This window comes from Mycobacterium sp. NGS45 (genome assembly GCF_059812645.1).
The window spans coordinates 1-57671 of the sequence record NZ_JCALDB010000023.1 but is presented as its reverse complement, the minus strand read 5'-3'; the positions used below and the strand labels follow the sequence as shown (position 1 = coordinate 57671).

51 protein-coding genes and 1 tRNA gene (1 of these 52 running past the window's edge) are annotated in these 57671 nt (G+C 69.1%); 33 read left to right on the top strand and 19 right to left on the bottom strand.

Features of this window, described 5'->3' with window-relative positions; genetic code table 11:
* Window positions 1–1081: the 3' portion of a threonine/serine exporter family protein gene (locus AC5Y3P_RS18915; RefSeq protein WP_500047465.1), read on the top strand. The gene continues 125 nt to the left of window position 1, outside the view; only the last 1081 of its 1206 coding nucleotides appear in the window; its start codon lies beyond the left edge, outside the window; the stop codon is at window positions 1079–1081.
* Between the two features lie 8 nt (window positions 1082–1089).
* On the opposite strand, the gene AC5Y3P_RS18910 is transcribed toward AC5Y3P_RS18915, so the two are convergent.
* Entirely contained in the window at window positions 1090–2235 is a 1146-nt protein-coding gene (locus AC5Y3P_RS18910; protein WP_500047464.1) for a PrsW family intramembrane metalloprotease, read from the bottom strand.
* Window positions 2236–2323: 88 nt separating this feature from the next.
* Between AC5Y3P_RS18910 and AC5Y3P_RS18905 the strand changes: the two genes are divergently transcribed.
* From AC5Y3P_RS18905 to AC5Y3P_RS18890, 4 genes are all read left to right on the top strand, one after another.
* On the top strand, window positions 2324–4672 hold the full coding sequence (locus AC5Y3P_RS18905; protein WP_500047463.1) for an outer membrane protein assembly factor BamB family protein: 2349 nt from the start codon (window positions 2324–2326) through the stop codon (window positions 4670–4672).
* A 127-nt stretch (window positions 4673–4799) separates the two neighbouring features.
* Window positions 4800–6236, top strand: a complete 1437-nt coding sequence (gene rpsA / locus AC5Y3P_RS18900; protein WP_500047462.1) for a 30S ribosomal protein S1 — start codon at window positions 4800–4802, stop codon at window positions 6234–6236.
* 93 nt (window positions 6237–6329) lie between these two features.
* On the top strand, window positions 6330–7559 hold the full coding sequence (gene coaE, locus AC5Y3P_RS18895) for a dephospho-CoA kinase (RefSeq protein WP_500047461.1): 1230 nt from the start codon (window positions 6330–6332) through the stop codon (window positions 7557–7559).
* The gene (locus AC5Y3P_RS18890; RefSeq protein WP_500047460.1) at window positions 7559–8539 is read left to right on the top strand and encodes a calcium/sodium antiporter; all 981 of its coding nucleotides are present in this window, start codon (window positions 7559–7561) and stop codon (window positions 8537–8539) included. The genes coaE and AC5Y3P_RS18890 overlap by 1 nt, the downstream gene beginning before the upstream one ends.
* Before the next feature lies 1 nt (window position 8540).
* On the opposite strand, the gene AC5Y3P_RS18885 is transcribed toward AC5Y3P_RS18890, so the two are convergent.
* Window positions 8541–9203, bottom strand: coding sequence for a hypothetical protein (locus tag AC5Y3P_RS18885; RefSeq protein WP_500047459.1), 663 nt, complete (start codon window positions 9201–9203; stop codon window positions 8541–8543).
* 11 nt (window positions 9204–9214) lie between these two features.
* Window positions 9215–9724 carry a ribonuclease FAU-1 family protein gene (locus tag AC5Y3P_RS18880; protein ID WP_500047489.1) on the bottom strand — a complete coding sequence of 170 codons (510 nt, stop codon included), beginning with the start codon at window positions 9722–9724 and terminating at the stop codon, window positions 9215–9217.
* Between the two features lie 69 nt (window positions 9725–9793).
* Here AC5Y3P_RS18880 and uvrB point away from each other — a divergent pair, with 69 nt between their 5' ends.
* From uvrB to AC5Y3P_RS18865, 3 genes are all read left to right on the top strand, one after another.
* A complete protein-coding gene (gene uvrB / locus AC5Y3P_RS18875; protein WP_500047458.1) occupies window positions 9794–11953 on the top strand; it encodes an excinuclease ABC subunit UvrB in 2160 nt (719 codons plus the stop codon).
* Window positions 11954–11971: 18 nt separating this feature from the next.
* Window positions 11972–13357: an MFS transporter gene (locus AC5Y3P_RS18870; protein ID WP_500047457.1), complete on the top strand. Its 1386-nt coding sequence runs from the start codon at window positions 11972–11974 to the stop codon at window positions 13355–13357.
* Between the two features lie 63 nt (window positions 13358–13420).
* A tRNA-Cys gene (locus tag AC5Y3P_RS18865) sits at window positions 13421–13491 on the top strand.
* Window positions 13492–13520: 29 nt separating this feature from the next.
* Here AC5Y3P_RS18865 and AC5Y3P_RS18860 read toward each other — a convergent pair.
* The 5 genes from AC5Y3P_RS18860 to AC5Y3P_RS18840 form a co-directional block, all read right to left on the bottom strand.
* Window positions 13521–13937, bottom strand: coding sequence for a low affinity iron permease family protein (locus AC5Y3P_RS18860; RefSeq protein ID WP_500047456.1), 417 nt, complete (start codon window positions 13935–13937; stop codon window positions 13521–13523).
* An 85-nt stretch (window positions 13938–14022) separates the two neighbouring features.
* On the bottom strand, window positions 14023–15564 hold the full coding sequence (locus AC5Y3P_RS18855) for a tripartite tricarboxylate transporter permease (protein ID WP_500047455.1): 1542 nt from the start codon (window positions 15562–15564) through the stop codon (window positions 14023–14025).
* A complete protein-coding gene (locus tag AC5Y3P_RS18850) occupies window positions 15564–16088 on the bottom strand; it encodes a tripartite tricarboxylate transporter TctB family protein (protein ID WP_500047454.1) in 525 nt (174 codons plus the stop codon). The genes AC5Y3P_RS18855 and AC5Y3P_RS18850 overlap by 1 nt, the downstream gene beginning before the upstream one ends.
* Window positions 16085–17080: a Bug family tripartite tricarboxylate transporter substrate binding protein gene (locus AC5Y3P_RS18845; protein WP_500047453.1), complete on the bottom strand. Its 996-nt coding sequence runs from the start codon at window positions 17078–17080 to the stop codon at window positions 16085–16087. The genes AC5Y3P_RS18850 and AC5Y3P_RS18845 overlap by 4 nt, the downstream gene beginning before the upstream one ends.
* A gap of 89 nt (window positions 17081–17169) precedes the next feature.
* A complete protein-coding gene (locus tag AC5Y3P_RS18840) occupies window positions 17170–17580 on the bottom strand; it encodes a phage holin family protein (RefSeq protein WP_500047452.1) in 411 nt (136 codons plus the stop codon).
* Window positions 17581–17979: 399 nt separating this feature from the next.
* Here AC5Y3P_RS18840 and AC5Y3P_RS18835 point away from each other — a divergent pair, with 399 nt between their 5' ends.
* The gene (locus AC5Y3P_RS18835) at window positions 17980–18426 is read left to right on the top strand and encodes a universal stress protein (RefSeq protein ID WP_500047451.1); all 447 of its coding nucleotides are present in this window, start codon (window positions 17980–17982) and stop codon (window positions 18424–18426) included.
* A gap of 37 nt (window positions 18427–18463) precedes the next feature.
* Here the strand turns inward: AC5Y3P_RS18835 and AC5Y3P_RS18830 are convergent, their stop codons facing one another.
* Window positions 18464–19141: an MBL fold metallo-hydrolase gene (locus AC5Y3P_RS18830; protein WP_500047450.1), complete on the bottom strand. Its 678-nt coding sequence runs from the start codon at window positions 19139–19141 to the stop codon at window positions 18464–18466.
* 138 nt (window positions 19142–19279) lie between these two features.
* Between AC5Y3P_RS18830 and uvrA the strand changes: the two genes are divergently transcribed.
* A complete protein-coding gene (uvrA, locus tag AC5Y3P_RS18825; protein ID WP_500047449.1) occupies window positions 19280–22198 on the top strand; it encodes an excinuclease ABC subunit UvrA in 2919 nt (972 codons plus the stop codon).
* Window positions 22199–22210: 12 nt separating this feature from the next.
* Here uvrA and AC5Y3P_RS18820 read toward each other — a convergent pair whose 3' ends face one another.
* The 6 genes from AC5Y3P_RS18820 to AC5Y3P_RS18795 form a co-directional block, all read right to left on the bottom strand.
* Window positions 22211–22771 (bottom strand): hypothetical protein, encoded by a 561-nt coding sequence (locus tag AC5Y3P_RS18820; RefSeq protein ID WP_500047448.1) that lies wholly within the window; start codon window positions 22769–22771, stop codon window positions 22211–22213.
* Entirely contained in the window at window positions 22771–23934 is a 1164-nt protein-coding gene (locus AC5Y3P_RS18815) for a winged helix DNA-binding domain-containing protein (RefSeq protein WP_500047447.1), read from the bottom strand. The genes AC5Y3P_RS18820 and AC5Y3P_RS18815 overlap by 1 nt, the downstream gene beginning before the upstream one ends.
* Window positions 23935–24225 (bottom strand): hypothetical protein, encoded by a 291-nt coding sequence (locus tag AC5Y3P_RS18810; RefSeq protein WP_500047446.1) that lies wholly within the window; start codon window positions 24223–24225, stop codon window positions 23935–23937.
* A gap of 3 nt (window positions 24226–24228) precedes the next feature.
* Window positions 24229–25638 carry an alpha/beta hydrolase gene (locus AC5Y3P_RS18805; protein ID WP_500047445.1) on the bottom strand — a complete coding sequence of 470 codons (1410 nt, stop codon included), beginning with the start codon at window positions 25636–25638 and terminating at the stop codon, window positions 24229–24231.
* A gap of 40 nt (window positions 25639–25678) precedes the next feature.
* A complete protein-coding gene (lysX, locus tag AC5Y3P_RS18800; RefSeq protein WP_500047444.1) occupies window positions 25679–29032 on the bottom strand; it encodes a bifunctional lysylphosphatidylglycerol synthetase/lysine--tRNA ligase LysX in 3354 nt (1117 codons plus the stop codon).
* A 69-nt stretch (window positions 29033–29101) separates the two neighbouring features.
* On the bottom strand, window positions 29102–29473 hold the full coding sequence (locus tag AC5Y3P_RS18795) for a DUF1844 domain-containing protein (RefSeq protein WP_500047443.1): 372 nt from the start codon (window positions 29471–29473) through the stop codon (window positions 29102–29104).
* 246 nt (window positions 29474–29719) lie between these two features.
* Between AC5Y3P_RS18795 and infC the strand changes: the two genes are divergently transcribed.
* Genes infC through AC5Y3P_RS18775 form a run of 4 tightly spaced genes read left to right on the top strand, consistent with a single transcriptional unit; the run spans window position 29720 to window position 31773 of the window.
* Complete coding sequence (infC, locus tag AC5Y3P_RS18790) at window positions 29720–30322, top strand: translation initiation factor IF-3 (protein ID WP_500047488.1); 603 nt, start codon at window positions 29720–29722, stop codon at window positions 30320–30322.
* A gap of 12 nt (window positions 30323–30334) precedes the next feature.
* Window positions 30335–30529, top strand: coding sequence for a 50S ribosomal protein L35 (rpmI, locus tag AC5Y3P_RS18785; protein WP_500047442.1), 195 nt, complete (start codon window positions 30335–30337; stop codon window positions 30527–30529).
* A gap of 51 nt (window positions 30530–30580) precedes the next feature.
* On the top strand, window positions 30581–30970 hold the full coding sequence (gene rplT, locus AC5Y3P_RS18780; protein ID WP_500047441.1) for a 50S ribosomal protein L20: 390 nt from the start codon (window positions 30581–30583) through the stop codon (window positions 30968–30970).
* Window positions 30971–31011: 41 nt separating this feature from the next.
* The gene (locus AC5Y3P_RS18775; protein ID WP_500047440.1) at window positions 31012–31773 is read left to right on the top strand and encodes a TrmH family RNA methyltransferase; all 762 of its coding nucleotides are present in this window, start codon (window positions 31012–31014) and stop codon (window positions 31771–31773) included.
* Here the strand turns inward: AC5Y3P_RS18775 and AC5Y3P_RS18770 are convergent.
* From AC5Y3P_RS18770 to AC5Y3P_RS18760, 3 genes are all read right to left on the bottom strand, one after another.
* A complete protein-coding gene (locus tag AC5Y3P_RS18770; protein WP_500047487.1) occupies window positions 31751–32101 on the bottom strand; it encodes a type II toxin-antitoxin system PemK/MazF family toxin in 351 nt (116 codons plus the stop codon). The two genes, AC5Y3P_RS18775 and AC5Y3P_RS18770, sit on opposite strands and share 23 nt — an antisense overlap.
* Window positions 32085–32315, bottom strand: coding sequence for a ribbon-helix-helix domain-containing protein (locus AC5Y3P_RS18765; protein ID WP_500047439.1), 231 nt, complete (start codon window positions 32313–32315; stop codon window positions 32085–32087). Before AC5Y3P_RS18765 ends, AC5Y3P_RS18770 begins: the two co-directional genes overlap by 17 nt.
* Before the next feature lie 62 nt (window positions 32316–32377).
* Entirely contained in the window at window positions 32378–33502 is a 1125-nt protein-coding gene (locus tag AC5Y3P_RS18760) for an oxygenase MpaB family protein (protein WP_500047438.1), read from the bottom strand.
* A 208-nt stretch (window positions 33503–33710) separates the two neighbouring features.
* Between AC5Y3P_RS18760 and AC5Y3P_RS18755 the strand changes: the two genes are divergently transcribed.
* The 13 genes from AC5Y3P_RS18755 (at window position 33711) to AC5Y3P_RS18695 (ending at window position 49234) form a co-directional block, all read left to right on the top strand.
* Window positions 33711–34604 (top strand): adenylate/guanylate cyclase domain-containing protein, encoded by an 894-nt coding sequence (locus tag AC5Y3P_RS18755; protein ID WP_500047437.1) that lies wholly within the window; start codon window positions 33711–33713, stop codon window positions 34602–34604.
* 210 nt (window positions 34605–34814) lie between these two features.
* Window positions 34815–35846 carry a phenylalanine--tRNA ligase subunit alpha gene (gene pheS, locus AC5Y3P_RS18750; RefSeq protein ID WP_500047436.1) on the top strand — a complete coding sequence of 344 codons (1032 nt, stop codon included), beginning with the start codon at window positions 34815–34817 and terminating at the stop codon, window positions 35844–35846.
* Entirely contained in the window at window positions 35846–38353 is a 2508-nt protein-coding gene (gene pheT, locus AC5Y3P_RS18745) for a phenylalanine--tRNA ligase subunit beta (RefSeq protein ID WP_500047435.1), read from the top strand. The genes pheS and pheT overlap by 1 nt, the downstream gene beginning before the upstream one ends.
* A 56-nt stretch (window positions 38354–38409) precedes the next feature.
* Window positions 38410–39456: an N-acetyl-gamma-glutamyl-phosphate reductase gene (gene argC / locus AC5Y3P_RS18740; RefSeq protein WP_500047434.1), complete on the top strand. Its 1047-nt coding sequence runs from the start codon at window positions 38410–38412 to the stop codon at window positions 39454–39456.
* Window positions 39453–40676 carry a bifunctional glutamate N-acetyltransferase/amino-acid acetyltransferase ArgJ gene (argJ, locus tag AC5Y3P_RS18735; RefSeq protein WP_500047433.1) on the top strand — a complete coding sequence of 408 codons (1224 nt, stop codon included), beginning with the start codon at window positions 39453–39455 and terminating at the stop codon, window positions 40674–40676. Before argC ends, argJ begins: the two co-directional genes overlap by 4 nt.
* Window positions 40673–41572 carry an acetylglutamate kinase gene (gene argB / locus AC5Y3P_RS18730; RefSeq protein WP_500047432.1) on the top strand — a complete coding sequence of 300 codons (900 nt, stop codon included), beginning with the start codon at window positions 40673–40675 and terminating at the stop codon, window positions 41570–41572. Before argJ ends, argB begins: the two co-directional genes overlap by 4 nt.
* Complete coding sequence (locus tag AC5Y3P_RS18725; protein WP_500047431.1) at window positions 41569–42762, top strand: acetylornithine transaminase; 1194 nt, start codon at window positions 41569–41571, stop codon at window positions 42760–42762. The genes argB and AC5Y3P_RS18725 overlap by 4 nt, the downstream gene beginning before the upstream one ends.
* 2 nt (window positions 42763–42764) lie before the next feature.
* Window positions 42765–43688, top strand: a complete 924-nt coding sequence (gene argF, locus AC5Y3P_RS18720) for an ornithine carbamoyltransferase (RefSeq protein ID WP_500047486.1) — start codon at window positions 42765–42767, stop codon at window positions 43686–43688.
* Window positions 43685–44188, top strand: coding sequence for an arginine repressor (locus tag AC5Y3P_RS18715; protein WP_500047430.1), 504 nt, complete (start codon window positions 43685–43687; stop codon window positions 44186–44188). The genes argF and AC5Y3P_RS18715 overlap by 4 nt, the downstream gene beginning before the upstream one ends.
* Window positions 44189–44250: 62 nt before the next feature.
* Window positions 44251–45450: an argininosuccinate synthase gene (locus AC5Y3P_RS18710; RefSeq protein WP_500047429.1), complete on the top strand. Its 1200-nt coding sequence runs from the start codon at window positions 44251–44253 to the stop codon at window positions 45448–45450.
* 4 nt (window positions 45451–45454) lie between these two features.
* Window positions 45455–46867: an argininosuccinate lyase gene (argH, locus tag AC5Y3P_RS18705; RefSeq protein ID WP_500047428.1), complete on the top strand. Its 1413-nt coding sequence runs from the start codon at window positions 45455–45457 to the stop codon at window positions 46865–46867.
* Between the two features lie 6 nt (window positions 46868–46873).
* Window positions 46874–48343 carry a tetratricopeptide repeat protein gene (locus AC5Y3P_RS18700; protein WP_500047427.1) on the top strand — a complete coding sequence of 490 codons (1470 nt, stop codon included), beginning with the start codon at window positions 46874–46876 and terminating at the stop codon, window positions 48341–48343.
* 9 nt (window positions 48344–48352) lie between these two features.
* On the top strand, window positions 48353–49234 hold the full coding sequence (locus tag AC5Y3P_RS18695; protein WP_500047426.1) for an alpha/beta hydrolase: 882 nt from the start codon (window positions 48353–48355) through the stop codon (window positions 49232–49234).
* Here the strand turns inward: AC5Y3P_RS18695 and AC5Y3P_RS18690 are convergent, their stop codons facing one another.
* A complete protein-coding gene (locus AC5Y3P_RS18690; RefSeq protein ID WP_500047425.1) occupies window positions 49235–51019 on the bottom strand; it encodes an ABC-F family ATP-binding cassette domain-containing protein in 1785 nt (594 codons plus the stop codon).
* A gap of 135 nt (window positions 51020–51154) precedes the next feature.
* Between AC5Y3P_RS18690 and AC5Y3P_RS18685 the strand changes: the two genes are divergently transcribed.
* From AC5Y3P_RS18685 to tyrS, 6 genes are all read left to right on the top strand, one after another.
* A complete protein-coding gene (locus AC5Y3P_RS18685) occupies window positions 51155–54130 on the top strand; it encodes an acyl-CoA synthetase (RefSeq protein WP_500047424.1) in 2976 nt (991 codons plus the stop codon).
* Window positions 54131–54233: 103 nt separating this feature from the next.
* Window positions 54234–54749, top strand: a complete 516-nt coding sequence (locus AC5Y3P_RS18680; protein WP_500047423.1) for a hypothetical protein — start codon at window positions 54234–54236, stop codon at window positions 54747–54749.
* Between the two features lie 25 nt (window positions 54750–54774).
* Window positions 54775–54984, top strand: coding sequence for a Trm112 family protein (locus tag AC5Y3P_RS18675; RefSeq protein WP_500047422.1), 210 nt, complete (start codon window positions 54775–54777; stop codon window positions 54982–54984).
* Complete coding sequence (locus AC5Y3P_RS18670; protein ID WP_500047421.1) at window positions 54984–55487, top strand: DUF2505 domain-containing protein; 504 nt, start codon at window positions 54984–54986, stop codon at window positions 55485–55487. Before AC5Y3P_RS18675 ends, AC5Y3P_RS18670 begins: the two co-directional genes overlap by 1 nt.
* A 27-nt stretch (window positions 55488–55514) precedes the next feature.
* Window positions 55515–56123, top strand: a complete 609-nt coding sequence (locus tag AC5Y3P_RS18665; protein ID WP_500047485.1) for a DNA-3-methyladenine glycosylase — start codon at window positions 55515–55517, stop codon at window positions 56121–56123.
* 30 nt (window positions 56124–56153) lie between these two features.
* Window positions 56154–57446 carry a tyrosine--tRNA ligase gene (gene tyrS / locus AC5Y3P_RS18660; protein WP_500047420.1) on the top strand — a complete coding sequence of 431 codons (1293 nt, stop codon included), beginning with the start codon at window positions 56154–56156 and terminating at the stop codon, window positions 57444–57446.
* Window positions 57447–57671: the final 225 nt, after the last annotated feature.

Here is a 57671-nt window from a genome sequence, read left to right as displayed (position 1 = left end):
GGTCGTCGCATTGCCCAACCATGTGCAGGTGGTGGGGTCGGCCGGAGCGGCCGGCTCGATCGTCGAGACCGCGCACGTGGAAAGGCCGTTGCGGTTCGACCAGATGTTTCCGCTGGCGCGGTTGGTGTCGGCAGCATTGGCGGCCCGGGTGTCGCCGGCCGACGGGCAGGCCAGCTTGGACCGGATCGTCGGCAGCCCGGCGCCGTACCCGGTCTGGGTCACCGTCCTGGGGTACGGAATCCAAAGCGCCGGTCTGGCTTTGGTGCTCGAACCGACCTGGCTGAACGCGCTGACCGCGTTGGTGCTCGGGCTGCCGGTCGGTATGTTCTGGACGGCCGGTCAACGCGTGGCCGGCCTGGCGCCGCTGGCCCCGGTGGTCAGCGCGTTCGCAGTGACCGCGATCTGCATCCTCGGAGCGCAACGACTGGGCCTGGACCACGTGGGTCTGCGCGCACTGATCCCGCCGTTGGCGATGTTCCTGCCGGGCGCGGCGATCACGTTGTCGGTGATCGAATTGACCTCGCGCGATGTCATCTCCGGGTCGAGTCGGCTGATCGCCGGGTTCATCCAGTTGGTGCAGCTGGCGTTCGGCATCCTGATCGCCGCGCAATTGTTGCGCCTGGACGAACACCAACTCAGCGCGGCCGCCGTGAACCACATCGGCTGGTGGGCACCGTGGCTGGGTGTCGCGGTGTACGCGCTGGGGGTGATGTTGTTCCTGGCGCCACCGCCGTCGTTCCTGCCCTGGTTGCTGATCATCGCCTACGCCGCCTATCTGGGCCAGTTCGCCGGTGATCTGGTGTTGGGCAGCTACGCCAGCGGCTTTTGCGGCGGTTTGGTGCTGACGCTGATGGCGTTGTTGATCTCGCGGCGCGCGAGCGCACCTCCTGCCATCACCCTGATCCTGCCCGGGTTCTGGCTGCTGGTGCCGGGCTCGATGGGCCTGATCGGGATCACCGAACTGTTCGGCGCGGAGGGGGATTCGGCGCTGCCCGCCACCTTGATCTCGATGATCTCGGTGGCGTTCGGGCTGCAGGCCGGTCTGGTGCTGTGGCGGCTGGCCCGCACGCGGCGCCGGTAAGCACCACGCTAGCGCGCGGGGTAGCCCTGCAAGCGCGCCAAGGTTGCGCCGGCCGATTGGCGGACCGCGTACAGCCGGTGGGTTTCCTCGTCGCGCAACGCGATTGCCCAGGGGTCGGCGAACCCGCGATCGAGCCGGTCCTGCGCGAACGCCAACTTGACCACCTGGGTGGCGAAGGCTTTCACGTCGTCATGGGCGCCGGACGGGCCGACGCGGCGAGCCGCGGCGATCGCGAGCTTGCGGGTCCGCATGGAATCCAGCCAGGTGGCCTCGCTGGGGCTGATCAGGCCGGCGGCCAGCATGCCGGGCAGCTTGGCGGCCACGATCTGCTGCTCGCGCCGACGGCCGTAGAGCGCCAACACGATCGCTGCGACGAAGATCGGCACCATCCAGACCACGTACAACCCGAAGTAGACCTGGGGGCCGAACAGCGCCGAACCGTTCCACAGTCCGTGCATCAGCACCGCGGCCAGGTAGCCGACCAGGATGCAGCCGGCCTTGGCCAGCAGGCTGCGACGGTGCAGGGCGAAATACACGCCGATCCCGATGAACGTGGTGAACAGCGGATGTGCGAACGGCGCCATCACCAGCCGCAGCGCCGCGGTGACCAACGAGGTCGCCATGTTCTCCCCGCTGGCGATGTAGAAGATGTCCTCGATCCAGGCGAAGCCCGCCGCGGTCAGGCCGGCGAACACCAGGCAGTCGGTCAGCGAGTTGAGCTCGTGGCGGCGGCGGCCGGTCATCATGATCAGCAGGAATAGGCCCTTGGCGGCTTCCTCGATCAGCGGCGCGCCGACCGCGATGGTCAGCGGACTCGAGCTGGCGTCTGGTCCGGCGCCGGCCCGCAGTGTCGCGTCGAAGACCAACTCCAGCACGATCGAGATCACCACGGCCACCGACGCGCCCCACAGGAACGCCATGATCAGCAGCCGTGGCGGCTCGGGCTCCCAGCGGTCCAGCCAGAGATAGCAGCCGACCACCACGACCATCGCCACGGTGGTCAAGACGAAGCCGAGGATCGCGCCGGCCGGGTTGGATGCCGTGATCACCACCAGCAGCAGCGCGGTCAACGTGCCCAGCGCGATGATGGCGGCGATCGGCGCCCCAACCCGCCGGACCTTGTTCGGTAATGGACCCGCGGCCGGTGACGTCACGTCCGAGAGCGTAGCGGCCACCGCGCGCTGACCGGGACGCTAGTGTGCTGCGAAGTCATCGTCGAGTGAACGTGGGGGACACCCGAATATGAGCTTTCCGCCGGCGTCGTACCCGGGGCCACTGCCGGTCAAGCGCCGGGTCTGGCCGTTCGTGCTGGCCGGTGGTGTGGCGGTGCTGGTGGCCGCTCTGGTGGGCGCGATCGCCGCGATCGTGACGTCCGGTCCGGACGCCGGGGGCCCGGTCGCCGGACAGCTGAAGGGCACCTACCCGACCAAACCGACGGTGACCTGGCAACTCGACGCCGAGGAGGTGTTCGACCGGGCCAACTTCGTGCGCCCGGACAGCACGTCGTTCCAGTACCTGCGGCCCGGTTTCCTCGACCTGGGCGACACCCTGGTGACCACGGCGGTGCTGCCGCAGAGCGACCGCCCGGCCAGCCTGGTGGCTGTGGACGCGGTCACCGGGGAGATCGCATGGACCGCCGAGGCCGGCTTCAAACCGTTGTGCGCCAGCGCAACCATCGACGATCTGCTGCCCTGCGTCGGCCGGGACGCGACCTTCGGTCTGGGCAGCGCCGTGACCTCGGTCCGGTTCATCGCGCTGGCCGACGGCGCGGTGGACCACGCGATCGAGGTGCCCGAGCACACCTACGCGGTGGCCGTGCAGGATTCGGCGGTCTACACCTTCGGCTACGACCCCGAGGAGCGCGCCCGGGTGATCACCAAGGGCAGCGCCACGGACCTGACCGCCGATTGGCGCCAGACCTACCCCGACGCCGGCGCCGACGACCAGTGCCCCGGGTCGGGCGACACCGATCACCGCGGCGTCGACGGCGGCGTCGTCTACAACGGCAGCGACATCGGTGTCACGGTGGCCGCCGCCGAGGACGGCCGGCGGCTGGCCGACGAGGATCTGCAGCACCTCACCGTCTACCCGGGTCAGGGTTTCGCCGGGCGCACCTGCACCGCCGATCACCGGGTCTACACGACGCGGGTTTTCAACGAGCAGGGCCGCCAACTCGATGCCATCGAGGCCGACGCGATGGCCGGCATCGTGGCCGCCGAGCCGTGGCTGGTGGCACCGGACACCGAGCAGCCGTTCATCTTCGGCCGGACCGCCTACGAATTCGGCAGCGGCGCCGAGCTCTGGCAGGCCGACGGGGCCGACGAGATCAACGCGTTGCGCACCGTCATCGGCGACACCGTGCTGGCCGGCGGGCACTGGTCGGAGGGGCTGGCCGATCCGCTGCCGCTGGCTGCCTTCGACCTGGCGACCGGGCAGCACCTGTGGACCCGGGACCTGGCCGGCGAGTTGGAGCTGTCCGACGGCCAACGCGTGCTGATCGGCGCCGAGGAAACCCTGACCGCGGTGCATCTGGGCACCGGGGATATCGAATGGACGTTGAACCTGCCCGGGCGCGGCTATCTGGAGCCGGCCGGCCAGGGTTTCGCCGCAATGGATGCGCAGTCGCTGCGCTACTACGCGCCCACCGGGCCGGCCGCGGTGGCACCCGGACGCGCGTCGATCACCGACACCGACGGCCCGGACCGGGCCGGCCTGATCACCAAGTGCGGCAAAACCCCGGAGCTGACGCCGGTCGAGTACCGCACCGAGGACGGCGCTCTGATCGTCACGATGCAGATCAAGGCCAGCTGCCCGGGCGGCGACATCGTCTCGACCGACGACCTTCGGATCCGGATCAGCGATCCCCGCGGTGAGATCGCCGCGGGGAAGTTCGACTTCTCCGAGCAGCCGCTGCTGCTGCCGGGCGAGGACTACGGCGACGACCGCGCCGTCGAGCAGGACCTGAAGTTCGAGGTGGGCAGTTTCTGGCGGTTGCCCAACTCGCTGGGCGAATCCGGCGGGTCCGGTTCGACCGGCAACGGTCCGGTCGCCGCGGCCGGCGATCAGCTGGTGGACTGCACCGACGAGGGCACCAGCCGCGGGCCTGACCGGGTCGAGGACGCGCTGATCGGGGAGCTCGAGGTCCGCACCGCGTCGGGCACCGGGACCGCACCCGACCGCGACCCCGAGGCGGTCGCGCTGGACGCGCTGCGCGCCCAGGCCGACGCCGACGCCCCGTTCATCAGCTCCGACCTCGCCGAGCGCTGGGTGCCGCAGGTGTCGTCGAAGCAGCCTGGCCTGGTTGCCGTCGACGTCGACGGCACCACGATGGTGACCTGGACTCCGCAGCAGATCCTCGATCAGCATCTGCGGTTGCGGATGCAGTATCCCGAGGTGCGGTTGCTCTGGAGCGACGAGTGGAGCAGCTTCGACATCCGCAGCTGGTGGGTAACGGTGGCCGGGCTGACGTTCGCCGGCCCGGACGAGGCCAACGGCTGGTGCGATTCGCACGCCATCCCGACCAACGAATGCTTTGCCAAGCTGGTCAGCAACAGCCGTGGCCCGGAGGGCACGACCAAGTACCGGTGGTGACCAGTTTGTCCAGCGTGTGCCACGTCGGTTAGGCTCATGGGGTACTCGTGTGCGCACTCTTCGCGCGAGTTCGAAAAGACAAGAATCCTGTCCCTACGATTAGAACCTGTCCGGAGCAACCCACCACATGCCAAGTCCCTCCGTCACCTCGCCGCAAGTAGCCGTCAACGACATCGGCTCGGCTGAGGACTTTCTCGCCGCTATCGACAAGACCATCAAGTACTTCAACGATGGCGACATCGTCGAGGGCACCATCGTCAAGGTTGACCGGGACGAGGTCCTCCTCGACATCGGTTACAAGACCGAAGGTGTCATCCCATCCCGTGAACTCTCCATCAAGCACGACGTCGACCCCAACGAGGTCGTTTCCGTGGGCGATGAGGTCGAAGCCCTGGTCCTCACCAAGGAGGACAAGGAAGGCCGCCTGATCCTGTCCAAGAAGCGCGCGCAGTACGAGCGCGCCTGGGGCACCATCGAGGAGCTCAAGGAAAAGGACGAGGCCGTCAAGGGCACCGTCATCGAGGTCGTCAAGGGCGGCCTGATCCTCGACATCGGCCTGCGCGGCTTCCTGCCGGCATCGTTGGTCGAGATGCGTCGCGTGCGCGATCTGCAGCCGTACATCGGCAAGGAGATCGAGGCCAAGATCATCGAGCTGGACAAGAACCGCAACAACGTGGTGCTGAGCCGCCGCGCCTGGCTGGAGCAGACCCAGTCCGAGGTGCGCAGCGAGTTCCTCAACCAGCTGCAGAAGGGCGCCATCCGCAAGGGTGTGGTCTCCTCGATCGTCAACTTCGGCGCATTCGTCGACCTGGGCGGCGTGGACGGCCTGGTGCACGTCTCCGAGCTGTCCTGGAAGCACATCGATCACCCGTCCGAGGTGGTTGCGGTGGGCGACGAGGTCACCGTCGAGGTGCTCGACGTCGACATGGACCGCGAGCGGGTTTCGTTGTCGCTCAAGGCCACTCAGGAAGATCCGTGGCGCCACTTTGCCCGCACCCACGCGATCGGGCAGATCGTGCCGGGCAAGGTCACCAAGCTGGTGCCGTTCGGTGCATTCGTCCGGGTCGAGGAGGGCATCGAGGGCTTGGTGCACATCTCCGAGCTGGCTGAGCGGCACGTCGAGGTGCCCGACCAGGTGGTCGCCGTCGGCGACGACGCGATGGTCAAGGTCATCGATATCGACCTGGAGCGGCGCCGGATCTCGCTGAGCCTCAAGCAGGCCAACGAGGACTACACCGAAGAGTTCGATCCGTCGAAGTACGGCATGGCCGACAGCTACGACGAGCAGGGCAACTACATCTTCCCCGAGGGCTTCGACGCCGAGAGCAACGAATGGCTCGAAGGCTTCGACACCCAGCGTCTGGAGTGGGAGGCCCGCTACGCCGAGGCCGAGCGCCGGCACAAGATGCACGCCACGCAGATGGAGAAGTTCGCTGCGGCCGAGGCCGAAGAGGCTGCCCGCCCGACGTCGAACGGCTCGCGTTCCGAGGAGTCCGCCGGCGGGTCGCTCGCCAGCGATGCTCAGCTGGCCGCGCTGCGTGAGAAGCTGGCCGGCAACGCCTGATCTCGCGGCCTGTATCGCAATAGCACACCAGAACTCCCCGGCTCACCGCGAGCCGGGGAGTTCTGCGTTGCGGCCTCCTGACAGACTGTGCGAATGCTTCGTATCGGTTTGACCGGCGGGATCGGCGCCGGAAAGTCCACGGTGTCGGGCACATTCGCCGAATGCGGCGCGATCGTGGTGGACGGCGACGTGATCGCGCGCGAGGTCGTCGAACCCGGCACCGAAGGCCTGGCCAAGCTGGTCGACGCGTTCGGGCACGACATCCTGCACGACAGCGGACCTCAGGCCGGCGCGCTGAACCGGCCGGCGCTGGCGGCCATCGCGTTCAGCGATGAAGACCATCGAGCCACCTTGAACAGCATCGTGCATCCACTGGTGGCACACCGGCGCTCGGAGTTGATCGCGGCCGCCGCCGAGGATGCGGTGATCGTCGAGGACATCCCGCTGCTGGTGGAATCGCAGATGGCGCCGATGTTTCCGTTGGTGGTGATCGTGCACGCCGACGAGGACCTGCGGGTGCAGCGGCTGATCGAACACCGCGGCTTCAGCGAAGAAGACGCCCGGGCCCGGATCGCCGCGCAGGCCACCGAGCAGCAGCGCCGCGCGGTCGCCGACGTGTGGCTGGACAACTCGGGCAGCGCCGCCGACCTGAAGGAACGCGCACTGACGCTGTGGCACCAACGCATCCTGCCGTTCGCGCACAACCTGCAGCAGCGGACCCCGGCCCGGGCACTTCCCACCGTGCTGCCGCACGACCCGGACTGGGCCGAACAGGCCCGCCGCATCGTGGCCCGGTTGAACACCGCCTGCGGGCACCGCGCGCAGCGCATCGACCACATCGGGTCCACCGCGGTGCCCGGCCTGGACGCCAAGGACGTGATCGACATCCAGATCACGGTGGACTCGCTGGCCACCGCGGACGAACTCGGCGACGCGTTGTTGACCGCGGGCTACCCCCGAGTGGACTCGATCACCGATGACGTGCCCAAGCCGGACGCCCACAGCACCGTGGCCGAGTTCGACCACGCCGAAGATGCCGGCCTGTGGCACAAGCGTTTTCACGCCTCCGCCGATCCCGGTCGGCCCACAAACGTGCACATCCGGGTGGCCGGTTGGCCCAACCAGCAATTCGCGCTGCTGTTCGTCGACTGGCTGGCGGCCAACCCGGCCGCGCGCGCCGACTATCTGGCCGCCAAGCGGCACGCCGCGCAACATGCGTCGGCCGACACCGGCGCCTACGCCGAGGCCAAGGAACCCTGGTTCCTGGACGCCTACCGACGCGCCTGGAACTGGGCCGACGGCACCGGCTGGCGGCCTCGCTAGTGGTCAGCGACCTGGCCTGGTTCGTCGCGGGCCTGGTGGCGCTGATCGGCGGCGCCGAGCTGCTGGTCCGGGGCGGCGCGCGGCTGGCCGCCCAGCTCGGTATCCCGCCGATCCTGGTCGGGTTGACCGTGGTGTCGATCGGGACCAGCATGCCGGAACTGGCCGTCGGCATCCGGGCGGCCGCCGACGGTAGCGGTTCGCTGGCGGTCGGCAACATCGCCGGCACCAACATCGTCAACCTGCTGCTGATCCTGGGGCTCAGCGCCTGCCTGCGCCCGCTGTCGCTGCAGTTGCGCACGCTGAAACTGGATCTGCCGATGATGACGGCCGCGGCCCTGCTGCTGTGGCTGCTGGCCGCCAACGCGACGCTGTCGATCTTCGAAGGTGCGGTGCTGATCGCGTGCGCGATCGGCTACACCGCGGTGCTGGTCCGCTCGGCCCGACGCGAACCGGTGGAAGTGCAGGTGGAATTCGGCGCGGAGTATCCGGCCGACGGCAACGGCAACGGTGCGCGCCGGGAACGCGCGCTCCGCCACCTGGTCTATCTGGTCGGCGGCATCGTCGTCGTGGTGATCGGTGCCGACTGGCTGGTGAACGGGGCCGTCGGGATCGCCACCGACTTCGGCATCTCGGAGGCCGTGATCGGTCTGACCGTGGTGGCCATCGGCACCTCGGCACCCGAACTGGTCACCACCGTGGTCGCGACCGTCCGCGACGAACGCGACATCGCGATCGGAAACCTGCTGGGCAGCAGTGTGTACAACATCCTGCTGATCCTGGGCGTCACCGCGGTGGCCGCGGGCCAGCCGCTGTACCTGGACTGGCACCTGGTGCACGTGGACATCCCGGTGATGGCCGCGGTGGCGCTGCTGTGCATCCCGATCTTCATCACCGGGCGCCGGGTCAGCCGAACCGAAGGCGCGCTGATGGTCGCCGGCTACCTGGGTTACCTGAGCTACCTGCTGGTGACGCAGACCTGAGCTAAGCGGCCGGGGCGGCCTCGGGCGCCGGATCGGCGGCCGGGACGACCGGGTCGGCGCCCGGACCGGCCGGCGGTACCGCCTCCACCGGGTCGGTGTTCACCACGTTGCCGGTCGGGTTGACCAGCGGGGCGCCGCAGGTCAGCTTGCCGTAGTCGGGTTCGTCGTCGGCCGGGGTGAGCCGAGGCTTGATGAACTCGTCGGCCTGGGCCACGATCGCGTCGTCGACCAGCACCTCACAGTGCAGGTTCGCTGAATACGGCCACTGGATGGACACCTGCATACCGGCCAGGTCGGCGTTGGACAGCACGGTCTGCGCCTCGAACGTGCGGCCCGGCAGCATCGTCGGGTCGACGCTTTGCACCTGCTCGTCGTTGAGCTTGTAGGTGATCAGCGCGCCGCGGGCCACGCCGTCCACCCGGGCGCGGTAGGTGACGTTCCGCAGGTCTTGGCCCGGGGCCGCGGTGGGGCCGGTGACCGGCTCGACCACCGGTTCCACGGCCGGATCGACGGCCGGTTCCACGGCCGGATCGACGGGCGCTGCATCGGCCGGTACCGGTTCCGGTGTGGGTTCCGGGTCGGCCAGGGCGATCGTGGGGGCCAGCTGCGCGCAGGCGGCAACCAGCGCCGTTGCCGCGGCCGCAGCTGTAAAGCTGAACTTCATGGTCTTCGACATTACCGGTCTTGTCGCCAGGACAGCTCGACACCGTTACTTCGAAGCCAGCTGTGCAGGTCGTGGCTGTGTGCGGCCAGGCCCGCGACCGCGGCCACCGCGGTCTGGATCGCCCGCTCGGCGACATCCGCGCTGACCAGCCCGATGTGGTGGGCCTCCAGGAGTTCGTCGACGTCCACCAGTTCGGTGCGCTGCCCGGTGTAGAGCACCAGATCCAGGTAGTGGTCCACGGTCTGCCACACCTGATCGGTGCCGGTGATGGTGCACACGTCGAGGTAGAAGTCCTGGTCGCGGTGGTGTCCCGGATTCCAGTGGAACACCGTGACTCGCAGCCCCAGCTCCGGCAGCAGCCAGGACTCCAGGTAGTGGAACTGGGCCCGGCCCGGGGTGGGCCGCGCCAGGTACAGGCCCCACGGGGTGCGGGTGTAGACATCCACCGCCCGGACGATGCCCTTGGGGTCGGTATTGGTCCGGGCGGACAGGTCGAAGATCTCGTGCTTGGGTGCGTGGATGGGCCTCAGCCTAGGCGCTGGCCCCGACATCGGCCTGTCCTGTCGGTGCTCCGGCCTACGCTGGTGAACATGGCTTTCGCTACCGAACATCCCGTGGTCGCGCATTCGGAGTACCGCGCGGTCGATGAGCTGGTGCGCACCGGCGCCCGCTTCGAAGTGGTCAGCAGTTACGAGCCGGCCGGTGACCAGCCCGCCGCGATCGACGAGCTGGAACGCCGGATCCGGGCCGGGGAGCGTGACGTCGTGCTGCTGGGCGCGACCGGTACCGGTAAATCAGCCACCACGGCCTGGCTGATCGAACGGTTGCAGCGGCCCACCCTGGTGATGGCGCCGAACAAGACGCTGGCCGCGCAGTTGGCCAACGAGCTGCGGGAGATGTTGCCGCACAACGCGGTCGAGTACTTCGTCTCCTATTACGACTACTACCAGCCGGAGGCCTACATCGCGCAGAGCGACACCTACATCGAGAAGGACAGCTCGATCAACGACGATGTCGAGCGGCTGCGGCACTCGGCCACCTCGAGTCTGCTGTCGCGGCGCGACGTCGTGGTGGTGGCGTCGGTGTCCTGCATCTACGGTCTGGGCACGCCGCAGTCCTACCTGGACCGGTCGGTCGAGCTCTCGGTTGGCGACGAGGTGCCCCGCGACGGTCTGCTGCGGTTGCTGGTCGACGTGCAGTACAACCGCAACGACGTGGCCTTCACCCGCGGCACCTTCCGGGTGCGCGGCGACACCGTCGAGATCATCCCGTCCTACGAGGAACTGGCGGTCCGGATCGAGTACTTCGGCGACGAGATCGAGGCGCTGTACTACCTGCATCCGCTGACCGGGGACGTGGTCCGCAAGGTCGACTCGCTGCGCATCTTCCCGGCGACGCACTACGTGGCCGGACCGGAGCGGATGGCGATGGCGATCTCGACCATCGAGGCAGAACTCGAAGAGCGGCTGTCCGAGCTGGAAGGCCAGGGCAAGCTGCTGGAAGCCCAGCGGCTGCGGATGCGCACCAACTACGACATCGAGATGATGCGCCAGGTCGGGTTCTGCTCGGGCATCGAGAACTATTCGCGGCACATCGACGGCCGGCCGGCCGGTTCGGCACCGGCCACGCTGCTGGACTACTTCCCGGAGGACTTCCTGCTGGTCATCGACGAGTCGCACGTCACCGTCCCGCAGATCGGTGGGATGTACGAGGGCGACATGTCGCGCAAGCGCAACCTGGTCGACTACGGCTTCCGGCTGCCCTCGGCGGTCGACAACCGTCCGCTGACCTGGGAGGAGTTCGCCAGCCGGATCGGGCAGACGGTGTATCTGTCGGCCACCCCGGGCAACTACGAGATGGCGGCGGCCGGCGGCGAGTTCGTCGAGCAGGTGATCCGGCCCACCGGCCTGGTCGATCCGAAGGTTCTGGTCAAACCCACCAAGGGCCAGATCGACGACCTGATCGCCGAGATCCGGCTGCGGGCCGAGCGGGATGAACGCGTGCTGGTCACCACCTTGACCAAGAAGATGGCCGAGGACCTGACCGACTACCTGCTGGAGATGGGCATTCGGGTGCGTTACCTGCACTCCGAGGTGGACACGTTGCGCCGGGTCGAGTTGCTGCGCCAGCTGCGGCTCGGTGATTACGACGTGCTGGTCGGTATCAACCTGCTGCGCGAGGGTCTGGACCTGCCCGAGGTGTCGCTGGTGGCGATCCTGGACGCCGACAAGGAGGGATTCCTGCGTTCGCCGCGCAGCCTGATCCAGACCATCGGCCGCGCGGCCCGCAACGTGTCCGGTGAGGTGCACATGTACGCCGACACCATCACCGACTCGATGAAGGAAGCCATCGACGAAACCGAACGTAGGCGGGCCAAGCAGATCGCCTACAACGAAGAGCGGGGCATCGACCCGCAGCCGCTGCGCAAGAAGATCGCCGACATCCTGGATCAGGTGTACCGGGAAGCCGAAGATTCCGAAGGCGTCGAGATCGGCGGCTCGGGGCGTAACGCGTCGCGGGGTCGTCGGGCGCAGGGCGAACCTGGACGCGCGGTCAGTGCGGGCATCATCGAGGGTCGCGACACCAGCTCGATGCCGCGCGCCGAACTGGCCGACCTGATCAAGGACCTGACCGAGCAGATGATGAGCGCGGCGCGGGATCTGCAGTTCGAGCTGGCGGCCCGGATCCGCGACGAGATCGCCGATTTGAAGAAGGAATTGCGCGGGATGGACGCGGCCGGACTCAAGTGAGCGCTCTACGGTGTATCGGTGAGTGACGCGCCGGCGCCGACCGGATCCTGGCGAGAACTGCTCGGCCCGCGCAATCTGGGTGCGTCGACGGTGCTCGCCGGCGGTGTGGCGCTGTATGCCACCAACGAGTTCATCACGATCAGCTTGCTACCCAGCGTGGTCGACGACATCGGCGGGCATCGGCTCTACGCCTGGGTGATGACGGTGTACCTGGTGTCCTCGGTGGCCGCCGCTACCACTGTCAGCGGGGTGCTGGCCCGGCTCGGTCCGCGCCGGGCCTACCTGGTGGGGCTGACGTTCTTCGCGTTGGGCACCGTGGCCTGCGCACTGGCCCCCAGCATGCCGCTGCTGTTGGCCGGCCGGGTGCTGCAGGGCGCGGCGGGCGGATTCGTTGCCGGGTTGGGCTACGCGGTGATCAACACCGCGCTGCCGCCGGCGCTGTGGACCCGGGCCTCGGCTCTGGTGTCGGCGATGTGGGGTGTGGGCACCGTGCTCGGTCCGGCCGCCGGCGGATTGTTCGCGCAGTTCGGGGTGTGGCGCTGGGCATTCGGATCACTGGCCATCGTGACCGCGGCCATGCTGGTCCTGGTACCGATCTCGCTGCCCGCGCGGGACGCCGGGCCGCAACGGCAGGACTGGCGCATCCCGACCGCCTCGCTGCTGCTACTGGGCACCGGTGCGCTGCTGGTGAGTGCGGCCGGCAGTGTGTCCCAACTCGGCCTGACTGTCGCGCTGCTGATCGGCGGAGCGCTGACGGTCGCGGTGTTCCTGGTCGTCGACCGTCGGATGGCGGCATCGGTGTTGCCCGGCACGGCATTTCGGCCCGGTCCACTGAAGTGGATGTACGTGACGCTGGGTGTGTTGATGGCCTCGACCATGGTCGACGTCTACGTACCGCTGTTCGGTCAGCGGCTGGCCGGGCTGACGCCGGTGGCCGCGGGATTCCTGGCGGTCGCGCTGTCGGCCGGTTGGACGTTGTCCGAAATCGGCAGTGCATCGGTGGATGGCCGACGTGCCACCGCCCGCATCGTCAGGGTCGCACCGCTGGTGATGGCGTCCGGTCTGGCGGTGGCCGCGCTGACCCAGCGCGCCGAGGCCGGACCGGGTCTGGTCGCGGTGTGGGCCGTGGCACTGTTCGTGGCCGGTGCCGGCGTCGGGATGGCCTGGCCGCATCTGTCGGCGTGGGCGATGGGCAGCGTTGACGACCCGGCCGAAGGTCCGGTTGCCGCCGCGGCGATCAACACCGTGCAGCTGATGTGCGCGGCGTTCGGCGCCGGATTGGCCGGGGTGCTGGTGAACGTGACCCGACACGGTGAGGTGGCGGCCGCGCGGTGGACCTATGCAACCTTCGCGGTGATCGTCGCGCTGGGGTGGTTGGCAGCGTCGCGGGCCGTGCGGCGCTGAAACGATCAGCTTGAGTGCAACCCTGGGCGGCGCCGCGTCCCGCGGGCACTCTGGTGGTACTCCGCGGGTGTGGCTGAGTGGTGAGGCAGCGGCCTGCAAAGCCGTCCACACGGGTTCGAATCCCGTCACTCGCTCGATACGTATGCTGACGGATCCGCTCGGCTCAGTCCGAGCTTTCCCGGTCTTCCAGGCCGACCGCGGCGATCAACGCCTGGCGTTGCTGCTCGAGCTCGATGTCCTGACCGGCCCCGGCCGCCAACAAATCGGCCAGCGCATCGGCGATCGCGTTGAGCTTCTGCTGCAGCGCGTCATCGGCCCGGGTCTGGGTGTTCTGCAACAGCGCCACCAACAGGAACGTGATGATGGTGGTCAAGGTGTTGATGATCAGCTGCCAAGTATCCAGGTCGAGCACCATGAACGTAGGTGACCAGATCACCACGATGGCCACGCACAGCACGAAGAACCAGGCCTTGGACACTCGCTTGGCGACCGCGGTGGCAAACCGGTCGAAGAGCGGGACCTGGTCGCTCACCTGAGAGGGCATTTCCGCGTCGTTGCACGGTGATTCGCCATTCGGCATGGGCCTCTCCTCCCAGACGCCCCCGGAATGGATCGAGGGTTCCCGTTTTCGGCCGCGGCAAACGCTGCCGGTGGTGTCGCCCTTGCTATTTCGCCGGCGTTGCGGTCCCGGCGCCGGGTTCTGCGGTCTCGGCTTCGCGGCGCATCCGCACCTTGCTGTACAGGCTGATCGCGATCACCAGCGCCAACAGGCTGTACAGCGTGATCGTGATCGGCGTGCTGATCAGCGTGAGCGGGTTGTTCTGCGAGTTGTTCATGGCCTCGCGCAGTGAGGATTCGGCGAGCGGGCCCAGGATCACCGCAATCAGCACGGGCGCCAACGGCACCCCGTACCGCCGCATCGCGAACCCGAGCAGGCCGAGCAGGATCATGAACACCACATCGACCATCGCCGCACTGGCCGCGTAGACACCGAAGCAGGCGAACATCGAGATGCCGGCGTAGAGGTACTCCCGCGGGATCTCCAGCAGCCGTGCCCACAGCGGCGCGAACGGCATGTTCAGGATCAGCAACACCACCATGCCGATGATCAAGCTGGCCAGCAGCGCCCACACCAGGTCGGCGTTGCGGGTGAACAGCAGCGGTCCGGGTTGCATGCCGTACTGCTGGAATGCCGCCAGTAGCATGGCCGCGGTCGCCGAGGTGGGCAGCCCCAGCGCCAGCAGCGCGCCCATCGCGGTGCCGGCCGTCGCGTTGCCGGCCGCCTCCGGGGCGGCCACCCCGCGGATCGCGCCCCGGCCGAACTGCGGCGTCTTGCGTCGGGCGTCGAGCCGCTTTTCCACGCCATAGGCCAGGAACGTCGGGACCTCGGCGCCACCGGCCGGGATCACCCCGAACGGCACGCCGAACGCGGTACCGCGCAACCACGCCGGCAACGCGTCGCGGTACTCCTGGCGGGACAGGAACGGGCGGCCGGTGGACGGGCTGAAGGTGCGGTCGTCGGGTCGCCCGACCCGCGAGGCCACGTACATCACCTCGCCGACCGCCAGCATCGCCACCGTGATCACCACGATGCTGACGCCGTCGAACAGGGCCACGTTGCCGAAGGTGAACCGCTGTGAGCCGCTGACCTGATCGGTGCCGATCATGGCCAGCGCCAACCCGATCAGCAGTGCGGCCAGACCCTTGAGCACCGAGTCGGAGACCACCGCGGAGGTCGCGATGAACGCGAACAGGGCCAGCGCGAAGTACTCGCCGGGGCCGAACTTGGTGGCCATGTCGGCCAGCGCGGGCGCGAAGAACACCACCAGGATGGTCGCGATCATGCCGCCGATGAACGCGCCCAGCGCCGAGGTGGCCAACGCCTGGGCGCCGCGGCCGCGGCGGGCCATCAGATGGCCTTCCAGCGATCCGGCGATGGCGGTGGAGTTGCCCGGCGTGTTCATCAGGATGCCGGCGATCGAGTCGCCGAACAGTCCACCGAAGTAGATCCCGGCGAACATCACCAGCGCGGCCAGCGGATCGATGGTGAAAGTGATCGGCAGCAGCAGCGCGACGGCCATCGCCGAGCCCAGTCCGGGCAGCACCCCGACGGCGGTTCCGATCAGTGCGCCGATCAGGACGTACAGCAGGTTGACCGGAGTGAGGACGGCGGCGAACCCATCCATCAGGTTGACCAGCGAATCCATCAGAACATCCCCATCACGCCGGGCGGCAGGTTCAGCCCCAGCAGGCCGGAGAACACCAGTTGCATCACCGAGGAGGCGGCCAGACCGATCAGCAGGTTGGCGACGTAGCGGGTGCTGCCCAATCCCACGGTGACACCCCAGAACACCACCGCTCCGGCGATGATCCAGCCGGCCGGCACCAGCAGTACCGCGAACGCGACGAACGACCCGACGGTGATGCCGGTGGCCCGCCAGTTGCTGGCCAGAAAGCTGACCGGGCGGCCGTCGTCGTCCAAGACAGGTGCGGACACTTCGGGATTGCGGAAGATGGTCAGCGTCAACAGTGCTGCCACCAGGAAGCAGAACCCGGCGGTGATCCACGGGAAAGCCTTGGGTCCGAACAGTTCTGCATCGTCGGCCACCTCCATGTCGAAGATGCCGTAGATCAGGAACAACCCGAGTGCCACCAGCAGCGCGGGCATGACCAGTGCGGTCTTGCCGGCCCAGAACCGCCGCGTCGGGGCGGGAGCGGCAGGCGTGCTCATGCCAACCCCAGGTCGTCGAGGATCGCGTCGATGCGCTGTTGCTCCGCGGTCAGGAAGTGGCCGAATTCTGCACCGGTGAGCAAGGATTCATTCCATCGGTTGCGCTCCACGACGGTTTTCCAATGTTCGGTCTCGGTCATCTCGGTGACGATGTCGATCAGCTCGCTCTGCTGTTCGGCGGTCAGGCCGGCCGGTGCGACCAGACCGCGCCAGTTCACCAGGTCCACGGCGTCGAAGCCGGCTTCGGCCGCGGTGGGTGCATCCAACCCGTCCAACCGCTGCGGTGCGATGACCAGCAGTGCCCGCAGCCGGCCTTCGTCGAGCATGTCCCGAAAGTCGTTGTAGCCACTGATTCCCACGCCCGGGGTGCCCGGCGCGGTGGACAGCAGGTTGATGGTGAGCTCACCGCCGCCGGCATAGGCGGCGTACCGGATGCGGTCGGGGTCTATGCCGCCCTCGCGCGCCAACTGCGCGGCGATCATGTGGTCGACGCCGCCGGCGGAGCCGCCGCCGATCGGTAAGGCCGGGGGATCGGCGCGCCAGGCCGCCAACAGGTCGGCGTAGCTTCGAAACGGTGAGTCCGCGGGCACCACGACGACGTCGAAGTCCTCGGCCAGCCGGGCGATCGGCGTCAGTTCCGACAGCGCAATGTCCGACTCGTTGCGGGTGATACCGCCGAGCATCACGGTGCCGGTCACCATCATGGTGGACGGGTCACCGCGCAGCCGGGACAGTTGGCTCAGCCCGATGGTGCCGGCCGCGCCCGGGATGTTGACCACCTGCACGTTGTTGACGATCTTGTCGGTGCGCAACGCCTGCTGGGCTTCCCGCGCGACCAGATCCCAGCCGCCGCCGGCGGCGGCCGGTGCGATCAGGGTGAGCTTGGCGCGCGCGTCGGCGCCGGAACCGGACTTACCGGCGTCGATCCCAGCGGCGATCACCAGGGCGGCCACGCACAGCACGCCGAGGATCCATCGAGCCGCTGCCGACACCCGCACGGGATTCCTCTCGCCGAGATTGCGCTGGGCACTCATCGTGCAGCACAAGCCTGCTGTGCGTGCGGTTTTCGGCTGAGTCGAGCTCAGGACGTCGCGCGGCCGACCGGGGTGTCACGGATCACGAGTGACAGCCCCCAACTGACCACCGAGAGCACGATCGCACCCCAGATCGCGGTCCACCAGAACTCGGTGACATCCAGTCCCCAGTGCGTGGTGTTGCGGGTGATCCACGACGTGATCCACAGCATCAGCGCATTGATCACGATGTGGATCAGACCGAGGGTCAGGATGTAGAGCGGGATCGCCAGAATCTGCACGACCGGTTTGAGGACGGCATTGACCAGGCCGAAGATCACCGCGACCAACAACACGGTCAGCACCTTGATCAGCGGACTGGCGCCGGGGCTCCAGACGAAGTAGATGCCCGGCACGATCAAGGTGACGAGCCACAGCGCGAAGCCGGTGACACCGGTGCGCACCAGAAACGGTCCCATACCGCTGATCCTGCCACGGGTCGGCCCCTTGATGCGCTGATCGGCAGGGTCGGCGACGGATCGTTACCTGCTGTCTCGCAACGGGTTCCGGTGTTGCGCTGCGACGAGTCGGCGGCGCGGCCGCGAATTCGACGAGTCTCGTTGTCAGCCACCGGTTTCCGGGCGCCGAATGTGACCGAGCCGACATCGGGGCCCATCGAGCGTCTCAGCACCGGCGCGTCGGGCCGTGTAGTAATCCTCACGGTGGTGCCGAATTCGCCCTGAATGCGCTGGTGGGAGGCGAAGATAGCAGATGGACACGGCAATTGTGTCGCGAATTGCACCCATCGTCCGGGAACGACGGGCTAATGTCTGCAGTTGGCGTTTCATGTACGGAACGGAAACCTTGGGAGGGTTTGGATGAGCGGCTACAACACCGTCTTGGTCGGCACCGACGGCTCGGATTCGTCGTTGCGGGCAGTCGACCGGGCGGGTGCGCTCGCATCGGGACCGGACGCGAGGGTCATCCTGGCGACCGCGTACTTCCCTGCCAGTGACGACGCGCGCGCGGCCGACGTCCTCAAGGACGAGGGCTACAAGATGGCCGGCAACGCCCCGATCTATGCGATCTTGCGGGAGGCGCGGGACCGCGCCAAGGCCGCCGGTGCCTCCAACATCGAGGAACGCGCCATCGTCGGCGCCCCGGTGGACGCGCTGGTCGAGCTGTCCGAAGAAGTCGGTGCGGATCTGCTGGTGGTCGGCAACGTCGGTCTGAGCACCATCGCCGGCCGGCTGCTCGGTTCGGTGCCGGCCAACGTGGCACGTCGGTCGAAGATCGACGTGCTGATCGTGCACACCACGGGCTAGTCACGACGACGGGCTGGTCAGCCCGTGGCGCCGGCGGCTACCAGCCGCGTTCCCTCCACTCGGCGAGGTGCGGCCGCTCGGCGCCCAGCGTGGTGTCATCACCGTGGCCGGGATAGATCACGGTCGAGTCCGGGTAGACGTCGAACACCTTGCTGGTGACGTCACCGAGCAGGGTTTCGAAGTCGCCGGGCTGCCAGGTCTTGCCGACCCCACCCGGAAACAGGCAATCGCCGGTGAACAGATGGGTCACCCCGCCGGTTGCGGTGCCGGTCAACGCCAGCGCCACCGAGCCCGGAGTGTGCCCGCGCAGATGGATGACGTCGAAGTTCAGTTCGCCGATCTGCACGGTGTCACCGTCGGCGAGGATCCGGTCCGGGGTCACCGGCAGTGCCTCGGCGTCGAGTCGATGCGCTGCGGTCGGTGCGCCGGTGGCAGCTGCGACCGCCTCCAGAGCCTGCACGTGGTCGAAGTGCTGATGGCTGGTGACGATCAACTCCACGTTCGGGGCGTACTCGCGGATCACCTCGAGCAGGGTGTCGGCGTCGTTGGCGGCGTCGATCAGCAGCGACTTTCCGGTCGCCGTGCAGGTGATCAGGTAGGCGTTGTTGTCCATCGGCCCGACCGAGACCTTGACGACGGTCGCGCCCGGTAGCTCGCGGCGGGCCCCGCTACCTGCGTCGACGTGGCCGGAATAGGAATCTGCGATGACCGTCATGTGATCCAGGTTACTGGCCGGGCCGGGCTTGGCCGGTAGCGGACCGTAGCTTGTCGGTGGCGGCACATAGCATGGACGACGACGTCCGCGGACTCCCGCGGCGTGTCCGCAGAACCAGTTAGGAATGAGGGGCAGCGGGTGGCCGATCGCCTCATCGTCAAGGGTGCGCGCGAGCACAATCTGCGCGGCATCGACCTCGAGTTGCCGCGTGACGCCCTGATCGTGTTCACCGGTCTGTCCGGGTCAGGGAAGTCGTCGCTGGCGTTCGACACCATCTTCGCCGAGGGTCAGCGCCGCTACGTCGAATCGCTGTCGGCCTACGCCCGGCAGTTCCTCGGCCAGATGGACAAACCCGACGTCGACTTCATCGAGGGCCTGTCCCCGGCGGTGTCCATCGACCAGAAGTCGACCAACCGCAACCCCCGCTCCACCGTCGGCACCATCACCGAGGTGTATGACTACCTGCGTCTGCTGTACGCGCGGGCGGGCACTCCGCACTGCCCGGTGTGCGGCGAGCGGATCGCCCGCCAAACCCCGCAGCAGATCGTCGATCAGGTGCTGGCGATGGACGAGGGCCTGCGCTTCCAGGTGCTGGCCCCGGTGGTGCGCACCCGCAAAGGCGAGTTCGTCGACCTGTTCGACAAGCTCAACACGCAGGGCTACAGCCGGGTCCGGGTGGACGGCGTGGTGCATTCGCTGACCGACCCGCCCAAGCTGAAGAAGCAGGAAAAGCACGACATCGAGGTGGTGGTCGACCGGCTGACGGTCAAGGCCAGCGCCAAGCAGCGGCTCACCGACTCGGTGGAAACCGCACTGAACCTCGCCGACGGCATCGTGGTGCTGGAGTTCGTCGACCGGGAGGACGACCACCCGCACCGCGAACAGCGCTTCTCCGAGAAGTTGGCCTGCCCCAACGGGCACCCGCTGGCCGTCGACGACCTGGAACCGCGGTCGTTCTCGTTCAACTCGCCCTACGGCGCCTGCCCGGAATGCGTGGGTCTTGGCATCCGCAAGGAGGTCGACGTCGACCTGGTGGTGCCCGACCCGGAGCTGACGCTGGCCGAAGGCGCGATAGCGCCGTGGTCCATCGGGCAGAGCGCGGAGTACTTCACCCGGATGATGTCCGGGTTGGGTGACGCGCTCGGCTTCGACGTGGACACGCCGTGGCGCAAGCTGCCGGCCAAGGCCCGCAAGGCGCTGCTGGAGGGCTCCGATCAGCAGGTGCACGTGCGGTACAAGAACCGCTACGGCCGGACCCGGTCCTACTACGCGGACTTCGAAGGCGTGCTGGCCTATCTGCAGCGGCGGATGGAGCAGACCGACTCCGAGTCGATGAAGGAACGCCTGGAAGGGTTCATGCGTGACGTGCCGTGCCCGGAATGTCAGGGCACCCGGCTCAAGCCGGAGATCCTGGCGGTCACGCTGGCCGCCGGCGACCGCGGCGCGAAGTCCATCGCGCAGGTGTGTGCGCTGTCGATCGCGGAGTGCTCGGACTTCCTCAACGCGTTGACCCTGGGTCCGCGGGAGCAGGCCATCGCCGGGCAGGTGCTCAAGGAGGTGCAGTCCCGGCTGGGCTTCCTGCTCGACGTGGGTTTGGAGTACCTGTCGCTGGAACGCGCCGCCGGCACGCTGTCCGGCGGCGAGGCGCAGCGCATCCGGCTGGCCACCCAGATCGGGTCGGGTCTGGTGGGCGTGCTCTACGTGCTCGACGAGCCGTCGATCGGCCTGCACCAGCGGGACAACCGTCGGCTGATCGAAACCCTCACCCGGCTAAGGGATTTGGGCAACACCCTGATCGTGGTCGAACACGACGAGGACACCATCGCGCATGCGGACTGGATCGTCGACATCGGCCCGGCTGCGGGTGAACACGGCGGCACCGTGGTGCACAGCGGCACCTACCAGGAGTTGTTGAAGAACCCGAATTCGATCACCGGTGCCTACCTGGCCGGCCGGGAGTCGATCGAGGTGCCGGCGATCCGGCGGCCGACCGACAAGAACCGCAAGCTGACCGTGGTCGGGGCGCGTGAGCACAACCTCAAGGAGATCGACGTCAGCTTCCCGCTCGGGGTGCTCACCTCGGTGACCGGGGTGTCCGGATCGGGTAAGTCCACTCTGGTCAACGACATCCTGGCGGCCGTGTTGGCCAACAAGCTCAACGGTGCGCGGATCGTGCCGGGCCGGCACACCCGGATCACCGGACTGGATCAGGTGGACAAGTTGGTCCGGGTCGACCAGTCCCCGATCGGGCGCACCCCGCGGTCCAACCCGGCCACCTACACCGGCGTGTTCGACAAGATCCGCACGCTGTTCGCGGCCACCACCGAGGCCAAGGTGCGCGGCTATCAGCCGGGCCGGTTCTCGTTCAACGTCAAGGGCGGCCGCTGCGAGGCCTGCTCGGGTGACGGCACCATCAAGATCGAGATGAACTTCCTGCCCGACGTATACGTACCCTGCGAGGTCTGTCACGGCGCCCGGTACAACCGGGAGACGCTCGAGGTGCACTACAAGGGCAAGACCATCTCCGAGGTCCTCGACATGTCGATCGAGGAGGCCACCGAGTTCTTCGAGCCGATCACCGGCATCCACCGCTACCTCAAGACCCTGGTCGACGTCGGCCTGGGTTACGTGCGGCTGGGCCAACCGGCGCCCACCCTCTCCGGTGGTGAGGCCCAGCGCGTGAAGCTGGCGGCCGAGTTGCAGAAGCGCTCCACCGGGCGCACCGTGTACATCCTCGACGAGCCCACCACGGGTCTGCACTTCGAGGACATCCGCAAACTGCTCAAGGTGATCAACGGCCTGGTGGACAAGGGCAATTCGGTGATCGTCATCGAGCACAACCTGGACGTCATCAAGACCTCGGACTGGATCGTCGACATGGGTCCCGAGGGTGGGGCCGGCGGCGGCACCGTGGTGGCCCAGGGCACCCCGGAGGATGTGGCCGGCGTGCCGGAGAGTTACACCGGCAAGTTCTTGACCGAGGTGCTGTCCAGTCAACCGGCCCCGACGCCGGCCGCGCGCAAGCGGGCACCGCGCAAACGCAAGGTCAGTGCCTGAACGACCGCCGGATCAGTTCAGCGTGCGGTGGCTGGTGAACGAAAACCAGTGCGGCCCAAGCTGTTGCACCGAGTCGATGACGTAGTCGCTGACCGTGCGGTGTTCGGTGCGCGGCGGGCTGCCGTCAGCGCTGTAGGCGATTCCGTCGGACCCGTTGAAGTCGTTGCGGCGGGCGAACTCGATGAAGTTGTCGGTGCGACGCGTGATCCGCTGGACCGGGATGTCGGCGATCCGGCCCGGGTGCCGATCGACACCGCCGCCGTGCTCGAACTGCTGCAAGGCCCGCTCGAAGGCGGGCTGCACCAGCCACCAATGCACTTGCGCCGGAACGCCGGTGCCGACCGCGAGTGCACCCGCGGCCACCAACGCCGGGCAGACCAGCAGTACCGCGCGCCCGGCCGAGCCCCGCAACGTCAGGACCGTCGCACACCAGATCACGCCCAGCGCCACCAGCGCCAGCAGTGCGCCGAGGAAGATCCAGCCATCGGTCCCGGCGGGAACGCTCGAGCCGTACAGCAACGCCAGTACCGCGATGCCGGTCGCCGCCGGCAGCAGCCAGGTCGTGGCGCGCACTAGCGCAGCCTCGACAGCGGCGACGGGAACCGAGGTTTGGTACGCACCCCGGCCAGCCACTCGGTGAGCTCCTCGGCGTGCCGTCGCAAGGTTCGGATGCCGTCGCGGCCGACGTCGTCGAGCAGATGCAACTCGATGCCGCCGTCGCCGTCCTGGCCCCAGCCGCCGACGATCCGCCCGTCCAACCACGCGGTGGGTCCGGCATTGCCGTTGCGGTCGAACACCTGGCTGCGGTGCGTCCCCAGGTACCAGTCCCGGTCGAACCAGCCCATCGTGGTGACGTCCAGGCTCGGCAGCAGCGCGCCCCACGGTTCGGGATCCGGCTCGATGTCCAGATCGTCGGGCAACAGGTAACCCGGCGTGCCGTGCAGATCGACCTCGACGGCGTCGACGGCGGCCAGGGCCTGCCGGGCCCAGGTCAAGGTGTTGCCGAACCACCACTTGACGTCGGTGAGGGTGGCGGGGCCGAAGGTGTGCAAGAAGTTGCGCACCAGTTCGTCGCGGGCAGCTTCGGGTTGCGCTGCGGTCACCGGTGCGCCGAGCCAGTCCGCGGCGGCGGTCCAGCGCGGTCGCGAGGTGGTCCAGCCGCCGTCGTTGGGCCCGCGAACGATCTGTCCGCGGGCCCCGAGAACCGTCAGAACCCTTGGTGCCAGGGGTGTTTCACCGCCCCAACGTTTCCCGGGCGCCGGATCGTAGCTGCCGGCGAGCTCGGGCAGCTCCGCGCGCAACCGGGCCGCGGGGGTGGGTCCGTGCCGCTGTAGATGTTCGAGTACGGCGCGGCCCGCGGTCTCCACCCAGACCCGGCCGTCCTCGGCGACACCGGCGGTCTGCGCGTCGGCGGCCAGTTTGCGCGCCTCGTTGTCGGCGACTCGGTCACTGGCCCCGGACTGCACCAGCGGCAGGTCCGCGGTGCGCACGATCCACAACGTGCGGCGCATCGCCAGGTGTTTGAGCAGCGTGCGCCGGCCGTAGAGTTCGGTGTCCAGATCCGCGACGGCGAAGCCGGGCAGGCGCGCCCGCAGCGACAGATACGGCGTCGACGGGTCGGTGGCGTGCAGGCCGATGAACGCGGCGGTCGTTTCGGTGACCGAATAAGCCGAATGGGACAGGAAGTGCCGACGGGCCAGCCGGGCGCGGCGCTCCGCGACGGTGACGGAGCGCACCTAAGAGTCGTCCGCTGACTTCATCGACTTGCGGATCTGCTCCAGGCGTTCGGCGGCCGCCTTTTGCCGGGCCTCGTACTGCTCCTCGACCTGGCGGCCCTCGGGCGTCTCGGACGCCAGCTCGGAAGCACCGATGGCGGTGCCGAACCGGGTCTCGATCTTCTCGCGAACCGAATCGAACGTGGGGACACCCGAGCTGGTGTAGCCCGAATCGGTCGGGGGAGGGTCGAAGCGGGCCGGCGCATCGGAGGGGGCCGAGTCGTCGGCGGTGTCGTCGGGATCCTCGGGCATGGTTCAACCGTACTCGCGGGTGCCCGGGTGCACCTGCACTCCAGGTGTGCCGAGCACGCCGGCCAGCCAGGGTAGGGCGGTGCTGAACATGTGGGCGGCGAACGGCCAGTCGTGCTTGCCGGGTTCGGTACGCACCGCGCAGGCGATGCCGCGGGTGCGGCCCAGCGTGCACAGTGCGTCCGCGGCCACAGCTTGGTCGTTGCGCTGGACTGAATCCGCGGCCGCGCGCACCGTGCCGGGCGCATCCGGTACGCCGGGCCCGCCGGGTTCGCCGTTGACCAGGAATAGTCCGGAAACATCTTGGTAGTCACCGTGTTTGGTGATGACGCTGGTGGGGTCGAAGGATGCCCACGCCGCCAGGTCCCCGCCGTAGAGGCGTTCGATGGTTTGCGCCTTGTTTCCCGAGTTGGGGCCCAGGTCGCCGGCGATGTCCACGAAGGATCGGAACAGCTCGGGATGCATCACGGTCAGATCCACCGCACAGGTACCGCCCATCGAGAATCCGACGATGCCCCAGTGGGCTGGGTCGGTGCTGACCCCGAAGTGCTGCTGCAGATAAGGCACCACATCCTTGGTCAGATGGTCGGCCGAGCGCCCGCGCGGACCGTTGACACACTCGGTGTCGTTGTCGAATCTGCCGCCGGGGTCGACGAAGACGAACACCGGGGCGTTGCCGCGGTGCGCGGCCGCGAACTTGTCCAGGCTGTCGATCGCACCGCCGGAACGCAGCCAGTCGGCCGGGGTGTTGAACTCGCCTCCGATCATCAGCACCGCCGGCAACTGCGGGGGCGGTGAGCCGGCGAACCACGCCGGCGGCAGGTAGACGAGTTCCTCGCGGTGCCGAAAACCCGAACCGGTGGCCGGAATGTTCACCGCCACCACCCGACCGGTGGCCGGCAGCACGTGGTGGATCCGGCTCCGGGCGGCCAACGCGGGCAACGCCTCGGCGTCGGTCTGATCCGGCAGTGGGCCGGCGCTCAGCTGCTGCCAGACGCTGCTCGCGGTGGGGTAGTAGCCGACCCAGAGATTGAGCGCCAACGCTGCGCAGAGCAGGCTCATCGGTATCGACGCCAGCGCCGCCGTGCGCCGCCACCAGCGCGCCGAACGCCAGCCCGCCAGCGCCACCACGACGGCCGCGCCGGCCCCGGCCAGCCACCACCACAGGCCCGCCGGTGCCGGGTCGCCGACATTGCCCTCCGCGGCGAGTCGCAGATATCCGCAGGCGGCGGCAATGACGCCGAAACCAGCCGCGATCGGCAATACCCGCCGGTGCCAACGGCGGGTGCGTCGGCCGATCGCCAGCACCAACAGGGCCGCCGCCACAACTTGTGCCAGCACCGGCAGCCACCCGTGCACCAGCGAGGTCCGCTGCAGCACGGAGTCGAGGTCGGTGGCGGTCACACTCAGCGTCACGATGTCATCGTGGCGGCCGATGCTGCGGATTGGCTGTGGGTCAGCGCGGCTTTGCCAACGGAAACGGCAGGGTGTCCCGGATGCTACGGCCGGTGATCAGCATGACCACCCGGTCCACGCCCATGCCCAGCCCACCGGTCGGCGGCATGGCGTACTCCATGGCCTGCAGGAAGTCCTCGTCGAGTTCCATCGCCTCGGGGTCACCGTCGGCGGCCAACAATGATTGGGCCTGCAGCCGGCGGCGCTGCTCGACCGGATCGGTGAGTTCGCTGTAGGCCGTGCCCAATTCGACGCCCCAGGCCACCAGGTCCCAGCGTTCGGCCACGCCGGGTGCGCTGCGGTGCGGCCGGGTCAGCGGCGACACCGAAGTGGGGAAGTCGGTGTAGAACGTCGGCGCCTCGGTGCGCGCCTCGACCAGGTGCTCATACAGCTCGAGCACCACCGCACCGGCGTCCCACTGGGTTTGGTACGGGACGCCGGCGGCGTCGCAGTGCCGGCGCAGCGTGGCCAGTTCGGTGCCGGCGTCCACCGGTTCGCCCAGGGCCTCCGAGACCGCCTGGTGCACGGACTTGACCGCCCAGGCTCCGGAAATGTCGATCGGTTCCAGGGTGCTGTCGGCGCGGGGCCGCAGCACCACCTGTTCGCCGTTGGCGGCCTGGGCGGCGTGCTGGATCAACTCCCGGGCACCGTCGATCCAGACCCGGTAGTCGGCGTGCGCCTGATACGCCTCCAGCAGCGTGAATTCCGGGTTGTGCGAGAAGTCCACCCCTTCATTGCGAAACGCCCGACCCAACTCGAAGACCCGCTCCACACCGCCGACGCACAGCCGCTTGAGGTAGAGCTCGGGTGCGATGCGCAGGTACAGGTCGAGGTCGTAGGCATTGATGTGGGTGACGAACGGGCGGGCATTGGCCCCGCCGTGGATGCGCTGCAGAATCGGTGTCTCGACTTCGAGAAAGCCCTTGGCGAACAAGGTCTCCCGGATCGACTGCAGCACCTGGCTGCGCGCTGTGATCAGGGTACGGGCTTCCGGGTTGACGGCGAGGTCGACATACCGGGTCCGGACCCGGGCTTCGGAGTCGGTCAGCCCCCGCCACTTGTCCGGCAGCGGCCGCAGACACTTGCCGATCAACCGCCAACTGGTCACCAGCACCGAGCGGGTACCCGAGCGACTGGCGCCCACGGTGCCGGTGGCTTCGATCAAGTCGCCGAGGTCCAACGCGCCGGTGAACGCCGCGGTGTCCGATCCCGGGTCCACCGCCGAGTTGTCCAGCAGCAGCTGCACTTCGCCGGACCAGTCCCGCAGCTGGGCGAACAGCACGTTGCCGTAGTCGCGGATGCGCAGGATCCGGCCGGCGACGCTGACCTGCGTGCCGTCCGTCTCGGCCAGTGCCGCCGCGGCGGTGTGGCTGGGCGGCTGCCCCACCGGGTAGGCGTCGATCCCGTTGTCCTGCAAGGCTTTCAACTTGGCCATCCGGACCCGGACCTGCTCCGGTAGCCGGGGTGACGTCCGCTCGACGGCCTCGGCGCCGTCCGACGCGGTCACGGCGAGGTCCGGGGCGCTGCCGTCGGAGTGCAAGCCGGCGCTCTGCGCGACGGCGGCCGGCACCGCGGAATGTTGACCGGTGTGCTGCTCGGCGCGGCGACTGAACGGCAGCACCAGGAACCCCTCGGCGATCACCGACGCCACCCCGACCCGCGGGATCAGCCGGGCGTCCTCGTAGCAGGCGTAGCGCGGCACCCATTCCGGTTGGTACTTCATGTTGCTGCGGTACAGCGTCTCCAGCTGCCACCAGCGGGAGAAGAACACCAGCACTGCGCGCCACAACCGAGCCACCGGCCCGGCGCCCAACGCGGCACCTTCCTCGAAGGCCGAACGGAACATCGCGAAGTTCAGTGAGATCCGGCTGATGCCGAGTCCTTCGGCTTGCAGACACAGTTCACTGACCATCAATTCGATGGTGCCGTTGGGAGACCCGGGGGAGCGGCGCATCAGATCCAGGGACACCCCGTTGTTGCCCCACGGCACCAGCGACAGCATCGCCACCACCTGACCGGCGCCGTCGTCGTCGCTGCGGATCGCCTCGAGCAACAGACAGTCGGCGTCGGCCGGGTCACCGAGGCGTCCCAGAGCCATCGAGAAGCCGCGCTCGGTGTCGGTGTCGCGCCAGGCGTCGGCGCGCTCGATCACCGCCGCCATCTCCTGCTGACTCAGTTCGCGGTGCCGGCGGATCCGCACCGACAACCCGGCGCGCCGGGCCCGGGTCACGGCCTGGCGCACCGGTTTCATCTCCGGTCCGGACAACGTGTACCCGTCCGGATGCAGGATCGCCTCGTCGCCGAGCTCCAATGCGTTCAGTCCGGCATCGCGGAAGGCCTGTGCGGCAGCAGAACTCGCGCCCATCACACCGGGTGCCCAGCCGTAGCCGGCGCACAGTCGAAGCCAGGCCGCGATGGCCTGCGGCCAGGCCCGTGGATCCCCGACCGGGTCCCCGGAGGCCAGACAAACGCCCACCTCGACCCGGTAGGCGATCGCGGCGCGGCCGTTGGGCGCGAACACCACCGACTTGTCCCGGCGGGTGGCGAAGTAGCCCAGCGAATCGTTCTTGCCGTAGGTCGCCAGCAGCCCCCGGATGGCCGATTCGTCCTCGCCGGTCAGTGCGTTGTCGGCGCGTTGGGACAAGAACAGCACGATCGCGGCGGCCATCAGGGCCAGCGCCCCGAACAGGCCCAGTGCGGCATTGACGAAGCCGTGCGGATGGTGGCCGTTGAACAGATCCGGGTCGGCGCCCGCGAACGCCAACACCCGGTTGGTCGCGTAGCCCAACCGCTCATCGGGTTGCAGCGTGCCCGGGAACAGTTCCAGCAAGCTCCAACCCAATCCGATGCCGATCGCCATCCCGACCGCCAGCACGGCAGCCGCCCGCAGCAGCGCGGCCCGGCGCACCTTGGCCCAGAACTCGTGCACCGACGCCAGCAGCAACCCGATCGCGGCCAGGTGCACCACGATGCCGATCACTTCGCCGATCTGTGCCGATACCGATTCGGCACCGGTGAGCAGGTCGACCAGGTTCCACCCGGCGGCGCCGATGAAGTAGAGCAGCAGGACCCACCACGCGATGCGTTTGCGCGCCGCCGATGCTGCGGCCAGCAGCGCCAGCACGAACGCCCAGGCGAAGCTGGTGTCCGGGAAGTTGAACAGATGGTCGTTGACGAATTCCCGTGGAACCCGGATCAGTTCCCGGATCGTCGGGGACACGCTGCCGATCAACGACAGCGTGGCGATGACCCCGATGGTCCAGCCGATCGCGGTGGGAACCCAGTGCAGTCGGGTGACGGGGCGTGCAAGTGGCCGCGCGACCGCCTTCACCGTTGCACGCGCAGTGCGGGTCATAGGGCGCGAGGATATTCGCCGCAGCCCGGATATGTGCGCTTAAGCGTGCGGGTCCGAGCAGCCGGTCGGCTACCAGACCGGGCCGGTGTACTTCTCGCCCGGCCCGTGGCCGGGCTCCTCGGGGGCCGCGCTGGCCTCCCGGAAAGCCAATTGCAGACTCTTCAGGCCGTCGCGCACCGGTCCGGCGTGCGGACCCAGGTACTCCACCGACGCCGTCACCAGGCCGGCCAGCGCGGTGATCAACCGGCGTGCCTCGTCCAGATCGCGATGCGCGCTGTCGTCGGGTACGTCTTCGCCCAGACCGAGCTTTTCGGCCGCGGCGCTCATCAGCATCACCGCGGCGCGGGTGATCACCTCGACCGCGGGGATCTCGGCCAGGTCGCGGACCTGGGAGTCGGCGGCTGCACCGGCCTCGTCGGCGATTCTCGGATCATCGGTCATGCCTGCTAGACTTGCACGCGCGACCGCCTCGGCGAACAGCCGGGGCACGAACAAGTGGAGTCCCACTCCCACCGCTGGCCCCACGGTACAGCGGTCCGGTCACCGGTATCAGACGATCCGGTTTCGCACCCGAATGCTCGGGGGCGAGCGGCGAACACCGCGACTGGTCGGCAATGGGCCCTGCTGTGAGCAGGGCATTTTTGTTGATGGAGTGGCCTCCGACCCGATACGACAATGGGAGGGCCCATCAGCACTGAGACCCGCGTCAACGAGCGCATACGTGTACCTGAAGTCCGTTTGATCGGTCCCAATGGGGAACAGGTAGGCATCGTGCGCATCGAAGATGCACTCCGTGTCGCCGCGGATGCCGATCTCGATCTCGTCGAAGTAGCCCCGAACGCCAGGCCGCCGGTCTGCAAGATCATGGACTACGGCAAGTTCAAATACGAGACGGCACAGAAGGCGCGCGAGTCTCGCAAGAACCAGCAGCAGACCGTCGTCAAGGAACAGAAGCTGCGTCCCAAGATCGACGACCACGACTACGAGACCAAGAAGGGTCACGTGGTGCGCTTCCTGGAAGCCGGGTCCAAGGTCAAGGTGACCATCATGTTCCGCGGCCGCGAGCAGTCCCGCCCCGAACTGGGCTACCGACTGTTGCAGCGGCTCGGCGCCGATGTGGCCGAGTACGGCTTCGTCGAGACGGCCGCCAAGCAGGACGGCCGCAACATGACGATGGTGCTGGCACCGCACCGCGGCGCGAAGACTCGCGCCAAGGCGGCACACGATGCCGATGCGCCGGCCCAGCGGCCCGCACCGGCGTCCGAAGACAAACCTGAAACCACCCAGTAGAACTGAGGACTCATGCCCAAGGCCAAGACCCACAGCGGCGCTTCGAAGCGCTTCCGCCGCACCGGAACCGGCAAGATCGTCCGGCAGAAGGCCAACCGTCGCCACCTGCTCGAGCACAAGCCGAGCAAGCGCACCCGTCGGCTGGACGGCCGCACCGAGGTGGCTGCCAATGACGTCGCGCGCGTCAACCGGATGCTGAACGGTTAATCCGACCGCATCTTCGAGAACTCTTTCGACCAAACACGATAGGAACACTTCATGGCACGCGTGAAGCGGGCAGTCAATGCCCAGAAGAAGCGGCGTAGCGTCCTCAAGGCGTCCAAGGGCTACCGCGGCCAGCGTTCGCGGCTCTACCGCAAGGCCAAGGAACAGCAGCTGCATTCGCTGACCTACGCCTACCGGGACCGTCGGGCCCGTAAGGGCGAGTTCCGCAAGCTGTGGATCTCCCGGATCAACGCCGCGGCCCGCGCCAACGACATCACCTACAACCGGCTGATCCAGGGTCTCAAGGCCGCCGGCGTCGAGGTGGACCGCAAGAACCTGGCCGAGATCGCGGTCAGCGACCCGGCCGCCTTCAACGCCCTGGTCGACGTGGCCCGCGCCGCGTTGCCCGAGGACGTCAACGCTCCGTCCGGAGAGGCTGCCTGAGCCTGTCCGCGGATGCGGTACTGACCGAACGTTCGGCCCGTGTGGTCGCGGCAGTCAAACTGCTGCGGCACACGGGCCGAATGCGTGCCGGCCGGTTTCTGGCCGAGGGGCCCAACCTGGTGCAGGCCGCAGCGCAGCGGGCTCTGGTGCTGGAGGTCTTCGCCACCGAGACCGCGGCCGCCAGGTTCGCCGACTTGATCGCCGGGTTGCCGGTGCGGCTGGTCACCGAAAAGGCCGCGAAGTCGTTGTCGGACACCGTGACCCCGACCGGATTGGTGGCGGTGTGCACGCTGCCCGAAGCCCGGCTGACCGAGGTGTTGGCGGGCGCGCCCAAGCTGGTCGCGGTGGCAGTCGGCATCTCCGAACCGGGGAACGCCGGCACCTTGATCCGGATCGCCGACGCCATGGGTGCCGACGCGGTGGTGCTGGCCGGGCACGCCGTGGATCCCTACAACGGCAAGTGCCTGCGCGCCTCGACCGGCAGCATCTTCACGATTCCGGTCATCGTGGAACCCGACACCGGGGCGGTGCTTCAGGCCCTGCGCGGCGCCGGGCTGCGGGTGCTGGCCACGGCGCTGGACGGCGCCACCGATCTCGGTGAGCTGGACTTGAGCGTGCCGACGGCCTGGCTGTTCGGCCCCGAAGCCCACGGCCTGCCCGACGACGTGGTCGCCGCGGCCGACGTCCGGGTGCGCATCGAAATGCCGGGCAGTGCCGAGAGTCTCAACGTCGCGGCGGCTGCGGCGATCTGTCTGTATCAGAGTTCACGCGCGCACGCGGTCACAAAGCCAGATGGAGTTTGAGCGCTTCATCGATAGCGGACAGTTCAGCGGTGGATGCCCTGCCCAATCGGTGCAGTAGGCGTTGCGTCGCAACAGATCTCACTTGTTCAGTCTGGGCCTTCGAATCGACGGCCAGGCCCGTGCTTGCCGCCGACAGCAGCACCTGGAACGGATAGATCTTGTCGGTGTTGCTGGTTACCGGGACAACTGTGATCACACCGCGCCCGAGCCGGGTCGCGCTGGCGTTGGCTCTGTCGTTGCTGACGATGACAGCAAGTCGGCGCTTGTTCGCCTCGCCGCCACGTGCCGGGTCCAGGTCGACCTGCCAGATCTCACCGCGCAGCATCAGTCACGCCGTCCCCGACGGTGCTCTCCCAAGCCGCAGAGTCATCGTCCTCGGACCACTCTGCCCACGCTTCGGCATAGTCGTTCTCGAGGTCGGGATGGCGCAACATCTGGACCGCGCGCTGCAAACCTGCCGATCGCGATGGCAAACCCGCTGTCTTGACGTACGCGTCCAATGTTGCGACGTCCTCGTCGGACAAGCTCACGCTTAGCTTCATACCGCGATGCTACCGGGGTAGCATTTCAGTAGCAATCGCGGGCTGCGCCGGCGCTGGTCGGCTCAGGCAGCGCGGCGTCGGTTCCGTGCCGGCCGCCGGCCGGCCAGCGAGAACGTGTTGTGCACCAGCGAGCCGGCAGCTTCGACCAGCACCTTGGGGTGCGGCGGCAGCGGAACCGGGGGTTTGGGCAGCGGCGAGCGGCGGCGCGGCATGTAGTGCACCGGCAGGTCACGCCGATCGCGCGGCGGGTCCATGAAGAACGGCGACTCGACCAGCGGCGCGTCCGCACGCTCCTTCCCGGTGGCACGCCGGTAACCCTGCAGGGCGCGCGGATGCAGCCGGATCTCGTCGGGCACCACCCAGAACGCGATCTCGACGGCCTTGCCGAACAGTCGCAGCACCACCTCGTCGCCGGGGGTCCAGCGCAGCCCGGCGCGCTCCCGTACCACCGGGTCGAACAGGCCCGCGGCCACCCAGCGCTGGGCACCGAGCAGCGGCGCGAACATCTGATCCCAGACCTGCGTGGGCACTGGCACGAATTTCGGTTTGGGGATCCGCATTTCGAGGATGTCCAACGCGGCCCGGTTGATCTCGAGCTCGTCGCGGCAGGTGCGTTCCCAGTACTCGCAGAAGTCTTCCCAGGTCTCGGGCACCGGCCGCATGCTCATGCCGTACATCCGGTACCACTGCACGTGCTCGTCGAACAGTTGGCGCTTCTCGGCCTCGGTCAGCCCGCCGCAGAAGTACTCGGCGACCTTGAGGATCAGCATGAAGAAGGTGGCGTGCGCCCAGTAGAAGGTGTCCGGGTCCAACGCGTGATAGCGCCGGCCCTGCGCGTCGACACCCTTGATGGTGTCGTGAAAGCCGCGCACCTGGGCGCCGGTCTGCGCGGCGCGGTCGCCGTCGTAGACCACGCCGAGGATCGGGTACATCGAGCGGGCCACCCGCTGCAGCGGCTCCCGCATGATCGTGGAATGGTCCTCGACCCCGGCGCCGAGTTGCGGGTACATGTTCTGCAGGGCGCCGATCCAGGTGCCCATGATGCCGGTGCGCAGGTCACCGAAATACTTCCAGGTCAGGGAGTCCGGTCCGAGTGGATCGGGTTGCTCGGCGTCACCCGGCGGGGCAGCGACCCGGCGCGGTGCAGATCGGGGCGGCTTCGGCGCGGTCGTCGTTGATGCGCTCATCGCTGCGTTCCTCCCTGTGCGGGGTGTTGTACCTCCGAAGATAGTTCTGACAACTGGCGTTGTCCACCATTGCCGGTGACGCGTGTCACGTCGTTACGCAGTGGCGACCGGTCCGCCGCGAGGCCGTGACCAGCGCGGCAGCGCCGGGCGCGGCGCATGCCGACCGGCAACATTGCCGCGGTCGTCGTGCAGCACCTACGCTGGCGCCGTGGTGCCCGAGCCTGCCGACTGCACCGAGCCGGACTCGGATGGCCCCGACGCGGCGCCCGCGGTGCAGGAACCCTTCGGCGTCCGGTCGGTACTGACCTGGCTGGACGTCACCAATCACCGGCCCGAGGTAGTTGCCTTCTTGCGCAAGGCCCGTCGCGCGCTGCCCGGCGATCCCGAGTTCGGCGATCCGCTGTCGCTGTCCGGTGAGGGCGGGCCCCGCGCAGCCGCGCGCGCCGCCGACCGGCTGATCGGCGACCGGGACGCGGTGTCCCGCGAGTTCAGCCTGGCCGGGCTGCAGGTCTGGCAGGCCATCACCGAACGGGTCTCTCGCAAACCCGCCAACGATGAGGCCACCATCGTCTTCACCGACCTGGTCGGCTTTTCCGAGTGGTCGCTGCGGGCCGGCGACGACGCCACCCTGACGTTGCTGCGGCATGTCGCGGCGGCGGTCGAGCCGCCGCTGCTGCGCGACGGCGGACACATCGTCAAGCGGATGGGCGACGGCATCATGGCGGTGTTCCGCCGGCCGGTTCCGGCGTTGCGGGCCGCCCTGGCCGCCCAGGAGGCGATCAGCGAGGTCGAGGTCGACGGGTACACGCCGCGGATGCGGATCGGTATTCACACCGGCCGGCCGCAGCGGATCGGCGCGGACTGGCTCGGGGTGGACGTCAACATCGCGGCCCGGGTGATGGAACGCGCCACCCGAGGCGGCATCGTGGTCTCCGGGCCCACCCTGGAACGCGTCGGCGACGAGGAACTCGATGCGCTCGGAGCGACCGTGAAACGGGCCCGTCGCCAGATGTTCGCGGCCAAACCCAGCGGGGTACCGGCCGACCTGACCATGTACTGGCTGCGGGGGCGGCCCGGCGCCGACGTCGTCGACGACGAGTGAGTGGGCGGGGATCGTCCGTCATCGAGTTGGACATCAGGTAGCCGTCCTGCGAGTAGCGGCCTACCAGAGTTCTGAATCAACGCGGGCGGGCTCTGGCACTGGGCAAACGTGCGCGAGGTCACGGTCGGCCATCACCTATGATCGGCACTTGCGTTACACCGGTGACGCAGTCGTCGAGGAGGCAACCGCCGCGTGGCGCAGGATCAGCAAATGGCCCAACTTTCCGAGCAGGCGCTGACCGACACGGTCGGTGCTGCGCTGCGCGCATTCGACGCTGCGGCCACCCTGGAAGACCTGGCGCGGGCCAAGACCGAGCACCTGGGTGACCGGGCGCCGTTGGCGCTGGCCCGGCAAGCCCTGGCCACGCTGCCCAAGACCGACCGCGCCGATGCCGGCAAGCGGGTCAATCAGGCCCGCGGCCAGGCCCAGCGTGGCTATGACGAGCGGCTGGCGGTGCTGCGCGCCGAACGCGACGCCGCGGTGCTGGTCGCCGAGCGCATCGACGTCACGCTGCCGTCGACCCGCCGCCCGATCGGCGCCCGGCACCCGATCACGATCCTCGGGGATCACATCGCCGACACCTTCGTCGCGATGGGCTGGGAGTTGGCCGACGGTCCCGAGGTGGAGACCGAGCAGTTCAACTTCGATGCGCTGAACTTCCCGCCGGACCACCCGGCCCGCAGCGAGTCAGACACCTTCCATGTCGCCCCGGAAGGCTCGCGGCAACTGCTGCGCACCCACACCTCGCCGGTGCAGGTGCGCACTCTGCTGAACCGTGAACTGCCGGTCTACATCATCTCGATCGGCCGCACCTTCCGCACCGACGAACTCGACGCCACCCACACGCCGGTGTTCCACCAGGTGGAGGGGCTGGCGGTGGACCGCGGGCTGACCATGGCGCACCTCAAGGGCACCCTGGATGCGTTCGCGCGGGCGCTGTTCGGCCCGGAGGGCCGCACCCGCGTGCGGCCGCACTTCTTCCCGTTCACCGAGCCCTCGGCCGAGGTCGACGTGTGGTTCGCCGACAAGAAGGGTGGCGCCGGCTGGGTGGAGTGGGGCGGTTGCGGCATGGTGGACCCGAATGTGTTGCGGGCGGCCGGAATCGACGCGGAGGAGTACTCCGGGTTCGCGTTCGGTATGGGCCTGGAACGCACCCTGCAATTCCGCAACGGCATCCCGGACATGCGCGACATGGTCGAAGGTGACGTGCGGTTCTCGCTGCCGTTCGGAGTGGGTATCTGATGCGACTTCCCTACAGCTGGCTGCGCGAAGTGGTGCAGGCCGCCAATCCGGGCTGGGACGTCTCGCCCGAAGAACTCGAAGCCGCGCTGATCCGGGTCGGCCACGAGGTCGAGGACGTCATCGCGGTGGGCCCGGTGACCGGGCCGCTGACCATGGCCCGGGTGCTCGAGATCGAGGAGCTCACCGAGTTCAAGAAGCCGATCCGGGCCTGCAAGGTGGACGTGGGGGAGCCCGAACCTCGCGACATCATCTGCGGTGCAACCAATTTCGCTGTCGGGGACCTGGTGGTGGCGGCACTGCCGGGCACCATCCTGCCGGGCGACTTCAAGATCGCCGCGCGTAAGACCTACGGCCGGACCTCGGACGGCATGATCTGCTCGGCCGCCGAACTCGGGTTGGGCACAGACCATTCCGGCATCCTGGTGTTCCCCGCCGGCACCGCCGAGCCCGGCGACTCCGGTATCGAGGTGCTCGGCCTCGACGACGTGGTCTTCGACCTGGCGATCACCCCGGACCGGGGCTACGGCCTCTCGGTGCGCGGCGTCGCGCGCGAGATCGCCTGCGCCTTCGACCTGGAGTACGCCGACCCGGCCGACGTGCCGCCGCTGCCGGCGACCGGCGAGGCCTGGCCGTTGACCGTGCAACCGGGCACCGGGGTGCAGCGCTTCGCGTTGCGCGCGGTGACCGGCATCGACCAGCACGCCAGCTCACCGTGGTGGCTGCGGCGGCGGTTGCTGCTGTGCGGCATCCGGCCGATCTCCCCGGCCGTCGACGCCACCAACTACGTGATGCTCGAACTCGGCCACCCGATGCACGCCCACGACCGGGCCCGCATCCAGGGCGGCTTCGCGGTGCGGTTCGCCAACCCCGGGGAAACCGTGGTCACGCTCGACGACGTCGAACGCAGCCTGGATCCCGGTGACGTGCTGATCGTCGATGACGCCGGGACCGCCGCGATCGCCGGCGTGATGGGCGCGGGCAACACCGAGATCAACGACGATTCCACCGATGTGCTGCTCGAGGCGGCGGTGTGGGATCCGGCCACGGTGTCGCGCACCCAGCGTCGGCTGCACCTGGTCAGCGAGGCCAGTCGGCGCTACGAGCGGGCCGTGGACCCCGCCGTCTCGGTGGCCGCGGTGGATCGCTGCGCGCGGCTGCTGGCCGAGATCGCCGGCGGCGAGGTGCAGCCCACGCTGACCGACTGGCGCGGGGATCCGCCGGCGGCCGGCTGGAACCCGCCGGCGGTGCGGATGCCCGTCGACCTGCCCGACCGGATCGCCGGAGTGCGCTACCCCGACGGGGCCGCGGTGCGCCGGCTGACCCAGATCGGCGCCGAGGTGCACACCGATCCGGACGACCCGAACGTCCTGGTGGTCACGCCGCCGAGCTGGCGTCCCGATCTGGTGCGCGCAGCCGACCTGGTGGAGGAGGTGCTGCGGCTGGAGGGCCTGGACGCGGTGCCCTCGGTGCTGCCCGCCGCGCCGGCCGGCCGCGGCCTGAGCCCGACCCAGCAGCGTCGCCGCGCGGTCGGCAAGGCGTTGGCGCTGACCGGTTTCGTCGAGGTGCTGCCCACCCCGTTCCTGCCGGCCGGTGTGTTCGACGTCTGGGGTCTGCCCGCCGACGATCCGCGGCGAGCCACCACGACCGTGCTCAACCCGCTCGAATCCGACCGTCCGCACCTGGCCACCACCCTGCTGCCGGGACTGCTGGAAGCGTTGAGCCGCAACGTGTCCCGCGGCACCGTCGATGTCGCGCTGTTCGGCATCGCGCAGGTGGTACTGCCCACCGAGCAGACCCGCGCGGTCGAGTTGATCCCGACCGACCGCAGGCCCACCGAGGCGGAGATGGCACTGCTGGACGAGTCGCTGCCGGTGCAACCGCAGCACGTGGCTGCGGTGCTGGCCGGTCTGCGCGAACCACGCGGTCCGTGGGGGCCGGGCCGCCCGGCCGAGGCCGCCGACGCGTTCGAGGCCGTGCGCACCATCGCGCGCGCCACCAGGGTGGACGTCGAGCTGCGCGCGGCCGCGCAACTGCCCTGGCATCCGGGCCGCTGCGCCGAGGTGTTCGTCACCGGACCCGACGGTGCGCGCTCGGTCGGCTTTGCCGGGCAACTGCACCCGGCCGTGCTGGAGCGCGCCGGGCTGCCCAAGGGCACCTGCGCGGTGGAGCTGAACCTGGACGCCATCCCGATCGTCGAGCGGCTGCCGGCGCCCCGGGTGGCGCCGTTCCCGGCGGTGTTCCAGGACGTCAGCCTGGTGGTCGACGCTGACGTGCCCGCCCAGGATGTGATCGACGCCGTCGTCGCGGGCGCCGGTGAGCTGCTCGAAGACGTCGCATTGTTCGACGTCTACACCGGCCCGCAGGTCGGCGAGGGCCACAAATCGCTGACCCTGGCGCTGCGGTTCCGGGCCGCTGACCGGACCCTGACCGAGGACGACGCCAGCGTCGCGCGGGAGGCCGCGGTGGCGGCCGCGGGCGAGCGGGTCGGCGCCGTGCTGCGGCACTGACCCACATTGGACTAATGGGTTTGCGTGCCCATGCATAAAAATGCAAGGATCGAGGCATGGCAACTGCGGTGACGAAAGTGGCGCTGGCCGGCGCGAGCGGCTACGCCGGCGGTGAGATCCTGCGGCTACTGCTCGGACATCCGGGCTACGCCGACGGCCGATTGAGCATCGGCGCACTGACCGCGGCCAGCAGTGCGGGTACCGCGCTGGGCGAGCACCACCCGCACCTGCTGCCGCTGGCCCAGCGGGTCCTGGAACCCACCAGCATCGACACGCTGCGCGGCCACGACGTGGTGTTCCTGGCGCTGCCGCACGGACACTCGGCCGAGATCGCCGAGCAGCTCGGCCCCGATGTGCTGGTGATCGACTGTGGCGCAGATTTCCGGCTCTCCGATCCGCAGGCCTGGCAGCGGTTCTACGGCTCGCCGCACGCCGGCACCTGGCCCTACGGCCTGCCCGAACTGCCAGGCGGGCGGGACGCGCTGCGCGGCAGCAAGCGGGTCGCGGTGCCGGGTTGCTACCCGACCGCGGCGGTGCTGGCGCTGTTCCCGGCGCTGGCCGCCGACCTGATCGAGCCGGCCGTCACGGTGGTCGCGGTCAGCGGCACCTCCGGTGCCGGCCGGGCCGCCAAGGTCGACCTGCTGGGCTCGGAGGTGATCGGCTCGGCGCGCGCCTACAACATCGGCGGCGCGCACCGGCACACCCCGGAAATCGTGCAGGGGCTGCGCGCCGTGACCAACAGCGAGGTGACGGTGTCGTTCACGCCGGTGTTGATCCCGACCGCACGCGGCATCCTGGCCACCTGCACCGCGCACACCGACGCCTCCGTCGACGAGATCCGCGCCGCCTATGAAAAGGCTTACGACGCTGAACCGTTCGTGTACCTGCTGCCCGACGGGCAGCTGCCCCGCACCGGTTCGGTGATCGGCAGCAACGCCGCCCAGCTGGCGGTCGCGGTGGACACCGATGCGCGCACCCTGGTCGCGGTCTGCGCGATCGACAACCTGGCCAAGGGCACCGGCGGAGCCGCCGTGCAGTCGATGAACCTGGCGCTGGGCTGGCCGGAGACCGAGGGACTTTCGATCGTGGGAGTGGCACCGTGACGACCACACCGAACACCAAACTGATTCGCACCCAAGGCGTTACCGCGGCCGCCGGGTTCCGGGCGGCCGGGATCGCGGCCGGGATCAAGGCCTCCGGGGCGCCGGATCTGGCGCTGGTGTTCAACGAGGGCCCGGACTACGCCGCGGCAGGGGTGTTCACCCGCAACCAGATCAAGGCCGCGCCGGTGCTGTGGAGTCAGCAGGTGCTGTCCAATGGCCGGTTGCGCGCGGTGATCCTGAACTCCGGCGGCGCCAACGCGTGCACCGGGCCGCTGGGCTTCCAGGACACCCACGCCACCGCCGAGGCGCTGGCCGCCGCGCTCAGCGACTGGGGCACCGAGACCGGCCCGATCGAGGTCGCGGTGTGCTCCACCGGACTGATCGGGGACCGGCTGCCGATGGACAAGGTGACGGCCGGCGTGGTCGAGATCGTGCACGAGATGGCCGGCGGGCTGTCCGGCGGCGAGGAAGCCGCCCGGGCCATCATGACCACCGACACCGTGCCGAAACAGGTTGCGCTGCACCATGAGATCGGCGCCGGCGAGAACTGGGTGCTGGGCGGGATGGCCAAGGGCGCCGGGATGCTGGCGCCGTCGCTGGCCACCATGCTGGTGGTGCTCACCACCGACGCCGTCGCCGACGCGGCCGCGCTGGACACCGCGCTGCGCCGCGCCACCGCGCTGACCTTCGACCGGCTCGACATCGACGGCAGTTGCTCGACCAACGACACCGTGCTGCTGCTGGCCTCCGGTGCCAGCGAGATCAAGCCCAGCCAGGCCGATCTGGACGCTGCGGTGCTGCGGGTCTGCGATGACCTGTGCGCGCAACTGCAGGCCGACGCCGAGGGCGTCAGCAAACGGATCACGATCACCGTGGTCGGCGCGGTCAGCGAGGACGAGGCCCTGGTTGCGGCCCGTGCCGTGGCCCGCGACAGCCTGGTCAAGACCGCGCTGTTCGGTTCCGACCCGAACTGGGGCCGGGTGCTGGCCGCGGTCGGCATCGCCCCGGTGACGTTGGATCCGCAGCGGATCAGTGTGTCGTTCAACGGATCACCGGTCTGCATCGACGGCGCCGGCGCGCCCGGGGCGCGCGAAGTCGACCTGTCCGGAGCCGACATCGACGTCGTCATCGACCTGGCGTCCGGAACCGGGCAAGCCAGCGTGCGGACCACCGACCTGTCGCACGCCTACGTCGAAGAGAACTCGGCCTACAGCTCATGAGCACACTCACACCCACCACCACGAAGGCCGCGATCCTGGCCGAGGCGTTGCCCTGGCTCAAACAACTGCACGGCCAGATCGTCGTGGTCAAGTACGGCGGCAACGCCATGACCGACGACACCCTCAAGGCCGCGTTCGCCGACGACATGGTGTTCCTGCGCAACTGCGGCATCAAGCCGGTGGTGGTGCACGGCGGCGGACCGCAGATCAGCTCGATGCTGAACCGACTCGGCATCGAAGGTGACTTCAAGGGCGGATTCCGGGTCACCACACCGGAAGTGCTCGACGTGGTCCGGATGGTGCTGTTCGGTCAGGTGGGCCGGGAACTGGTCAACCTGATCAACGCGCACGGCCCGTACGCGGTCGGCATCACCGGCGAGGACGCGCACCTGTTCACCGCGGTGCGGCGCAGCGTCACCGTCGAGGGCGTGCCCACCGACATCGGTCTGGTCGGCGACGTGGAGAAGGTGAACACCGCCGCGGTGCGGGATCTGATCGCCGCCGGGCGCATCCCGGTGGTGTCCACCATCGCGCCGGACGCCGACGGTGTGGTGCACAACATCAACGCCGACACCGCCGCGGCTGCGCTGGCCGAAGCGCTCGGCGCCGAGAAGCTGCTGATGCTCACCGACGTCGAGGGCCTCTACACCGACTGGCCCAACCGGGAATCGCTGGTCACCGAAATTGACACTGCCGCACTGACACAGCTGCTGCCGACCCTGGAGTCCGGCATGGTGCCCAAGATCGAGGCCTGCCTGCGCGCGGTGGCCGGCGGAGTGGGCAGCGCACACGTCATCGACGGCCGCGTCGAACACTGCGTGCTGGTCGAGTTGTTCAGTGACGAAGGGACCGGGACCAAAGTGGTCAACCAGGTACAGCCCGAGGAGCAGTCATGACGGCCACCGAGGCACTGCAGCAGCGCTGGTCGGCGGTGATGATGGACAACTACGGCACCCCGCCGGTGGCCCTGGTCAGCGGCGACGGTGCGGTGGTCACCGACGCCGACGGCAAGTCCTACCTGGACCTGCTCGGCGGCATCGCGGTGAACCTGCTCGGACACCGGCACCCGGCCGTCATCGAAGCCGTCACCACCCAGCTCAACACCCTCGGCCACGTGTCGAACCTGTACGCCACCGAGCCCGGCATCGCGCTGGCCGAGGCGCTGGTAGCGCAACTGGGCGCCGAAGCCGGTGCCCGGGTGTTCTTCTGCAACTCCGGCACCGAGGCCAACGAGGTGGCGTTCAAGATCACCCGGCTCACCGGCCGCACCAAACTGGTTGCCGCCCAAGGCGCCTTCCACGGCCGCACGATGGGCTCGCTGGCGCTGACCGGCCAGCCCAGCAAGCAGGCGCCGTTCGCGCCGCTGCCCGGCGACGTCACGCACGTGCCCTACGGCGATGTCGACGCGCTGGCCGCCGCGGTGGACGACCAGACCGCGGCGGTGTTCCTGGAACCGATCATGGGGGAGGGCGGCGTCGTGGTGCCGCCGGCCGGCTACCTGGCCGCCGCCCGCGAGATCACCGCCGGACACGGCACGCTGCTGGTGCTCGACGAGGTGCAGACCGGCGTGGGCCGCACCGGCACCTTCTATGCGCATCAGCACGACGGCATCACCCCCGACGTGGTGACCCTGGCCAAGGGGCTGGGCGGCGGGCTGCCGATCGGAGCCTGCATCGGGGTCGGCAAGGCAGCCGACCTGATGACCCCGGGCCTGCACGGCAGCACCTTCGGCGGCAACCCGGTGTGCACCGCGGCCGCCCTGGCGGTGCTGCGCACGCTGGCCGACGAAGACCTGGTGGCCCGCACCGCGGCGCTGGGCAAGACGCTGAGCCACGGCATCGAGCAACTCGGCCACCCGCTGGTCGATCGGGTCCGCGGCCGCGGGCTGCTGCAGGGTGTGGTGCTCACCGAGGAGAAGGCCAAGGCCGTCGAAACCGCGGCGCGCAGCGCCGGTTTCCTGGTCAACGCCGCGGCCGCCGACGTGGTGCGGTTGGCCCCGCCACTGATCATCACCGAGGCGCAGGTCGAGGAGTTCCTCACCGCCCTGCCCGGTGTGCTCGACACCGCCAAGGAGGCCACCGCGTGACCATCCGCCATTTCCTGCGCGACGACGACCTCAGCCCGGCCGAGCAGGCCGAGGTGCTGGCGCTGGCCGCCGAACTCAAGGCCGCGCCGTTCAGCCGGCGTCCGCTCGACGGCCCGCGCGGCGTCGCGGTGATCTTCGACAAGAACTCGACCCGCACCCGGTTCTCGTTCGAGATGGGCGTCGCCCAACTCGGTGGGCACGCCGTCGTGGTGGACGGCCGCAGCACCCAGCTGGGCCGCGACGAAACCCTGGAGGACACCGGAAAGGTGTTGTCCCGCTACGTCGACGCCATCGTGTGGCGCACCTTCGGCCAGGACCGGCTGACCGCGATGGCGGCCGGGGCCACGGTGCCGATCGTCAACGCGCTCTCCGACGAGTTCCACCCCTGTCAGGTGCTCGCCGACCTGCAGACGCTGGCCGAGCGCAAACCCAAACTCGCCGGGCTGAAACTGACCTACTTCGGTGACGGCGCCAACAACATGGCGCTCTCGCTGATGCTGGGCGGGGTGACCGCCGGGATCGACGTCACGATCGCCGCCCCGGAAGGGTTCACCCCCGACCCGGACGTGGTCGCGGCGGCGCAGCGCCGCGGCGCCGAAACCGGTGCGGTGGTGCGCCTGACCACCGACCCCGCCGACGGGGCCGACGGCGCCGACGTCGTCGTCACCGACACCTGGACCTCGATGGGGCAGGAGGACGACGGACTGGACCGGGTGGGCCCGTTCCGGCCGTTCCAGGTCAACGCCGACCTGCTGAGTCGCGCGGCCGCCGACGCCGTCGTGCTGCACTGCCTGCCCGCGCACCGCGGCGACGAGATCACCGACGAGGTGATCGATGGCCCGCACAGCGCGGTGTTCGACGAAGCTGAGAATCGTCTGCATGCCCAAAAGGCCCTGCTGGTTTGGCTTTTGGAGCAACGACGGTGAGCCGCGCGGCCAAAGCCGCCCCCGAGGTGGCAGCGACCAGAGCCGGCCGGCAGGCCCGGATCGTGGCGCTGCTGTCCGCGCAGTCGGTGCACAGCCAGGCCGAGTTGGCCGTCTTGCTGGCCGCCGAAGGCATCGAGGTCACCCAGGCCACGCTGTCGCGTGACCTCGAGGAGCTGGGCGCGGTCAAACTGCGCGGTGCCGACGGCGGCGGCGGCGCCTATGTGGTGCCCGAGGACGGCAGCCCGGTGCGTGGCGTGACCGGCGGCACCGAGCGGCTGACCCGGCTGCTGGGCGATCTGCTGGTGTCCACCGACGCCAGTGCCAACCTCGCGGTGCTGCGCACCCCGCCCGGTGCGGCACACTATCTGGCCAGTGCCATCGACCGGGCCGCGTTGCCGTACGTGGTGGGGACGGTGGCCGGCGACGACACCATCATGGTGGTGGCGCGCGAACCCATGACCGGGGCTGAACTGGCCAAGACGTTCGAAGAACTGCAGTAGCCCCGCGAGAACTCGACAGAACAACTAGCTTTCAGCACGACCAAGTAGAAGGAGATCGGTTCATGTCCGAACGCGTCATCCTGGCGTATTCCGGTGGCCTGGACACCTCAGTGGCGATCAGTTGGATCGGCAAGGAAACCGGGCGCGAGGTGGTGGCCGTCGCCATCGACCTGGGCCAGGGTGGCGAGGACATGGGGGCGGTCCGGCAGCGCGCGCTGGACTGCGGCGCCGTGGAAGCCGTGGTGGTCGACGCCCGCGACGAGTTCGCCGAGGAATACTGCCTGCCCACCATCCAGTCCAATGCGCTCTACATGGACCGCTACCCGCTGGTGTCGGCGATCAGCCGGCCGCTGATCGTCAAGCATCTGGTGGCCGCGGCCCGTGAGCACGGCGGCGGGATCGTCGCACACGGCTGCACCGGCAAGGGCAACGATCAGGTGCGCTTCGAGGTGGGCTTCGGCTCGCTGGCGCCCGACCTCGAGGTGATCGCCCCGGTCCGCGACTACGCCTGGACCCGGGAAAAGGCGATCGCATTCGCCGAGGAGAACGCGATCCCGATCAACGTCACCAAGCGCTCACCGTTCTCGATCGACCAGAACGTGTGGGGCCGCGCCGTGGAGACCGGGTTCCTCGAGCATCTGTGGAATGCGCCCACCAAGGACGTCTACGACTACACCCAGGACCCGACGATCAACTGGAACACCCCCGACGAGGTGATCATCGGCTTCGAGAAGGGTGTGCCGGTGTCCATCGACGGCCGCCCTGTCACGGTGCTGGAGGCCATCGTCGAACTCAACCGGCGCGCCGGTGAGCAGGGCGTGGGTCGGCTCGACGTGGTCGAGGACCGGTTGGTCGGGATCAAGAGCCGGGAGATCTACGAGGCCCCGGGCGCGATGGTGCTGATCACCGCGCATACCGAACTCGAGCACGTCACGCTGGAACGCGAGTTGGGCCGGTTCAAGCGGCACACCGACCAGAAGTGGGGCGAACTGGTCTACGACGGGCTGTGGTTCTCGCCGCTGAAGTCCGCACTGGAAGCATTCGTCGGGCACACCCAGGAGCACGTGTCCGGTGAGGTCCGGTTGGTGCTGCACGGCGGGCACATCGCCGTCAACGGTCGGCGCAGCAGCGAGTCGCTCTACGACTTCAACCTGGCCACCTACGACGAAGGTGACACCTTCGACCAGTCCTACGCCAAGGGCTTCGTCAACATCCACGGCTTGAGCTCCAAGATCGCCGCCAAGCGGGATCTGGGCCGGTAGCGCAGTGAGCACCAACGAGGGTTCGCTGTGGGGCGGCCGGTTCGCCGACGGACCCTCGGCGGCGCTGGCCGCGCTGAGCAAGTCCACCCACTTCGACTGGGTGCTGGCGCCGTACGACATCACCGCGTCCAAGGCGCATGCCAAGGTGCTGCACCAGGCCGGTCTGCTCACCGATGAGCAGCGCGACGGCCTGTTGGCCGGCCTGGACAGCCTGGGCGCCGACGTCGCCGACGGCAGCTTCGGGCCGCTGGTCACCGACGAGGACGTGCACGGCGCGCTGGAACGCGGCCTGATCGAGCGGGTCGGTCCGGAACTCGGCGGCCGGCTGCGCGCCGGCCGGTCGCGCAACGACCAGGTGGCCACCCTGTTCCGGATGTGGCTGCGCGACGCGGTGCGCCGGGTCGCCGACGGGGTGCTGGAGGTGGTCGCGGCGCTGACCGTGCAGGCCGCCGCGCACCCGACCGCGGTCATGCCGGGCAAGACCCACCTGCAGGCCGCCCAGCCGATCCTGCTGGCGCACCACCTGCTGGCGCACGCGCACCCGCTGCTGCGCGACGTCGACCGGCTGGCCGACTTCGACGACCGCACCGCAGTCTCGCCGTACGGCTCCGGGGCGCTGGCCGGCTCGTCACTGGGCCTGGACCCAGACGCCATCGCCGCGGACCTGGGTTTCGCTTCGGCAGCCGACAATTCGGTGGACGCCACCGCCGCACGCGATTTCGCGGCCGAAGCCGCCTTCGTGTTCGCCCAGATCGGGGTCGATCTGTCCCGGCTGTCCGAGGACATCATCTTGTGGAGCAGCACCGAGTTCGGTTATGTGACGCTGCACGACGCGTGGTCGACCGGAAGTTCGATCATGCCGCAGAAGAAGAACCCGGACATCGCCGAGCTGGCGCGCGGCAAGTCCGGCCGGTTGATCGGCAACCTGACCGGCCTGCTGGCCACGCTCAAAGCGCAGCCGCTGGCCTACAACCGGGACCTGCAGGAGGACAAGGAGCCGGTATTCGATTCGGTGGCCCAACTCGAGCTGCTGCTGCCGGCGATGGCCGGGCTGGTCGGCACCTTGAGCTTCGACACCGAACGGATGGCCGCGCTGGCCCCGGCCGGTTACACACTGGCCACCGACATCGCCGAATGGATGGTGCGCCAAGGCATTCCGTTCCGAATCGCGCACGAAGCCGCCGGCGAAGCGGTCCGGGTGGCCGAAGGCCGCGGGGTCGGGCTCGATGAACTCACCGACGACGAACTGGCCACGATCAACCCCGCGCTGACCCCCGAGGTGCGCGCGGTGCTGACCGTGCAGGGCTCGGTGGACGCCCGCAACGCGCGCGGCGGCACCGCGCCGGTGCAGGTCGCGGCCCAACTCGGGGTGGTGCACGACGCCATCGAGCGGCTGCGGGCACGGCTGCAGCGCTGATCTGAGGTGGATGCCGAGGAGATCGAGCAGCGCGCCGAGCTGCTGATCGGGCTGGGCCGCTACGCCCAGGCCGCCGAACTGCTCGACCGCGGGCTGAGCACCGAACCGGAGCATTTCGACCTGCTGAGCCTGCGGGCCTGGGTCGCGCTGCAACTAGACGACTTCGCCGCCGCGCAACAGGCCGCGTCGTCGGCCGTCGCGGTGCAGCCGGGGGTGGGCGGAAACGCCTACACCGTGCTGGCCGCCGTGCACCTGGTGCACGGGCGCACCGAGGAGGCGTTGGCGGTGGCGCGCACCGGCGCCGAACTCGACCCGGATGCGGCCACCGCGCACATGCTGTTGGCGATCTGCCTGTCCCGGAACACCTCTCGGCGCGGTGTCACGCAGCAGGCGTTCGCCGCGGTGGACCGGGCGCTGGCCCTGGCCCCGCATGACGCCGACATGCACCACCAGGCCGCCCAGGTGGCCCAAGACCTCGGTGATCAGACCGCCGCCCGCAAGTTCGTCGACGCCGGTCTGGCCATCGACCCCGGTCATGTCGAGCTGCAGACCATGAAGGCGCTCGAGGCGACCTACACCGGTGACCGGGCTGCCGCGTTGACCCGCATCCTGGCCGCCAACCCGACCCGCGGCACCGCCCGGCACGCCCTGGCCGAGGTGGTGTTCGGCACCATCGCGCGTTTGGCCAGCGGGGTCTGGATCTTTGCGCTGGCCGTGATCCTGGCCTCGGCGTGGATCTCGCCGGGTGTGCTGCGGTATCTGGCGCCGCTGCTGATGGTGCCGCTGATCGTGCACTGGATGCAGCTGTTCGGCCGGCTGCGCAAACGGCTGCCGTCCAACTATCTGTCGAAACGGTTGTGGCGCAACCCTGCTGCTGCATCCGGGGTGCTGCTGGCCGGGGCGGCTGCCGTGCTGGCCAACTTCGCGCCGGTGTGGTTCGTGATCGGGTTCAACCCGCAGACCGTGCGGCTGGGCTATCAGACGCTGATCTTCGCGTGCCTGCTGGCCGGGCTGGCGCATCTGCTGGTGACGCTGGGCCGGGTGCGTCGCGGCGGCGACGTGGACGCGGTGACCCACCTGGAGGACCGGACCGGCAACTTCCTGCTGTGGATGGTCGGGCTGGGTGTGCCGATCGGGTTGGGTTGGGCGCTGGTGAGCTTCGCGCGCCAACCCGGCGCCCTGTGGTTCGCGCTGATGCTGGTGCCGATCGTGGCGGCCGTGCTGTCCGCGGAGGTCACGCTGATCGCGATCCTGCGGCTGCGGGTGTCGTGGTGGTACCGGCTGGTGCGGGTGGTGTTCGCGACGGTGTTCATCGCCGGCTGCGGGTGGCTGCTGATCTGGTGCGGTCAGCACAGCCTGGCCGCCGAGTTCAAGTACCGGGAGGGTCCGCTGTCACCGGGCCGGATCGAGATCCCGACCGTCACGCCGCTGCCACCATTCGAGCTGCCCGAGTTGCCGTCGGTGCCGCCGCGCTAGCGTGGGGGGATGGCCGAACGCATCGAGTTCAGCTCCGGCGGCGTGGCCGGTGTGGGCCAGCTGTACCGCGCGGCCGGTGATACCGCTCGGCCCGCAGTACTGCTGTGCCACGGATTCGGTGGCACCCAGGACACCCCGGCGATGCGGGCCACCGCCGAGGACTTCGCCGCGGCCGGTTTGCACGCGATCACCTTCGACTACCGCAGCTTCGGTGAAAGCGGCGGTGAGCCAAGGCAAGTGGTCGCCATCGAAGGGCAACTCGACGACATCGCCGCGGCGCTGGCCCGGGTCCGCCGAATCGACGGAGTGCTCGGCCACCGGGTGGCGCTGTGGGGCACGTCGCTGGGCGGTGGGCACGTGGTCAGCGCGGGGGCCCGCGATTCGCGGGTGGCCGCGGTGGTGGCGCAGGTGCCGTTCAACGGCTTCCCGCGCAAGGTCGAGGGCCGCTCAACGGCGACCACGCTGCGGTTGCTGGCGATCATGGTGCAGGACTGGCTGCGCGGCAAGGCCGGCCGCGCCCCGCGCTATCTGCCGGCCGTCGGTGCCACCGGCGAGCTGGCGGTGATGACCGGACCGCAGGCCGAGCAGGCGATCGCCGGGATGGCCAGCGCCACCTGGCGCAACCAGGTGGCCCCGCGCGGGCTGCTGGAGATGATGCGTTACCGGCCAGGTAAATTCGCGCCGAAGCTGCGCTGCCCGCTGCTGGTCTGCGTGGCCGACCACGACGCCGAAACCCCACCCGAGCTGGCCGTCGGGCTGGCCGAGGGGGCACCGCAGGCCACCGTGCTGCGCTACCCGGTCGCGCACTTCGACTTCTACCGCGAGGACGTGCGCCGCCGGGTTTGCGCGGACCAGATCACCTTCCTGCAGCGGGTGCTGACCGGCGGCTGATCACTCCAGCTTCTCGGACAGCTCCAGCCAGCGTGCCTCCCGCTCGGCCACCTCGTCTTCGAGCGCCCGCAACTCGGCGGTCAAGGTCGCCAGACCGACGTGATCGGACTGATCGTGGGCGGCCATCTCGTCGTGTTTGGCCGAGATCCGGGCCGCCAGCTTGGCCAACGCCCGGTCAATCGAGGTGATCTCCTTCTCGACGGCCCGCTGCTCGGCCCCGGTCAAGCCGGACCCGGCCTGGGGCGCGGCGGCCTGGCTGGACGCCGCCCGGTTCGGCGGGGGACGTCGGGCGGACAGCTTCAGGTACTCGTCGATGCCGCCGGGCAGGTGGCGCAGCCGTCCGTCCAGGATGGCGTACTGCTGGTCGGTGACCCGTTCCAGCAGGTAGCGGTCGTGCGAGACCACGATCAAGGTGCCCGGCCAGGAGTCCAGCAGGTCCTCGGTCGCGGTCAGCATGTCGGTGTCGACGTCGTTGGTCGGTTCGTCGAGCACCAGCACGTTGGGTTCTTCGAGCAGCGTCAGCATCAACTGCAACCGCCGGCGCTGACCACCGGACAAATCGGACACCCGCGATGAAAGATGTTGGCGGCCAAAGCCCAACCGCTCCAGCAGCTGGGTCGGCGTCTGCTCCCGGCCGTCCACCCGGTAGTCGGTGCGCAGCCTGCCCAGCACCTCGCGGACCAGATCGTCCTCGACGCCGGCCAGGATGCCGGCCTGCTGGTCGAGCATGGCGAGCCGCACCGTCTTGCCGCGTTTGACCCGGCCGGAGTCCGGGGTCACGGTGCCGGCGATCAAACCCAGCAGCGTGGACTTGCCGGCGCCGTTGGCGCCGACGATGCCGGTGCGCTCACCCGGCGCGATCCGCCACTCGACGTCGCGCAGCACCTGGCGTCCGTCGTAGCCGACCGACACGTCCAGCAGGTCGATCACGTCCTTGCCGAGCCGCGCAGTGGCCAGCCTGGCCAATTCGACCTGATTGCGCAGCGGCGGCACATCGGCGATCAGCGCGGTAGCCGCGTCGATGCGGAACTTGGGTTTGGAGGTGCGCGCCGGCGGGCCGCGCCGCAGCCAGGCCAGTTCCTTGCGCATCAGGTTCTGCCGTTTGGCTTCGGCGACCGCCGCGACCCGGTCGCGTTCCACCCGCTGCAACACGTAGGCGGCGTAACCACCCTCGAACGGTTCGACGATGCCGTCGTGCACCTCCCAGGTGGTGGTCGCCACCTCGTCGAGGAACCAGCGGTCGTGGGTGACCACCAACAGTCCGCCGCCGCCGCGCGACCACCGACTCTTCAGATGCTCGGCCAGCCAGGTGATGCCTTCGATGTCGAGGTGGTTGGTGGGTTCATCGAGCGTGATGACGTCCCAATCCTCGATCAGCAGCGCGGCTAACTGCACCCGGCGGCGTTGCCCGCCGGACAGGGTGCAGATCACGGTGTCGAAGCCGATGTCGGCGACCAGGCCGGCGACCACGTCGCGCACCCGCGGGTTGCCGGCCCAGACGTGTTCGGCGACGTCACCGACCAGGGCCTGCCCGACGGTGGCGTCGTCGTCGAGCACATCGGCCTGCTCGAGGGCACCCACCCGCAGGCCGCTGCGCCGGGTGACCCGACCGGAAACCGGGGTCAGCGAACCGGTGAGCATGCGCAGCAGGCTGGACTTGCCGTCGCCGTTGCGGCCCACGACCCCGATCCGGTCGCCCTCGTCGATGCCCAGCGACACCGATTCGAACACGGTCTGCGTGGGGTACTGCAGGTGCAGTTCTTCAGCGCCGAGTAGGTGTGCCATAGCGGTGCCCAACCCTAGTCGTAGGGTGCGCGCCGTTCGCGACACGCCGGGAATGGGACACGGCAGGGTGTGTCAGAATGGGCAAACCGTCGGGGCGGTAGACGCACAGGTCAATCCTTTAGGGGGAACGCGCGCGTGGAGTTCAACTTGTCGGCCATCACGTCGCCGGTGGAACGTTTGCTGGCGACGGCGCAGAACGGCCTGGAGGTGTTGCGGCTGGGCGGTCTGGAGACCGACAGCGTGCCCTCGCCGTACCAGATCGTCGACTCGGTGCCGATGTACAAGTTGCGCCGCTACTTCCCGCCGGACAGCCGCCCGGGCAAGGCACAGGTCGGACCGCCAGTGCTGATGGTGCACCCGATGATGATGTCGGCCAACATGTGGGACGTCAGCCGGGAAGCCGGCGCCGTCGGCTTCCTGCACGAGGCCGGGATCGACCCCTGGGTGATCGACTTCGGCGAACCGGACAAGGTCGAGGGCGGCATGCAGCGCACGCTGGCCGATCACGTGGTGGCGCTGAGCGCGGCGATCGACACCGTCAAGCAGGTCACCGGTGAAGACGTGCACCTGGCCGGCTATTCGCAGGGCGGCATGTGGTGCTACCAGGTCGCGGCCTACCGGAGCAGCAAGGATCTGGCCAGCATCATCGCGTTCGGCTCCCCGGTGGACACGCTGGCGGCGCTGCCGATGGGCATCCCCCCGAACCTGGGCGCGGTGGCCGCCGACTTCATGGCCGACCACGTGTTCAGCCGACTCGACATCCAGGGCTGGATGGCGCGCACCGGCTTCCAGATGATGGACCCGATCAAGACCGCCAAGGCCCGGCTGGACTTCCTGCGTCAACTGCACGACCGGGAAGCGTTGCTGCCGCGCGAGCAGCAGCGCCGGTTCCTGGACAACGACGGCTGGATCGCCTGGTCGGGGCCGGCGATCTCGGAGCTGCTCAAACAGTTCATCGCGCACAACCGGATGATGACCGGCGGTTTCGCGATCAACGGTCAGATGGTCACGCTGACCGACATCACCTGCCCGATCCTGGCGTTCATCGGCGAGGTCGACGACATCGGCCAGCCGATCTCGGTGCGCGGCATCCTGAAGGCCGCACCGAAGGCGGATGTTTACGAAACAACGCTGCGGGCCGGGCATTTCGGTTTGGTGGTCGGCTCCAAGGCCACCGAGATCACCTGGCCGACGGTGACCGACTGGGTGCTGTGGCTGGCCGGGCAGGTGCCGCAACCGGCCAACGTGCTGCCGATGGAAGAGCACGTCCCGGAAAATGTCGACAGTCACGGGGTGCCGTTCACCGCGCGCGTCGCGCACGGGGTGGGGGAGGTCTCCGAGGCCGCCCTGGAGTTGGCCCGCGGTGCCGCCGACGCGATCGGCTACGCCGGCAAGTCGGCCCGGACGCTGGCCGTGGAGACCGCGCGCACGCTGCCGCGGCTGGCCCGGCTCGGGCAGATCAACGACCACACCCGGATCTCGCTGGGCCGGATCGTGGCCGAGCAGGCGCGCAATTCACCCGACGGCGAGTTCTTGTTGTTCGACGGCCGGGTACACACCTACGAGGCGGTGGACCGGCGGATCGACAACGTGGTCCGGGGCCTGATCGAAGTGGGTATCCGCCAAGGTGACCACGTCGGGCTGCTGATGGAGACCCGCCCGTCGGCGCTGGTGGCCATCGCGGCGCTGTCCCGGCTGGGTGCGGTCGCGGTGCTGATGCCGCCGGACGGTGACCTGGCCGAGGCCGCCCGACTGGGTGGAGTCTCGGAGATCCTCACCGACCCACCCAATCTGGAAGCGGCAAGCCAACTTTCGCTGCAGGTGCTGGTGCTCGGCGGCGGCGAGAGCCGAGACCTGAACCTGGCCGAGGGCGCCGACGTCATCGACATGGAGCAGATCGACCCCGACCAGGTCGAGCTGCCCGGCTGGTACCGGCCCAACCCGGGGCTGGCCCGGGACCAGGCGTTCGTCGCGTTCAGCACGGTGCGCGGCGAGTTGGTGGCCAAGCAGATCACCAACTTCCGCTGGGCGCTGTCGGCGTTCGGTACCGCATCCACGGCCGCACTGGGGCGCAACGACACCGTGTACTGCCTGACCCCGCTGCATCACCAGTCCGGCCTGCTGGTGGCGCTGGGCGGGGCCGTGGTCGGCGGGGCCCGGATCGCGCTGTCGCGGGGGCTGCGCCCGGACCGGTTCGTGCACGAACTGCGTCAGTACGGCGTCACCGTGGTCACCTACACCTGGGCGATGCTGCGCGAGGTGATCGACGACCCGGAGTTCGAGCTGCACGGCAACCACCCGGTGCGGCTGTTCATCGGCTCCGGTATGCCGACCGGGCTGTGGCAGCGGGTCTGCGAGACCTTCGATCCGGCCCGGGTGGTGGAGTTCTTCGCCACCACCGACGGGCAGGCCGTGCTGGCCAACGTCACCGGCTCCAAGGTGGGCAGCAAGGGCCGCCCGCTGCCCGGGGGCGGGCACGTCGAGCTGGCGGCCTACAGCCCGGACAGCGATCTGATCCTCGAGGCCGACGACGGTTTCGTGCGCCGCGCCGGGGTCGACGAGGTCGGGGTGCTGCTGGCGCAGCCGCGGGGCCCGATCGACCCGACCGCCTCGGTCAAGCGCGGCGTGTTCGCCCCCGCCGACACCTGGGTGGCCGCCGAATCGCTGTTCCGGCGCGACGCCGACGGTGACTACTGGCTGGTCGGCACCCGGGTCGGGGTGATCCACGGCCCGCGCGGCGCGGTGCTGCCCGAGCAGATCACCGACGCGGTGAGCCTGATCACGGCGGTCGACCTGGCGGTCACCTACGGCGTCGACGGTCCCGACGGCGAACAGCTCGCGGTGACCGCGCTGACCCTGCGGCCCGGCGCCAGCGTCACCGCCGCCGACCTCACCGACGCGCTCGCCGAGCTGCCGGTCGGAGCCGCGCCGGATGTCATCCACGTGGTGCCGGAGCTGCCGTTGTCGGCGACCTACCGGCCCAGCGTGGGTGAGCTCACCAAGGCCGGCGTGCCCAAGGCGTCCCGGCAGTCCTGGTACTTCGATGCCGACAGCGAGACCTACAAGCGGCTGACGGCGGCGGCGCGGACGAAGCTGCTGGCGTCGCACTGAGGTCGTCCTGAGGTCGCCGTGGGGTCGCCCTGGGCCGTAACGATGCCGTGCCGGGGACCGACAGCGCTGTTAGGCTGCCCGTGACTTCGGCTGGAGGACATTGATGACGGATTTGCGCGCTGCGCTGGCGGCTGCGGCACTGGCTGCCGGTCTGCTGGGCGGCATCGGCACCGCCCACGCCGACCCGGCCGAACCGGTTGATCCGGCCACCCAGACCGCCGACGGCGCCACCGAGACCGGCCCGCTGGCCGAAGAAGACAAGCCGCAGACCGCCGAGGAAGCGCTGGCGATCATCTCTCGCGACTACGACACCGGCGCCGGTGGCGGGCAGGTGTCAAACCTGATCCGCGAGGTGCAGAAATACCGCGCCGCGGGCTACATGCCGTCGAAGGCCAATAAGGAAGCCATCGTCAAGGCGCTCGACTACCGACCGAATCAGGGTCCGTTGGTGCAGGCGCTCAAGGAGACGCTGGCCTATCAGCAGAAGAAGCAGCAGCAGATGGCCGAACCGGAGAGTCCGTTCACCATCGGGATCAACCAGTACGACCCGCAGAACCCGGGCACGCTGGGCACCTTCGGGATCAATCCCGGCGGCACGATCACGCAACCGGTCGGCTGAGTCCCGCTTGGGCTAACCTGATCCGGTGCTCGACGACAAGCTGCTGGCCATCCTTGTGTGCCCGGCCGACCGAGGCCCTTTACTGCACGTCGACGGGCTTTTGTACAACCCCAGGTTGCGCCGCGCCTACCGGATCGACGAGGGCATCCCGGTGCTGTTGATCGACGAGGCGCGCGACGTCGACGACGCCGAACATCAGCGTCTGGTGGCGGCGGCCGAACCCGGAAGGTCGTGATGGCCAGCCCCTTCGACGTATCGGTGGAGACCGCGGCCAGTGTGCACGATGTGTACGCCGCACTGGGCACCGAGCAGTACTGGCACGATCGGCTTGCCACCTACGGCGGCAGTATGACGCTGGAACTGCTCGAGGTCAGTCCGGACGGCAGTATCGCGGTCACCACCGTGCAGGACCTGCGGCGGGCCACGCTGCCGTCCGCATTCGCCGGCCTGGCGCCCGGCGAAGCCAAGGTGACCCGCGCCGAGACCTGGCAGCCACCCACGGACGGGCGGGCCACCGCCGAGCTGATCATCTCCGCCGTCGGGGTGCCGGCGTCGGGCCGGGGGACCGCCGCGCTGGAGCCGGCGCCGGGCGGCTCCCGGATGTCGCTCAAGGGCAAGCTGGAGGTCAAGATCCCGCTGCTCGGTGGGCGCATCGAGAAGTACATCGTGGGGCAGATCGCCGAGGAGATTCCCGAGGTGCAGCGCTTCACGACCGAATGGATCAGCCGGAACAGCTGACCGGGGTGCCGGGCGGGAGACGCAGTGCTGGATGCAGATTCGCTGCGGGTCGATCCACTCACGGCGGCCCGCCGGATCCTGGGCGCCACGCTGCACGGACGCGGGGTGTCGGCGCGGATCGTCGAGGTCGAAGCCTATGGCGGGGTGCCGGACGGGCCCTGGCCGGACCCGGCCGCGCACTCCTACCGCGGACCCACACCGCGCAACCAGGTGATGTTCGGTCCGGCCGGCCATCTCTACACCTATCGCAGCCACGGCATTCACGTGTGCGCCAACGTGGCATGTGGCCCGACCGGGACGGCGGCCGCGGTGCTGCTGCGGGCCGTGCAGATCCAGACCGGGTTGGCCCGGGCGCAGGCTCGGCGCGGACCGGTCACCGAGCCCGCCTTGGGCCGTGGGCCGGGGAACCTGTGCTCGGCTCTGGGTATTGCCCTGCCGGACAACGGAATCGATTTGTTCGATGCGGATTCGCCGGTTCGCCTCGAGCTGAACCCGGCAGCCGGTGCGGTCGACGGACCGCGCGTCGGGGTGAGCAAGGCCGCTGATCGGCGCTGGCGGTTCTGGCTGCCGGGTCATCCCGAAGTCTCGGCGTATCGGCGCAGCCCGCGCGCCCCGGCTGCCGGGCTCAGCGACTGAGACCGCACCCGGTGCGCGAAGATTGCAGTCATGGCCACGATCCTCGATGAGTTGCAGTGGCGCGGGCTGATCGCGCAATCAACTGACCTCGACACCCTCGCGGCAGCGGCCGCGAGCCCGCCCATGACCGTCTACGCCGGGTTCGACCCCACCGCGCCCAGCCTGCACGCCGGGCACCTGGTGCCGCTGCTGACATTGCGGCGCTTCCAACAGGCCGGGCATCGCCCGATCGTGCTGGCCGGCGGAGCCACCGGGTTGATCGGCGATCCTCGCGACGTGGGGGAGCGCACGCTGAACTCCGCCGACACTGTCGCCGAGTGGGCCGAACGCATCCGCGGACAGCTGGAGCGGTTCGTCGACTTCGACGAATCGGCGACCGGCGCCATCGTCGAGAACAACTTGACCTGGACCGCCGAGCTGTCGGCCATCGAGTTCCTGCGTGACCTGGGCAAGCACTTCTCGGTCAATGTGATGTTGGACCGGGACACCGTCCGACGCCGGCTCGAAGGCGATGGCATCTCCTACACCGAGTTCAGCTACATGCTGTTGCAGGCCAACGACTACGTGCAATTGCACCGGCGGCACGGCTGCACACTGCAGATCGGCGGCTCCGATCAGTGGGGCAACATCATCGCCGGTGTGCGGCTGGTGCGGCAGGTGGCCGGCAGTTCGGTGCACGCGCTGACGGTTCCGCTGGTGACCGCGGCCGACGGCACCAAATTCGGCAAGTCCACCGGCGGCGGCAGCTTGTGGCTGGATCCGGAGCTGACCAGTCCGTATGCCTGGTACCAGTACTTCGTCAACACCGCCGACGCCGACGTCGTGCGCTACCTGCGCTGGTTCACCTTCCTCGATCCGGACGAACTCGCCGAGCTGGAGGACGCCACGGCAAACCGGCCGCACCAGCGGGCAGCGCAACGCCGGCTGGCCCAGGAGTTGACCACGCTGGTGCACGGCGCGGCCGCCACGGCGGCCGTCGAACATGCCAGCCAAGCGCTGTTCGGCCGCGGTGAGCTGACCGATCTGGACGAACCCACGCTGGCGGCCGCGTTGCGGGAGGCAGCCAACGACGAGGTGGCCGAATTGGCACCGGGTGGGCCCGACGGCATTGTCGACCTGCTGGTGGCCTCCGGCCTGTCGGCCAGCAAAGGTGCGGCGCGCCGCACCATCGCCGAGGGCGGGGTCTCGGTCAACAACGTCCGGATCACCAGTGACGAGTGGACACCGGCCGGCTCGGACTTCCTGCACGGCCGCTGGTTGGTGCTCCGGCGGGGCAAGCGCAATGTGGCCGGAGTGCAGCGTGTGACGACTCGGCAGAGTTGATCCCGAGGGGCCGAAAAACGCGTCTACCAGCCGATTTGACTCCCTGTTTCCAACGACGTAACTTATTCCACGTCGCCGCGACACGGCCCAGCCGGAGAGCGCGACGGCCTCCCCGGGAATAACCCTGGCAACCAGGGTGTTCCTACTAGTCCGCTCATGAAGTTCGCGGCCTTTTTGGTCGCGGGGTTTGTGCGCGGCCGAGCCGGGAAGGCAAACAAGCTCGGC

What these genes read in the sequence shown, in the direction of transcription:
- AC5Y3P_RS18905 (WP_500047463.1), top strand. Translation starts at nt 2,324, where the DNA reads ATGAGCTTTCCGCCGGCGTCGTACCCGGGGCCACTGCCGGTCAAGCGC.
- rpsA (WP_500047462.1), top strand. Translation starts at nt 4,800, where the DNA reads ATGCCAAGTCCCTCCGTCACCTCGCCGCAAGTAGCCGTCAACGACATC.
- coaE (WP_500047461.1), top strand. Translation starts at nt 6,330, where the DNA reads ATGCTTCGTATCGGTTTGACCGGCGGGATCGGCGCCGGAAAGTCCACG.
- AC5Y3P_RS18885 (WP_500047459.1), bottom strand. Translation starts at nt 9,203, where the DNA reads ATGAAGTTCAGCTTTACAGCTGCGGCCGCGGCAACGGCGCTGGTTGCC.
- uvrB (WP_500047458.1), top strand. Translation starts at nt 9,794, where the DNA reads ATGGCTTTCGCTACCGAACATCCCGTGGTCGCGCATTCGGAGTACCGC.
- AC5Y3P_RS18860 (WP_500047456.1), bottom strand. Translation starts at nt 13,937, where the DNA reads ATGCCGAATGGCGAATCACCGTGCAACGACGCGGAAATGCCCTCTCAG.
- AC5Y3P_RS18855 (WP_500047455.1), bottom strand. Translation starts at nt 15,564, where the DNA reads ATGGATTCGCTGGTCAACCTGATGGATGGGTTCGCCGCCGTCCTCACT.
- AC5Y3P_RS18850 (WP_500047454.1), bottom strand. Translation starts at nt 16,088, where the DNA reads ATGAGCACGCCTGCCGCTCCCGCCCCGACGCGGCGGTTCTGGGCCGGC.
- AC5Y3P_RS18840 (WP_500047452.1), bottom strand. Translation starts at nt 17,580, where the DNA reads ATGGGACCGTTTCTGGTGCGCACCGGTGTCACCGGCTTCGCGCTGTGG.
- AC5Y3P_RS18835 (WP_500047451.1), top strand. Translation starts at nt 17,980, where the DNA reads ATGAGCGGCTACAACACCGTCTTGGTCGGCACCGACGGCTCGGATTCG.
- AC5Y3P_RS18830 (WP_500047450.1), bottom strand. Translation starts at nt 19,141, where the DNA reads ATGACGGTCATCGCAGATTCCTATTCCGGCCACGTCGACGCAGGTAGC.
- AC5Y3P_RS18810 (WP_500047446.1), bottom strand. Translation starts at nt 24,225, where the DNA reads ATGCCCGAGGATCCCGACGACACCGCCGACGACTCGGCCCCCTCCGAT.
- lysX (WP_500047444.1), bottom strand. Translation starts at nt 29,032, where the DNA reads ATGACCCGCACTGCGCGTGCAACGGTGAAGGCGGTCGCGCGGCCACTT.
- AC5Y3P_RS18795 (WP_500047443.1), bottom strand. Translation starts at nt 29,473, where the DNA reads ATGACCGATGATCCGAGAATCGCCGACGAGGCCGGTGCAGCCGCCGAC.
- rpmI (WP_500047442.1), top strand. Translation starts at nt 30,335, where the DNA reads ATGCCCAAGGCCAAGACCCACAGCGGCGCTTCGAAGCGCTTCCGCCGC.
- rplT (WP_500047441.1), top strand. Translation starts at nt 30,581, where the DNA reads ATGGCACGCGTGAAGCGGGCAGTCAATGCCCAGAAGAAGCGGCGTAGC.
- AC5Y3P_RS18765 (WP_500047439.1), bottom strand. Translation starts at nt 32,315, where the DNA reads ATGAAGCTAAGCGTGAGCTTGTCCGACGAGGACGTCGCAACATTGGAC.
- AC5Y3P_RS18760 (WP_500047438.1), bottom strand. Translation starts at nt 33,502, where the DNA reads ATGAGCGCATCAACGACGACCGCGCCGAAGCCGCCCCGATCTGCACCG.
- pheS (WP_500047436.1), top strand. Translation starts at nt 34,815, where the DNA reads ATGGCCCAACTTTCCGAGCAGGCGCTGACCGACACGGTCGGTGCTGCG.
- pheT (WP_500047435.1), top strand. Translation starts at nt 35,846, where the DNA reads ATGCGACTTCCCTACAGCTGGCTGCGCGAAGTGGTGCAGGCCGCCAAT.
- argC (WP_500047434.1), top strand. Translation starts at nt 38,410, where the DNA reads ATGGCAACTGCGGTGACGAAAGTGGCGCTGGCCGGCGCGAGCGGCTAC.
- argB (WP_500047432.1), top strand. Translation starts at nt 40,673, where the DNA reads ATGAGCACACTCACACCCACCACCACGAAGGCCGCGATCCTGGCCGAG.
- AC5Y3P_RS18725 (WP_500047431.1), top strand. Translation starts at nt 41,569, where the DNA reads ATGACGGCCACCGAGGCACTGCAGCAGCGCTGGTCGGCGGTGATGATG.
- AC5Y3P_RS18710 (WP_500047429.1), top strand. Translation starts at nt 44,251, where the DNA reads ATGTCCGAACGCGTCATCCTGGCGTATTCCGGTGGCCTGGACACCTCA.
- AC5Y3P_RS18695 (WP_500047426.1), top strand. Translation starts at nt 48,353, where the DNA reads ATGGCCGAACGCATCGAGTTCAGCTCCGGCGGCGTGGCCGGTGTGGGC.
- AC5Y3P_RS18690 (WP_500047425.1), bottom strand. Translation starts at nt 51,019, where the DNA reads ATGGCACACCTACTCGGCGCTGAAGAACTGCACCTGCAGTACCCCACG.
- AC5Y3P_RS18680 (WP_500047423.1), top strand. Translation starts at nt 54,234, where the DNA reads ATGACGGATTTGCGCGCTGCGCTGGCGGCTGCGGCACTGGCTGCCGGT.
- AC5Y3P_RS18670 (WP_500047421.1), top strand. Translation starts at nt 54,984, where the DNA reads ATGGCCAGCCCCTTCGACGTATCGGTGGAGACCGCGGCCAGTGTGCAC.
- tyrS (WP_500047420.1), top strand. Translation starts at nt 56,154, where the DNA reads ATGGCCACGATCCTCGATGAGTTGCAGTGGCGCGGGCTGATCGCGCAA.